Genomic DNA, 40,592 nt, shown 5'->3' with positions numbered 1-40,592 from the left:
ATTTAGCCTGATTCAGTAAGGTGTAATCGCCGAGAGTGATATTTCTGCATTGTTATTGAACGCTATCCTTTTATTAAAATTAAATATTAATTTAAAACGGGAATTGTTCTTTAGGTCAATGTAAGAGTGATTTTCAATATGCCATGTTTAATTACAAATTGAAATGAAATTAGAGTGGATATAACTCCCTCCTCCATAAGAGGAGGGATTAAATCATACTTCTTCTACTCTTACCCGCAGCGCTGCCAGCGCCTTGCGCGCCGCCTTCAGCACCTGCTCACACTGCTCTATGGTCAGCGTCAGCGGTGGCTCAATGCGGATGGTTTTCGAGTTGTTGAGCGTGCCGGCTACCAGCACCCGCTGGCGGAACATCTCGCTCGCGAAGTTGTAGCCGATTTCATTGTCGACAAACTCGATTGCCATCAGCATCCCTTTGCCGCGCGCCTCCTGCACCAGATCCGGGTACTCACGCCCCAGCTGGCGGAAGCCATCCAGCAGCATGTCGCCTTTCTGCTCCGCCTGCGCTGGCAGGTTTTGCTCCAGCAGCACGTTGATGGTGGCCAGCGCCGCCGCACAGGCCAGCGGGTTACCGCCAAAGGTGGTGGTGTGCAGGAACGGATTGTCGAACAGCACCGAGAACACCTCCTCGGTGGCAACCGTCGCACCAATCGGCATCACGCCGCCGCCGAGCGCCTTCGCAAGACACAGTATGTCCGGCTGAACGTTCTCGTGCTCGCAGGCAAACATCCTGCCGGTGCGCCCCATCCCGGTCTGCACTTCGTCGAGGATCAGCAGCGCGCCAAACTCATCGCACAGCTGACGCACGGCTGGCAGGTAGCCCTGTGGAGGCAAAATCACGCCGCCTTCACCCTGAATCGGCTCGAGAATCACCGCCGCCACGTCATCGCCGGTTTTACGGCATTCGCTTAGCACGGTGCGCATGGCGTTAATGTCGCCGAACGGCACGTGGCGGAAGCCCGGCAGCAGCGGCATAAACGGTTTGCGGAAGGTGGATTTGGCGGTCGCAGACAGTGCCCCCAGGGATTTCCCGTGGAACGCGCCGCTGGTGGCGATAAAGGTGAATTTCCCGCGTGGCGACTGGTACGCCTTGGCGAGCTTGATCGCCGCCTCGACCGACTCGGTGCCGCTGTTGCTGAAGAAGCTGTATTTCAGCTTGCCGGGCGTTAAGGCCGCCAGCGTTTTCGCGAGCATGGCGCGAAGCGGGTCGAGCAGTTCCTGACTATGGAGAGGTTGTTTCGCAAGTTGATTCTGTACGGCGGAAACCACTACTGGATTACGGTGCCCCACGTTAAAGATACCGAAACCACCCAGGCAATCTATAAACTCCTGTCCCTGGGTGTCGACAAGCGTGTTGAGACTTCCCGCTTGCCACTCTACGGCTCCGTAATCCCCGCCGGCGGTAACAGATTTGCGATACTCCAGAAAACCAGGATTCACATGCTCTTTAAAGTAATCAATGACCTCTCGGTTAAGTTGTTTCATCTCCTCATGATCGAGCGTTCGCTTCTCAATGAGATTCAGTGCGTGCGCGGTACAGGCAAGAGCCGAGGCGCTGGAAGGTAACCTGTTCAAAATATGCTCCCGGGGATCGCGTATCACATGATACTGAGTTAAGTATTGCAGGGATTACGCCACTTCAGATGACTTAACGAAAATCGGGATAAACGCCAGGTTAAAATTATGTTGCGCAATATTTAATCATGCCGGAGCAATCGAAACGGGATTTAGGGGGACAGGGCAACCCGCATTCTCAGGTGCACAAAAAGGCAATTGCACTAAAGGAGTGCATGGCTTGCGGCTCAAGTGGGCGTTAACAGGTCATGCTTTATAGGTAATTTCTTTGCGAAAGTATTTGGAATCAATGAATTATAAAATCTCACAAAAAGTGCGGTTTAAGTGAAATCTGCGATCTCCATCAAGTTTAACAACTAAAGATAAATTGTTTACCGCCGAAAAAACAATAAACCACAAAATTAACATTCGAATAACCTGCAAGGAATGCCCGTCATGTCTTCTCCTTCCTGTGTCACCCAGAATAATTATCCTCTGGACGATGACACCACCTTAATGTCGACCACCGACGTCCACAGCTATATGACCCATGCAAACGACACCTTTGTGCAGGTGAGCGGCTATCAGCTTGATGAGCTGATGGGCCAGCCGCACAATCTGGTGCGCCATCCCGACATGCCAAAAGCGGCGTTTGCCGATATGTGGTACACCCTGCAGCAGGGTGAGCCGTGGAGTGGCATTGTCAAAAACCGACGTAAAAATGGCGATCATTACTGGGTGCGCGCGAATGCGGTACCGATGGTGCGGAATGGGCAGGTGACGGGGTATATGTCGATCCGCACCAAAGCCACGGAGGAAGAGATCGCTGCCGTAGAGCCGCTCTACCGGGCGCTGAATAACGAGAGCTGTAAAAAACGCATCCAAAAAGGACTGGTGGTGCGTAAGGGCTGGTTGGGTAAACTTCCTTCCATGCCGCTACGCTGGCGCGTACGCAGCGTGATGGCGGCGCTCTTTGCCGCGCTTGCCGCTACCCTGATGACCACCTCCGCAGGCTGGGTGCCGCTCGCAGCGGCCGCCGTGATAACGCTACTGGGAACGCTGCTGTTTGAGCAACAGATTGTCCGCCCGATCGAAAACGTCGCGCATCAGGCGCTGAAGGTGGCGACCGGCGAGCGCAACAGCGTGCAGCATCTGAACCGCAGCGACGAGCTGGGGTTAACCCTGCGCGCGGTAGGACAGTTGGGGCTGATGTGCCGCTGGCTCATCAATGACGTCTCAAGCCAGGTGATGAGCGTCCGTGACGGCAGCGACAGGCTGGCGCAGGGGAACGAAGCGCTGAACGATCGTACGCGTCAGACCGTGGCGAACGTGCAGCAGACCGTCGCAACGATGAACCAGATGGCCGCTTCCGTTCAGAGCAACTCAGAAACCGCCGCCGAAGTGGACAAACTCTCCGTCGCCGCGAGCAGCGCGGCGACGAAAGGCGGCAACGCGATGCAGACCGTGGTGAAAACGATGGATGACATCGCCGATAGCACGCAGCGCATCGGCTCGATTACCTCCCTGATTAACGACATCGCTTTCCAGACCAATATCCTGGCGCTGAATGCGGCCGTTGAAGCGGCAAGAGCCGGCGAGCAGGGGAAAGGCTTTGCCGTGGTCGCGGGGGAAGTTCGCCACCTTGCCAGCCGCAGCGCGAATGCGGCTAACGATATCCGCAAGCTGATTGATGCCAGCGCCAGCAGGGTACAGTCCGGCTCGGAGCAGGTGCACGCCGCAGGCCGCACGATGGATGACATTGTCGAGCAGGTGAAAAACGTCACGCAGCTCATCGCGCAGATCAGCCACTCGACGTCCGAACAGGCGACCGGGTTGTCAGAGCTAACCCGCGCGGTGGCGGAACTGGACAGCATTACGCAAAAAAATGCCGACCTGGTCGAGGAGAGCGCGCACATCTCTGCCATGGTGAAACACCGCGCCGGGCGTCTTAAGGATGCGGTGACGGTGCTCCATTGAGCCAGTAATGTTCCGGAAAAGTCGTTTATACCGTAAGGAATAAACGGCTTTTTAATTTGTGGTTGTGACTATTAATGTTTTTTATTGTTAATGAGATATTAAATAACTAAAGAAAGTGCCTCAGTTATTTATCCCTGCCTAAGTCAGTTTTCCCCGATGCTATTTTGCAAAACCCTGTTCTGGTGGTCTGGTAACGATCGATGGGGCGGAATTAATAGCCTCTACCTATCCATTGTGATGGTTATGAAATAAAAAAACGATCAAAGTCATAAAGTTAGCGGATTCGTTACCGATAACAGCGATCGTCTGAGAAATAATCACATCGATGGAGAAAATATGTTCTTACATGACGTAAAGATCGGCACGAAATTATTTCTGGCGTTTGGATTCTTTATTGTCCTGATGGTGATCAGCGCCAGTATGTCCTTACTGAGCCTGAACCGGGCTAACAACGGGATGCAATCCATCATTACCCATGATTATCCCACCACGGTAAAAGCGAACCAGTTAATCGACAACTTCCAGGAATTTATTAGCACTCAGCAGCTCATGCTGCTGGATGAACAGGGAACGTACACGGCACAGTCGCAGCAGCATCTTAAAGAGATCAGCGAGCATATCACGGTGATTTTGGGCGAGCTGAATACGGTGTTGCAGGACCCGAAATCGCAGCAGGTCCTTGCCGAGATCCGCGACGTTCGTCAGCAGTATCTGGACTCGCGCTATCGCATTTTGCAGGCGGTGCAGAATAATGACCGTGCGGGTGCTATCCAGGAGATGATGACCCATACCCTCACCGTGCAGCAGGCCTATAAAGCTAAAGTGCAGGAGCTGATTGCGATTCAGAACCATGAGATGCAGAGCGCGGGGGCGCAGGTGGAAGGAGACTTCAGGTCTAGCCGACTGCTGCTGATCCTGATCACCCTCTTTAGCGTCGCCGCTGGCAGCCTGATTGGCTGGTTTATCGTGCGCGCTATTACCCGCCCACTCGGCGAGGCGGTGAATTTTGCCAATGCCATTTCAGAGGGCGACCTGACGGGCAGCATCACGCCGCACGGCAAAGACGAAACGGGCCTATTGCTGCACGCGCTGATGGAGATGAAAAACCGCCTGCTGGATATTGTGCAGCAGGTGCAAACGGGCTCGGAGAATATCTCCAGCGCAGCCGCGCAGATTGTCGCTGGTAACCAGGACCTTGCTGCGCGCACCGAGGAGCAGGCAAGTTCCGTTGAGCAGACCGCCGCCTCGATGGAGCAGATCACCGCGACGGTGAAAAACACCGCCTCGCACACCGGGGAAGCGACTAATCTCTCGGCAGATGCCGCCACGGTGGTCAAAAACAACGGGGAGATGATGAAGCAGGTGACCAGCAAAATGCGCCTGATTAACGAGACGTCGAACCGGATGTCCGACATTATCGACCTGATCGACGCTATTGCGTTCCAGACCAACATTCTGGCGCTGAACGCGGCGGTGGAAGCGGCGCGTGCGGGCGAGCACGGCCGCGGCTTCGCGGTGGTTGCCGGTGAGGTTCGCCAGCTTGCCCAGAAGAGCGCGTCGTCTGCCAGTGAAATTCGCGAGCTGATCGAGAGCTCCACTAGCCAGACCCAGGACGGGATGAATCTGGTGGAAAAAGCGAGCGCGTTGATCAACGGCATGGTCGGCAACGTGGAGGAGATGGACACGATCCTGCGCGAGATCCGCCAGGCCAGCCACGAGCAGACGGAGGGGATCTCGCAGATCAACAGCGCGATTGGCCTGATTGATGCCACCACCCAGCAGAACTCTGCGCTGGTGGAGGAGTCCGTCGCGGCGGCGGCATCCCTTAACGAGCAGGCGATGCACCTGAAAGAGCTGGTACGCGTATTCCGAGTGAGCGAGCACGCGCCGGCTTAATCCAGCTGGGAGATCTCCAGCGCCGCGCGGTCGATTATGCCGATAATCTGCTTGAGCTGCGCGTCGCTGAGCTCTCCCTGATTTACCTTCAGGTCTAACACCGCTTTAAAGTTATCCAGCGCCCGCTTCATCTGCGGGTTTTTGCGCAGCTCAAAGCCGACGCTACGCGCCTTAATACGCACCTGGATCTGTTCCAGCTGTTCCCGGTTTTCGTCCAGCCAGCGTTGTCCTTCAGCGGTAATCGCAATCTTCTTACGACCGCTCTCTTCTTCCGTAATGGTGATAAAGGTTTGATCCTGCAGATAATCCAGCGTCGGGTAGATCACACCGGGGCTCGGCGTGTAGTTCCCCTGGGTCAGGTTCTCGATCTCTTTGATCAGCTCATAGCCGTGGCTGGCGCTGCGGGTCAGGATATCCAGAATCACCAGTCGCAGGTCGCCGTGGCCGAAAAAGCGCGGTCGGCGTCCACCGCCGTCGTGTTCATGTCGCATGTTATGTCTCTTAATTTGATATATCTAAACTATATCTAAGATATATTCAGATGCAATCTAAAAAATCTTGCTTTTTTACTGATTAGTAATCATTATCATTTAAAATTCAATTCCGATATATCGTATTCACCAGAGAAGAGGCTAAAAATGGCATCTACCCGTTACCCACAGCGCGTGCGTAATGACCTGCGCTTTCGCGAGCTGACGGTGCGCCGCGTTGAGCGCATTAGCGCAGGCTTTCAGCGCATTGTTTTAGGCGGCGAGGCGCTGGAGGGCTTTAGCTCCCGCGGCTTCGACGACCACACCAAAGTCTTTTTCCCTGCACCTGGCACCACGTTTGTCCCGCCGAAGGTCACCGATGAAGGCATCGACTGGGGCGACGGCGTACGTCCACAGGCGCGCGACTATACGCCGCTGTACGATGAGGCAAATCATGAGCTGGCGCTCGATTTCTTCATTCATGACGGCGGGATTGCCAGCGGCTGGGCAGTCGAGGCGAAGGTGGGCGACAGGTTGACGATCGGCGGCCCGCGCGGTTCGCTGGTAGTGCCGGAGGATTACGCCTGGCAGCTGTACGTGTGCGACGAGTCCGGCATGCCGGCGCTGCGTCGACGTTTAGAGAGCATTGCTAAACTGCCGGTTTGTCCGGAGATTCACGCGGTGGTGACCGTAGGTGATGAATCTTATAAGGACTATCTGGCGCACCTGAGTGATTTCAACATCACCTGGGTGGTGGGCCACAGCGAGCAGGCGGTGGCTGACCGTCTGGCGGCGCTGGCCGTGCCGGCGGAGGATTACTTTATCTGGCTGACCGGAGAAGGGAAGGTGGTAAAAAGCCTGAGCCGCCAGTTTGAAACCAACGCGATTGACCAGCATCTGGTGCGTGCCAGCGCATACTGGCACGCTAAATAATCAGGCTGCCGAATCCATCTGCGCTTCGTTAACCTGATGTTCGAGCGAGGCGCATACCTCTTTTAGCGCTTTCTCCTGCTGAGCAAAGTACGCTTCCATATTGCTCAGCGACGAGACCAGCAGCCATGACTCCTCTTTTTCCAGCTCCGCCAGCTCGTTCACTAAGGTGTCGATTTGCTCGCGGACCTGCGCCATTTTTTTGCGGATACGCTCCAGATCGTTCAGCCTGTCGCTCGCCATCAATGGCTCGAACCCCTGCTGCAGGCGGGCCACCAGCGAGCGAATGGTTTTGACGTCGCCGCGCTGTTTGGCCTGGTTGAGCTGCACCATCATCGCGTTGGCTTCCTCTTTCAGATCGTCTGCGACTAAATCCGGATGGCAGAGCTTGCTCGCCTGCCGCCAGAGGCGCTTGAGTTCGTTCTGATCTTCTTCCGAGAGATGTTTGCCCTTGCGCAGCCGCACTTCGGCATCGTGATGCTGTTCGCGATACTTCTCGTACTCTTCGTTGGCCTCGTCGCGCGCCTGACGCGCGGGCTCTTCTTCGCGCGTTAAGCCGCTTTCCAGTTCGAGCGCTTCGGCCAGCAGGTTGGTAATCAGATTGCTTTGCTGCTCCAGATGCTTACGCGCCTGAGTGGCCTGGACGGAGTCAGCCGGGAGATCGCGCCAGCGCTGGGTAAGCGTCGCCAGCACCTCCACCGCCTGCGCCATATAGCGCTGACAGCGGCGGTAATCCTCCTCGCGACGACGTGCCTCCGCCTGCTGACGACGCAGGTTCAGCTCCGCCAGCGTTTTACGCAGGGCGAGGATCTGCTGCATCAGCGGTCCGAGGCGGGAGAAATAGAGATCGTTGAACTCATCAAGCTGCTGCACGCGCGCGTTGCGGCGGTCAATCAGATCGCGCAGACGCTCTTCCAGCGCCTTCAGCTCCAGCTTGCTGGCGGCTACCTGTGGGTCACGCCACTGGGTCACGGCGCGTTGGCCCTGCAGCCAGGCGGTTATGGCCGCCATGGCCGAGGTATAGTTCTTTTCCTCAAGCGCCACGACGATTGCCTGTAGCTCATCGTCAAACGCTTCATTTTTCAGGCGTGTCAGCTGGCTCTGGATGATGTCGTCATCTTCCAGTTCAATGGCATTTTTAATGATTTCTAGCCGTTTGATCGGTGTGCTCATGATGCCTTTCGCTTTGGCGCTTAAGTATTTGAGTTAAGGGTAGTTGTTGTAAAAGCTACAGGAAATAATACACACGGATGATGATCGGCGCGATGGGGGATTTCTTTAGATTTTACAGAGTGTGAAGATGAGCGCTTAACAAAAGAATAAGAGTGCTGCTTTTTGAGGTTAAACTTAATTCATTGAAATATATAGAAATAATATCTAAATAAAGACAGGTCACTGCGCAAAATACGGAAGAAAGGTATTACGATTCGATAAAAAATCTGCAGATTGGACGGTGAGCCAAAGAAATGAACACCCTTTCCCGTCCGGGGGGGCAGTGTGGGGGTAAAGATAAGGAGCACTCAGGCAGCTGGCAGGACAATCCTGGCCGTGAATACGGCTCGATAACGTAAAATTATCTGACTTACGCGTCAGGTGTAGGCGTAAACTACACGGCAGTTGAGCATCTGTATATCAATTGAAGGCACATATTGTTTCTAACGAATTTACGCTGGACATACGTACGTGTTTTAACCCGGTGAGATTGTCGCTGCTTTAAGATAGAGCCAACACCCTTGGAGTACAGGGTTGGCTTTTTTGTTGCGCGCGCGTGGGCTGTTGATTTTCCGGAACCCATCAGAACCAACGATTATGTTTTACATAAAAATAGGAAACGATGATGATCCATGCAAAGGTAAGTATACCAAAATAGTCAGGCAGGAAACGCGCGAAGAGATAAGCGCCAGCAACAATGAGTGCTATAGGGATGTAATAAATATAGGACTGCAGAAACCATAAGATTGCTCGTTTCATCTTTTTAATAACTCATGTCAATAATTGATCATCATTGTCATAAGGGGCAAGGAAGAAAATGAAAAAAAGCGGTAGAGTGGCAATTTATGTTCTGGTGGTGATTATTTTCTTTCTATCTATTCCAGAGGTCGTCGTTCGAGTACTCACTCCGGAGCAGTTTGCTCGATTGAGTGATTTTACAAGCTTTGGAGGCTTGTTCAGTCATATCCTTTCTTTATTGATTTTCCTGGGCTTAGCGTCAATTCTGCTGGGCGTACTTGCCATTTTTGTTACGAAAAAAATCTACCGGCATTTCGCTCGATACAAAAGCTAATCATGAAAACTGATCCACAAGGTGGTCGTCGAGGCGAAGTTAAGCCTGTTCTGCTCTGCGTCATACAGTGGGGTCTGGATTGAAATCGGGTTCAGTTAAGAAGCAGGGTAACGATAAAGGTTCGCTATCAGTAACATAGAAAAAAAAGCCACTCGCTGGAGTGGCTTAATTATATGATTATAAAGCTAAAATTTGGTGGCCCCTGCTGGACTTGAACCAGCGACCAAGCGATTATGAGTCGCCTGCTCTAACCACTGAGCTAAGGGGCCGTGGCGGTGAATTATAAAGTAACTCCCCGCAGCAATCCAGCCATTCACACCTGCCTGCTGTTTTTATAAACAACGCATTATCAATCCTTTATACTTCCATTACGACGTATCAGCGGGAGTAAAGATGATCAACGACATTCTGGCCCCTGGCCTGCGGGTGGTGTTTTGCGGAATCAACCCGGGAAAGTCCTCGGCGCACACCGGCTTTCACTTCGCCCATCCGGGCAATCGCTTCTGGAAAGTGATCTACCAGGCCGGGTTTACCGACAGGTTACTCAAGCCGGAAGAGGAGCAGCACCTTCTGGACACGCGCTGCGGAATTACCATGCTGGTCGAGCGGCCGACGGTACAGGCAAGCGAGGTCAACCTGCATGAACTGCGCAGCGGCGGGCGGGAACTGGTGAAGAAGATTGAAGACTATCAGCCCGCCGCGCTGGCGATCCTCGGAAAGCAGGCCTACGAGCAGGCGTTCAGCCAGCGCGGGGCTAAGTGGGGCAAGCAGAGCATCATGATTGGCGTTACACAGGTGTGGGTGTTGCCGAATCCTAGCGGGCTCAACAGAGCGACGCTGGATAAGCTGGTGGAGGCCTACAGGGAGTTGGATGAGGCGCTGATGGTGCGGGGGCTTTAGCTCCTTTGCGGCCTGATGCCCTCACCCTGGCCCTCTCCCACGGGGAGAGGGAATAAACAAAAAAAAGCTCCCGATTGGGAGCTTTTTGCTGTTTACCAGGATTAGTCGTCCAGGAAGCTACGCAGCACTTCAGAGCGGCTTGGATGACGCAGCTTACGCAGCGCCTTCGCTTCGATCTGACGGATACGTTCGCGGGTCACGTCGAACTGTTTACCCACTTCTTCCAGCGTGTGGTCGGTATTCATGTCGATACCGAAACGCATACGCAGCACTTTTGCTTCACGGGCGGTCAGGCCAGCCAGAACGTCGTGCGTGGCGGCACGCAGGCTCTCGGTAGTAGCCGAGTCCAGCGGCAGCTCGAGGGTGGTATCCTCGATGAAATCCCCCAGATGCGAATCTTCATCGTCACCGATCGGTGTTTCCATGGAGATTGGCTCTTTGGCAATCTTCAGCACTTTACGGATCTTGTCTTCCGGCATCAGCATGCGCTCGGCCAGCTCTTCAGGCGTCGGCTCACGGCCCATCTCCTGCAGCATCTGGCGGGAGATACGGTTGAGCTTGTTGATGGTCTCAATCATATGAACCGGAATACGGATGGTGCGAGCCTGGTCCGCGATAGAGCGGGTGATCGCCTGACGGATCCACCATGTCGCGTAAGTAGAGAACTTGTAACCACGACGGTATTCAAACTTATCTACCGCTTTCATCAGACCGATGTTGCCTTCCTGAATCAGATCCAGGAACTGCAGACCGCGGTTGGTGTATTTCTTAGCGATAGAGATAACCAGACGCAAGTTCGCCTCAACCATCTCTTTCTTCGCACGGCGCGCTTTCGCTTCACCGATGGACATACGACGGTTGATGTCTTTGACCTGCTCGATGGTCAGGCCGGTCTCTTCTTCAATTTGCTGCAGCTTCTGCAGACCGCGATAGACATCGTCCTTCACATCGTGCAGTTTTTCAGACCACGGCTTGTTCATCGCGATAGCCGCGTTGAACCAGGTTTCGCTGGTTTCGTTGCCGGTGAAGAGGGTGATGAAGTTCTTCTTCGGCATTTTGCACTGCTCAACGCACAGCTTCATGATGATGCGTTCCTGGGTGCGTACGCGATCCATCATCACGCGCATGCTGTTTACCAGGTAGTCGAACTGTTTTGGCACCAGGCGGAACTGTTTGAATACTTCAGACAGCTTCAGGATCTCTTCCTGAGCGGCGGCATGGCTGCGGCCTTTCGCTTTGATGGTGTCACGCGTTACTTCGTACTGGGTACGCAGCTCGGCAAACTTCTCGCGCGCCAGTTCCGGGTCGATGCTGTTGTCATCGTCCGCGCTGTCGTCGTCTTCTTCCTCATCTTCATCTTCGTCGTCATCCATCTCTTCCTGAGACAGCTCTGAACCGACGTGAGTGGCGGTAGGCGCCATATCTTCTTCAGCGTTCGGGTCGACAAAACCGGTGATCAGGTCAGACAGGCGCGCTTCTTCCGCTTCAACGCGATCGTACTGCTCCAGCAGATAGGTAATCGCTTCCGGGTATTCGGCAACAGAGCACTGAACCTGGTTGATCCCGTCTTCGATGCGCTTTGCGATGTCAATTTCGCCTTCGCGGGTCAACAGTTCAACGGTACCCATTTCGCGCATGTACATGCGGACCGGGTCAGTGGTACGCCCGATTTCAGATTCCACGCTGGACAGGACCTGTGCAGCAGCTTCTTCCGCATCTTCGTCAGTGTTGTTGGAGGTTTCAGCCAGCAACAGATCATCGGCATCCGGTGCTTCTTCCATCACCTGAATGCCCATGTCATTGATCATTTGGATGATGTCTTCGATCTGGTCTGAATCGACGATATCTTCCGGCAGATGGTCATTGACCTCGGCATAGGTCAGATAGCCTTGCTCCTTACCGCGTTGGACAAGAAGTTTCAGCTGTGACTGCGGGTTTTGCTCCATAAGACGGTATCCACACTTAATTCGTTTGATTGGTGTCGGCGATGGTGCTGCCAACCTTTAAAGCGAGGGCGTACTTATATTTTTGCCGCTGCCTCTCAGTGCGGCTGCCGGGGGCTTCCCGATCGATATTCGGCACTTAAGCCGTTAAATTTTTTATTTCTTCGCCAGCTCCTGGTTAATCATCCAGAGCTCCCGGCGTTCTTCGCTGCTTAAGCCATGGGTGCGCTCGCGAGCTATCAACTCTTCCTGGCGCAACTCAAGCATCGAATCAAACATATGGTTGAGCGAGTCGGTGAACGTTTTTTCTGCAATTTCCTTATCTGCTATATCGTCCCACATCGACAGTTTTTCAAGGGTAGCGGCCTCTTTTGTGCCGCGATAATGCTCTAAAAGTTGTCCGGTGGTCAGACCTGGCTGAGACAAACAAGTGTTGACCAGTTCTGAAAATAAGCCAAGTCCGGGCAACTTTTCGTGGTTCAAACCCGCCAGCGACGGCACTTGCGGAGCAAGTTCGGGGTTTTGCACCAGTAACCCTATCAGTATACGCATGGTTGTGCGTTTTAGCTGAGGCGCGGGGCGAACCGTGCCGTTTTCAGCCTGTTTAGGCATTAAACGTTCAAGCTGGCTGTCATCCAGGATACCGAGCTTGTTGCCTAACTCCTGACGCAGGTAGATGCGCAGCGTTTCGCCGGGCACCTGGCTGATTAACGGCAGCGCCAGAGTACTGAGCTGCGCGCGCCCGTCAGGGGTACTCAAATCCACCTGCGGCATCAGGCTGTTAAACAGAAACGTGGAGAGCGGCTGTGCCTGCTCCATCCGCGCTTCGAATGCCGCTTTGCCCTCTTTACGCACCAGCGTATCCGGGTCTTCACCGTCGGGCAGGAACATAAAGCGTAGCTGACGTCCGTCGGTCATATACGGCAGCGCGGTTTCCAGCGCTCGCCAGGCGGCGTCGCGTCCGGCTCGGTCACCGTCGTAACAGCAGATGACGTTGTTGGTCACCCTGAACAGCAGTTGAATATGATCGGCAGTGGTGGACGTACCTAACGACGCAACCGCGTAGTTAATGTCGTACTGCGCCAGCGCAACGACGTCCATATAGCCTTCGACGACCAGCAGACGCGGAGGTTCCGCATTGTCCTGCTGCGCCTCATAAAGACCGTACAACTGGCGGCCCTTATGGAAAATATCGGTTTCCGGAGAGTTGAGGTATTTCGGCAGGGCATCACCCAGCACGCGACCACCAAAACCAATTACCCGGCCACGCTTGTCGCGGATCGGGAACATCACCCGTTCACGGAAGCGGTCGTAGCTTCGTCCCTGGTCGTTAGTGACCAGCATGCCTGCGTCGATGAGGGATTTACGATCTTCGCTATTGCCGCCAAAACGCTTTAACACGTTGTCCCAGCCGGGCGGGGCGTAACCAATAGCGAAACGCGCAATCACATCGTCGCTCAGTCCGCGCTTGTTCAGATACTGACGCGCAGGCTCAGCCGCAGAGTGCTTAAGAGACTGTTGGTAAAACGAATTCAGGCCATCCATCAGTTGATACAGAGTTTGCCGCTGATGGCGCTCGATCTGACTTGGCCCACTGCCTGCTTCATACGGCACTTCAAGATTATGCATCGCCGCCAGTTCTTCGACGGTTTCAACGAACTCGAGCTTGTCGTAGTTCATTAAAAAATCGACGGCATTACCGTGTGCGCCACAGCCGAAGCAATGGTAAAACTGCTTTTCACCGTTTACGGTGAAGGAGGGGGTTTTTTCGTTATGGAACGGACAGCACGCATGGTAGTTCTTGCCCTGCTTTTTCAGCTTTACCCGCGCGTCGATGAGATCGACGATGTCGGTTCTGGCGAGCAGGTCATTGATGAAAACGCGTGGGATTCTTCCGGCCATATGCCCCAAAAATTTAAGCGACTTATAAACGAAAACAAGCCGCGCATTCCTTCCGGAAGCACGGCCTTACGACTACTACTCTGTCTGTCAATTGAGGGCGTTGGCCCTCAACAGATTAGTACAGACGAGTACGGCGTGCGTTTTCGCGAGCCAGTTTCTTCGCGTGACGTTTCACAGCGGAAGCTTTAGCGCGCTTACGTTCGGTCGTTGGTTTTTCATAAAACTCACGACGACGAACTTCAGCCAGAACACCTGCTTTCTCGCATGAACGTTTGAAGCGACGCAGTGCTACGTCGAACGGCTCGTTTTCACGTACTTTAATTACCGGCATGTAACTCTCACCTTTAATAAATTCGGTTTGCCGCTGGCATCAACGCCAGCTTATTTCAAAATGGTGCGGAATTTTACTGCAAATGCTGCTGCTTTGTAAAGCACCGATGCGATTTTGAAAGGGACTTTAATAAGGGTGAGGAGTATACACGAGCCTTCTTCCTGGGGCGAACAAAGTTTTACATCAACCCGCCCAGGCTCTACACTGCGCGGTATTGAAACGAGGTAAAACAAGTCATGCGTGTACTGGGTATTGAAACATCCTGCGATGAAACCGGCATCGCCATTTACGACGACGAAAAAGGGCTTCTGGCCAACCAGCTGTATAGTCAGGTGAAATTGCACGCTGACTACGGCGGCGTCGTACCTGAACTGGCCTCTCGTGACCACGTGCGTAAAACGGTTCCCCTGATTCAGGCGGCGCTGAAAGAGGCCGGATTAAGCTCAACCGATATTGACGCCGTAGCCTATACCGCAGGGCCGGGTCTGGTCGGTGCGCTGCTGGTCGGCGCGACGGTAGGGCGTTCGCTGGCCTTCGCGTGGGACGTTCCCGCCATTCCGGTTCACCACATGGAAGGGCATCTTCTGGCACCGATGCTGGAAGACAATCCGCCTGAGTTCCCGTTCGTGGCGCTGCTGGTTTCCGGCGGGCATACCCAGCTGATTAGCGTAACGGGTATTGGCAAGTACGAGCTGCTGGGCGAGTCGATCGACGACGCCGCCGGCGAAGCGTTCGACAAAACCGCCAAGCTGCTGGGTCTGGATTACCCAGGCGGCCCGATGCTGTCAAAAATGGCGTCGCAGGGAACGGAAGGGCGCTTTGTTTTCCCGCGTCCGATGACCGACCGTCCGGGGCTGGATTTCAGCTTCTCCGGGCTGAAAACCTTCGCGGCGAATACTATCCGCAATAACGACAACGACGAGCAGACCCGCGCCGATATCGCCCGCGCGTTTGAAGACGCGGTGGTGGATACGCTGATGATCAAGTGCAAGCGTGCGCTGGATCAGACCGGGTTTAAGCGCCTGGTGATGGCGGGCGGCGTCAGCGCCAACCGCACGCTGCGTGCGAAGCTTGCGGAGATGATGCAAAAGCGTCGCGGGGAAGTGTTCTACGCGCGTCCGGAATTCTGTACCGATAACGGGGCGATGATCGCTTACGCCGGTATGGTGCGCCTGAATGCGGGGGCAACGTCCGACCTGAGCGTGTCCGTGCGTCCGCGCTGGCCGCTGGCGGAACTGCCTGAGGCGTAACCCCCTCACCCTAACCCTCTCCCCACAGGGAGAGGGAAATTTACGACTACACCCGCAGCATCCCTTTCTCTTCCAGAAACGCAATAATCGTCCCCAGACCATCACCCGCCTTCAGGTTGGTAAACGTCCACGGGCGCTCGCCGCGCATGCGGTTAGTATCACGCTCCATCACCTCCAGCGACGCCCCCACGTATGGCGCAAGATCGGTTTTGTTGATCACCAGAAAATCGGATTTGGTGATCCCCGGTCCGCCCTTGCGCGGGATTTTTTCCCCTTCGGCCACGTCGATCACGTAAATAGTCAGGTCCGCCAGCTCCGGGCTGAAGGTCGCGCTCAGGTTGTCGCCGCCGCTTTCAACGAAGATCAGATCCAGATTACCGAACTTCTCGCTGAGCGCTTCTACCGCCGCGAGGTTCATTGAGGCATCTTCGCGGATGGCGGTATGCGGGCAGCCTCCCGTCTCCACGCCCACGATGCGCTCCGGCTCAAGCGCGCCCGCCTCGGTGAGGATGCGCTGATCCTCTTTGGTGTAGATATCGTTAGTGACCACCGCCAGATGGTACGTGTCGCGCATCGCCTTGCAGAGCGCTTCCAGCAGCGCGGTTTTGCCCGATCCTACCGGACCGCCTACGCCCACGCGCAGGGGATGTTTGTAATCAGCCATGTTGACTCCTCAGGAACGGAATAGTCGTGAATATTGTGTTTCGTGGCGCGCGGAGGCGATGGCCGACAGTGGCGTAGCTGCCCCCAGCGCGTCGTCGCCACGTAAAAATGCCTGTTCAAACCCGGCGGCAAAATGGTCGCTCAGCTCGATAATCAGCTGCTGCGCCGCCTGCTGTCCGAAGGGGACGAGCTTGACGCCCGCCATCACCGCGCTCTCAATCCAGCTGTAGCCGAGGCTCAGCGCCAGCTCGCGCGCGCCAATGCCCCAGCGCACGCCGAGCCACGCCATGCCGCAGAGCTGGCTCTGTGCAAACAGCGGCAGCCACTCTGCCGGGCAGTTCGGCTCCCAGCTTTTAATCAGGCGCGTAAAGGCCGCACCACGGTTGCGCTCCTCTTCGCGCAGCTCGCGCGTTTCCCGGCAGGCGAGCAAATATGCCGTCCAGCGTTTTGCTGCCGCGACGTCCTGCTGTTCGCAGGCCCGGAGCAGCCGGATAAACATCGGCAGATCGACGCAGAAAAAACTCTGCTCCATCTGCTGGATCTGCCAGCGTTTAAAGGCGTCGGCGTTTGTAACCCAGCCCGCCTCAACGGCCCACTCCAGCCCCTGCGACCAGGTAAACGACCCGACCGGCAGGCTGCTGCTGGAGAGCTGCATCAGGCGCAGCCGCTGGCGGGCGTGCTCCATCAGCTCATCAGCGCCAGCAGGGCGGAGACGATCAGCCCGCTGCCGAAGGTTTTACGCAGCCCGTCGTGGCGGCGCAGCAGCAAGCCTGCGGCGAAACTGGCGCACAGCACCGTCGCGCTGGCCAGCATAAACCCACTGGTGAACAGCCAGAAGCTGTGGCCAGACATCTCCACGCCGTGCGCCCAGCCGTGGAACATCGCCAGGGCAGGTACCGCCAGCAGCAGGCGGTTTTCAGTTTTAAACATCATCACCCCGCAGACCGCCAGCGAGGCGATAATCAGCATCTCCATGCCGCTAAAGCCGCCGAGCAGGCTGCCCGCAACGGCACCAACAAGCATCATGCCGAGGGTGGCAAACGGCAGCAGGAGCTTGCGGCCGCTCAGGGCAGACAGCACGCCAGCCCCGGTAAGCATCAGCAGGTGATCCAGCCCGGTCAGCGGATGGAGAAAACCGGCCTGAAAGCTGTCGGCGCCGTGGCCGGGATGCGCGAGCGCGGGAACGGAAAAAGCCAGCAGTAACAGCGGTAAATACTTACGCATGATTGATCCTTAATGTGAATGAGCGTGAGAGTGACTGTGGGCATCGCTGGCGTAAGCGCCCGCTTCCGGTTCAAACGGCAGGCTGGCGAAGGTTACCTCCAGCCCGAACTGGCGCAGCATGTCGTCGAGAACGTGATCGTGGTGATAGCGCAGCTCGCCGGGCATGACCTGCAGCGGTACGTGGCGGTTGCCCAGGTGGTAGCAGGCGCGGGCGAGCAGGAACGGATCGGCGCAGCGCACCACGGAAACCGACTCCGGGGCGGCGATCACTTCGATCACTTCGCTGCCGTCGTCGGTGGTCAACAGGTCGCCCCCGCGCAACAGCAGGCCGCGCGGCAGCATCAGTCCGGCTTCGCGCCCGTCGTTAAGCGCCACGCGGGCGCGGCTTTTCACCCGCACGTCAATCGGCAGTGTGACGCTGGCGGTAGTCGGATGCGCGTGGTCCAGGCGTTGGGTCAAATAGATCATCTTCACTCCTCAAAACAGGAAATAGCGTTGCGCCATCGGCAGAACGTCGGCCGGTTCGCTGGTTATCAGTTCGCCGTTGACGCGCACCTCGTAGGTTTGCGAGTCAACGGTGATATTCGGCTGCAGGGCGTTATGGATCATGTCGGCCTTTTTCACCGTCCGGCAGCCTTTTACCACCGCCGTGGCGCTCTGCAGGCTGAGCTGCTGCGGGATGCCGTTCGCGTGGGCCGCCTGAGAAACAAACGTCAGCCGCGTGGCGTGACGTGCTGTGCCCAGCGCGCCAAACATCGGGCGGTAATGCACCGGCTGCGGCGTGGGGATCGAGGCGTTGATGTCGCCCATCGGCGCGCAGGCGATCATCCCGCCTTTGACGATGGTGGCCGGTTTTACGCCAAAGAAGGCGGGGGACCAGACCACCAGATCCGCCAGCTTGCCCGCCTCAATCGAACCGACTTCATGGGCGATGCCGTGGGTCAGTGCCGGGTTGATGGTGTATTTGGCGACATAGCGCTTCACGCGGAAGTTGTCGTTATCGCCGGTCTCTTCCGGCAGCGCGCCGCGCTGGACCTTCATGCGGTGCGCCACCTGCCAGGTGCGGATAATCACTTCCCCGACGCGGCCCATGGCCTGCGAATCTGACGAGGTGAGCGAGAACGCGCCGATATCGTGCAGCACGTCTTCCGCGGCGATGGTCTCCCGGCGAATGCGGGATTCGGCAAACGCTACGTCCTCGGCGATATCCGGGTCGAGGTGATGGCAAACCATCAGCATGTCGAGGTGCTCGTCGATGGTGTTCACCGTGTAGGGCAAGGTCGGGTTGGTGGAAGAGGGCAGAATATTCGGGTGCGCGCAGGCGGTGATGATATCCGGCGCGTGGCCGCCGCCCGCGCCTTCGGTGTGGAAGGTGTGGATCGTGCGCCCGCCGATGGCCGCCAGCGTGTCCTCGACAAACCCGGACTCGTTCAGCGTGTCGCTGTGCAGCGCCACCTGAATATCCATCTCTTCGGCCACCTCCAGCGAGCAGTTGATCGCCGCGGGCGTCGCGCCCCAGTCTTCGTGGATCTTCAGCCCGATGGCGCCGGCGGCGATCTGCTCGCGCAGGGCGTTCGGGTTGGAGCCGTTACCTTTGCCGAGCAGGCCAATATTCACCGGCAGCGTATCGGCGGCCTGCAGCATGCGGGCGATATACCACGGCCCCGGCGTGCAGGTGGTGGCGTTGGTGCCCGCCGCCGGTCCGGTGCCGCCGCCAATCATGGTGGTGACCCCGGAGACCAGCGCCTCTTCCGCCTGCTGAGGGCAGATCCAGTGGATGTGGGTGTCGATCCCGCCGGCGGTGACGATCTTCCCCTCGGCGGCAATCACTTCCGTCGCTGCGCCGATCGGGATCGTCACGCCGGGCTGAATGTCCGGGTTCCCGGCTTTGCCGACGGCGAAGATCCGCCCGTGCTTCACGCCGATATCGGCCTTCACGATCCCCCAGTGGTCGACGATCAGCGCGTTGGTGAGAACCAGATCCACGCAGCTGTCAGCGGTCATCTGCCCCTGACCCATGCCGTCGCGGATCACCTTCCCGCCGCCGAACTTGACCTCTTCGCCGTAGACCGTGAGATCGTTTTCCACTTCGATCCACAGCTCGCTGTCCGCCAGCCGCACTTTATCCCCGGTAGTGGGGCCGAACATGTCGGCATACGCCTGACGTGAAATTTCAGCCATGTTTCACCTCGCCCATGACCTCGCCGCGAAAGCCAAAAATGCGCTGCGCGCCCGTCACCTGCACCAGCGTCACCTCTCGCTTCTGGCCTGGCTCGAAGCGCACGGCGGTACCCGCCGGAATGTTCAGCCGGTAGCCCCTGGTGGCTTCGCGATCAAACTTCAGCGCCGGGTTGACCTCGTAAAAGTGATAGTGCGATCCGACCTGGATCGGCCTGTCGCCGTGGTTTTCAACAACAACACTTTGGGCTTCACGCCCGACGTTGATCGCAATAGTGCCGGGCTGGATCTGGTATTCACCTGGGATCATCACGTGCTCCTTACACGATCGGGTTGTGGACGGTGACGAGCTTGGAGCCGTCCGGGAAGGTGGCTTCCACCTGAATATCCGGGATCATCTCCGGCACGCCCTCCATCACCTGATCGCGCGTCAGGACGTGGCGGCCCGCCTCCATCAGCGCGGCGACGGTTTCGCCGTCGCGCGCGCCTTCCATGATGAAGGCGCTGATCAACGCGACCGATTCCGGGTAGTTGAGCTTTACCCCGCGCGCAAGGCGGCGTTCGGCAACCAGCGCGGCGGTAAACAGCAACAGCTTGTCTTTTTCTCTGGGGGTCAGTTCCATAACGTTTCTCTTATGTCTGCCAGATGCGCGGCGAACAGGCGGTTTTGGTGGTGAGAAGCGGGCGAAGCGACTGCCAGATGTCGCGCATCGCCCGCTGGCAAATCAGGTTGTCGTGGGAGAGAAAACGCACCGACAGCAGAGCGTCGGTGTGAGTTGCCCCCGCAAAATGGCCCAGAGGCGCGAGCAGCGTGCGCACCGTGTCGAGATGCTCTTCCCGGGCCGGATAGAACAGCAGGGTGCCGATCCACGGGTGTCCGGCAACGGGCGTGAGATCGCCGTCGCCGAGGTGCTGGCGCTCTATCAGGCGCGGTTCGTCATCCACCCACACCTCAAGGCGGCTCTCCAGCGTGCCGTGGCTGAAGGTCTCACCGATTACCGGGCGGCCCAGGCAGTACAGCTCCCACGCCAGCAGCGTGCTGGAGGCCTTAAGGTGGAAGATGGAACGCAGCGCGGCGTTCGCGCCGGGAAAGATAATGGTGTCCTGCGGCAGCCACTCCAGCGTGGCGTTTTCATCAAGATAAAAGTGCTGGCTCAGACGCGCCTGCGGGCCGCTGCTGCGGTAGAACTTGCTGGCGCCGGGCATGGTGATAAGCGCGTGGCTTTTGGCATTGAGCCGAACGGAAATATCCAGCGTATCGCCGCCCACAACGCCGCCGGGCGGGTGCAGCAGATAGAGATGGCAGGTTTTTCCTTCGGGATAAAACGGACGTTGTACGGTGAGCGGCCCGACGTGTCGAGCGGAACGCAGGAGGGTTTTCTCAGGGGTGTGACAAAACTGCAGGGCAAGCGACGCCTGCCAGCCTTTATACGTATTATCAGTGACCTGAGCTGCTAACATGCTGCTTCCATCTGCGCATCATCGGGGTCGTTTCAGTATGCCCTGGCGGAAATGAAGGCTGTCATATGAGTCGCTTATGGATAGAGGAAATTAAAAAGCACGGCCCGGGGCCGTGCTCTGTGTGAAGCATGACGATCCTATTTCAGGTGGTCATGCAATGCTGCACCTGCCTGCTCAAGGGCGACTTTAACCGTTGGCTCCTGGCTCAGCGGGTTAAGCAGGCCGTAATCGTGGATCATGCCGTTATAGCGCGTGACGGTCACCGGGACGCCAGCCGCATCCAGTTTACGCCCGAATGCTTCACCTTCATCCCGCAGAACGTCCAGCTCAGCTGTCTGAATCAGCGTCTCCGGGAAGCCTTTCAACTGTGCAGTGCTGGCGCGAAGCGGAGAGGCAAGGATATTGTTACGATCGGCAGCGCTGGTGGTGTAGTTGTCCCAGAACCATTTCATCATGTTTTTTGACAGGAAGTAGCCATTTTCGAACTGGTGATAGGAAGCCGTATCAAAGCTGGCGTCCGTCACTGGCCAGAGCATCACGTTGTAGCGAATTTTTGGCCCATTAAACTGTTTGGCCTGCAACGCCACTGAAGCCACCATGTTGCCGCCCACGCTGTTACCAACCAGGCCCAGACGGCTGCCGTCCACGCCAATTTCCTGGCCGTGCTCGGCTACCCATTTTGTCGCTTCATAGGCCTGATTGATTGCCACCGGGAAATGGGCTTCAGGTGACGGTGTGTAATCAACGTAAACCGCTGCGGCGCCTGATGCACGAACCAGATCGCGGATTAAACGTTCGTGGGTTGGAAAATCACCCAGCACCCAACCGCCACCGTGGAAGAACATAAATACCGGGAGCGTACCGGCAGCATGTTCAGGCTTCACAATTTTTAGGGCGATCGTCTGGCCATTGACCTGGATCGTTTTTTCAGTCACCTGAGCGGGCGGCAATTTTGCTCCTTGCTGTGCGCCGATCAGTACCTGGCGGGCCTCCTGCGGGGTCATCTGTTCCATCGGTTTCCCTTTGCCAGCATTCAGGACATCAAGAAATGCCTGTACGCCTGCGGTCGGGGCTGGAGTATTGGTGGTTTGAGCGGATGCCGCGGCTGACGCGAAGACGGAAGAAATCAGGATGGCGGTTAATGTTTTCATGGTGGTACCCCTTTTAACGTATTTGATTGGATAACTAAATAGTGCGCTACTTAGTTGTTGGTGTAATACTTGCGCGCAAGATACTTTTAGTCAAACATTATTTATAATTTTTTTTAGACAACAGATTCAGGGTTGATAGAAAAATGAAAGAAAACAAAACACTAGATGATTTATTGTGCTTCTCGCTGTACTCGGTCACCAATGCGTTCGTTCGCCAGTATCGCCCCCTGCTGCAGGAGATGGATCTGACCTATCCGCAATTTGTTGTTTTGATGGCGCTTTATGAGAAAGACAACATCCCGCTTCGCGATCTCAGCGATAAAACCTATTTTGATTCAGGCACATTGACCCCGCTGGTTCAGAAGCTTGAGGCAAAAGGTTTTCTCAACCGTATCGCGGTTGTGGGGGATGAAAGGATGAAAAATGTCGTATTGACCGATAAGGCGAAAGAACTGAAAAAGCAGGTGATGGCGCTGCCGGACCAGATTCGCTGCAGCATGCGGATGAATGATGATGAACTGGAAATGCTAAAAAAACTCTCCCGAACGCTGCTGGAAGATTTGTAAGCGCACTTCGGTGGGGGGGAACCCACCGAAGCGATGTGTCGTTACCGGTAGTCCTCCGCATCCACATCATACCCGGACGGCTCCCAGCGGATCGCCAGCAATGACGCCAGACCGATAAACGGCGCCAGCGCAATCACCCAGAACACGGCGGTGTCGAGAGACGCGACCAGCAGCGGGAACAGGAACAGCGACAGCGTGGAGCTGCTGCGCATCAGCGTCTGGTTGAGACCCACGCCCACGCCGCGCAGCGAGGTCGGGTAGCTCAGCGAGGCGAACGTCATGGTATGCGCGCCCGGGCCAAATCCCTGACCGAACAGGAAAAGCGCCAGCATCGCCACGGCAAGCACCCCTTCAGAGGCACCGTCCGGTCGACCAATCAGCGCCAGCCCCAGCAGCGCCACAAGCTGACAGGCGTAACCCGCCAGCGACATCCGCCACGCGCCGAAGCGCGGCACGTAGCGCACCGCCAGTAATCCGCCGATAAACGCAAAAAGCAGGTTCAGCGCCAGCGAGATCACAATAGTGGTCAGCATAGACTGCACGAAGAAGCTTGAAATAATCACCGGCAGGCCAAAGGCCACGGCGTTATAGGCGAACGAGGAGACGACGGACAGCAGCGTGGCGAGCGTGGTACGCCGCAGATAGATGCCGCGGAACAGGTTCAGATAGTTCGACCATTTGGCTTTATTCACGACAGGCGCAGGCTGGGTGAGCGCATCCTGCGGGACGTGGGCGTTAATATTGTACGACTGCCGCAAAATGGACGCCGCCTCTTTCAGGTTGCCCTGATTCGCCGCCCAGACCGGCGATTCGCTCATATAGCGGCTGCGGATGGCGATAATCACCAGCGCGGGTACCGCGCCAAAGCCGAGAATCAAACGCCAGAGCCAGTCGCTGTGGCTTTCCGGCAGCACGGCGTAGAAAAAGAGAACCAGAAGGTAAGAGATGCTGATCGCCGCATACCAGGTAGGGCACCACATCGCGACGCTGGAGGCCTTATTGCCCGGCCCTTTCAGCCTGGCAAACTCGCTCAGGAACGCCATCGCCACGGGAAGGTCAATCCCCACGCCAAGGCCCATCACAAAGCGCGCGCCCGCCAGCACATATTCATTCGGGGCCAGCGCGCAGGCGATAGCGGCGACGACAAAGAATACCATGTCGGCCATAAAGACGCGGTAGCGCCCGATTTTATCCGTGAGGTAACCGCCGAGCAGCGCCCCGACAATGGCACCAAAGGTAATCGCCGAGGCCACCATGCCGGTACCGGCGGGCGTCAGGTTAAATTCGCGGGTAATGTCTTTAATGCCGAACGCCAGTGCACCCAGATCGTAGGCATCGAGGAAAATTCCCCCGAGCGCGATACCGACCACGATGCGGGCATTTGCCCGGCCCTGTGAGCCGTCATTAACGAGACGTGAAACGTCCGATGCACTGCGCACCCACTGAATGTCGCCATCAGGGGGAATTCCTGCCGTTGAAAGGGGAGTTGTGTCTGTGATTTCTGCCATTTTCTTTTTGTGTGGTTGTGTTGTGTCTCTAACAGTTACCACAGGCAGCAGGTGACAAAAATCACATTTGGTTATAAGGCATAACTAACCGCCTACTCGGGATCTTTTTTCTTTCGCTTGAGCTTCGTCCAGATCTTCGTTTCCTGGCGTCGCCACAGGCGCTGGATATTGTCGTGATGACGCAGCAGGATCAGGCAGGAGAGCATCGATACCGGGAAGGTGAATTGGGGTTTAAACCACCAGACGTAAAACGGGGCGATCAGCGCGCTGACGATGGCACCCAGCGACGAATAGCCGCTCAGCAGAATGGTCAGCAGCCAGGTCCCGGCCATGACGCCGGTTAAGTCCCATCCGATGGGCGCGATGGCACCAAAGGCGGTCGCCACCCCTTTGCCGCCTTTAAAGCCGAAGAATACGGGCCAGATATGGCCGACGCAGGCGGCGATGGCGATGAGCCCCAGCCAGAATGGCGTGACGCCCAGCGCATACGCGCCCCAGACGGGTAGCATCCCCTTCAGAACATCAAAAATCAAAACCGCTACGGCTGCTCCCTTGCCGCCAATTCGAAGCACGTTGGTCGCTCCCGGATTCCCGGAACCACTTTCACGCGGGTCAGGTAACCCGGCAATGCGGCAGACCAGAATGGCGCTGGAGATTGAGCCGCAAAGATAGGCGAGGAGGATCATTCCAGGCGCGATTGCACTCATAACGCTGTTCCGTTTTGAAAATGTATCTGTATTCTCAGCATCTGTGGATAATACGCATAATTCGCCGGAAGTGGTATCCGGTTTAGCCAAAAAGCAGGCAGGTCGTGATGGATATTGTATTTATAGAGCAACTTTCGGTAATCACCACAATTGGTGTTTACGACTGGGAACAGACCATCGAGCAGAAACTGGTGTTCGATATCGAAATGGGATGGGATAACCGCAAATCGGCAAAAAGCGATGACGTGAATGACTGTCTGAGCTATGTCGACATCAGCGAAGCGGTGATCGGCCACGTGGAAGGACAGCGTTTTGCGTTGGTGGAACGGGTGGCGGAAGAGGTGGCGGATCTGCTGCTGACCAAATTCAACTCACCGTGGGTACGCATTAAGCTGAGCAAGCCGGGGGCAGTGGCGCGCGCGGCCAACGTAGGCGTCATTATCGAGCGTGGCACAAATCTGAAAGGAAAGATTTAACGTCATAATTGCTAAACCATTTTAGGTTATATCGGTCTTAAGGCTGTATCTTTCACGGTAGCCGTTAGGGGCGACCGTTTTTTTATATCTTTTTTAGGGGTTTATAGATGAGCGATATGCACTCGCTGCTGGTGGCGGCAATTCTGGGTGTGGTCGAAGGATTGACGGAGTTTTTGCCGGTTTCCAGTACGGGCCATATGATTATCGTTGGCCATCTGCTGGGCTTCGAAGGCGATACCGCAAAGACGTTTGAGGTGGTAATTCAGCTGGGCTCGATTCTGGCGGTGGTGGTGATGTTCTGGCGTCGCCTGTTTGGCCTGATCGGCATCCATTTTGGCCGTCTGCCGCAGCGTGAAGGAGAGGGCAAAGGCCGCCTGACGCTGATTCACATCCTGCTCGGGATGATCCCGGCGGTGGTATTGGGGCTGGTATTCCACGACACCATTAAATCGCTGTTTAACCCGATTAACGTCATGTACGCGCTGGTGGTGGGCGGTTTCCTGCTGATTGCCGCGGAAGTTTTGAAGCCAAAAGTCCCGCGTGCGGAAGGCCTGGACGATATGACCTATCGTCAGGCGTTTATCATTGGCTGCTTCCAGTGTCTGGCGCTGTGGCCGGGCTTCTCCCGTTCAGGTGCGACCATTTCAGGCGGGATGCTGATGGGCGTGAGCCGCTATGCGGCGTCCGAGTTCTCGTTCCTGCTGGCGGTGCCGATGATGATGGGCGCCACCGCGCTGGACCTTTACAAAAGCATTGGCTTCCTGACCACAGGCGATATTCCGATGTTTGCCGTGGGCTTTATCACCGCCTTTATCGTAGCGCTGATTGCCATCAAAACCTTCCTGCAGCTGATTAAGCGTATCTCGTTTATTCCGTTCGCGATCTACCGCTTTATCGTCGCGGCTGCGGTGTACGTGGTCTTCTTCTGATAACCGATTGCCCTCACTCTTTCGGCTGAGGGCAACGCTTTTCCTTCCACGCGGTAACCGCGTCAATCCGCCGTTTGGTTAGCTCCTCGCGAATCTCCGGGCCTTTAAATCCTGCCTCAACCACGTCTTTCGTTGGCACCGCTTTTGCGACTTCCCACGCTTCGCGCAGCAAACGCCCCTGGGGATAATCGGAGGCTTCAAACCCGGTGCGACCGCGCACGTCCGCTTCGCTGGTGAGCGCAATCTGCTCCACGCGCTGCGGCTTGCGCCAGGCGTCGATATTATCGAACAGCTTCACGATGGTGGCGGGCTTCAGGATCGGGAAGGTATGGATCAGGTCGTGGAACTCGGCGACCAGCTTTGCCAGATCGCGGATGTCATTCGGCACGCGCAGACGCTGGCAGAGCCCGTCAACCAGCTTTACCCCCGCCGGACCGTGCCCGTGATGGCGCGGCCAGAACTCTTTCGGCGTTAAGCCTTTGCCGAGATCGTGGCACAGGGTGGAAAAACGTACGTCCACCTCAGGGCTGAGCATGGCGGCCATGCTCAGCGTCATCAGCGTGTGCACGCCGGTATCAATTTCGGGATGCCATTTTGCCGGTGCGGGCACGCCAAACAGCGCGTCGATTTCCGGGAACAGCACCTTCAGCGCGCCGCAGTCGCGCAGAACCTGGAAAAAGACCTGCGGGTTGCGGGTGGTGAGGGCATTTTCCGTCTCTTTCCAGACGCGCTCCGGCGTCAGGTGTTCCAGCTCGCCCGCCTCGGTCATGGCCGTCATCAACGCCATCGTCTCATCCGCAATACGGAAGCTCAGATGCGCGTAACGCGCGGCAAAACGCGCCACGCGCAGCACGCGGAGCGGATCTTCAGAAAATGCCGGGGAGACGTGACGCAAAAGACGATCGCGCAGGTCGTCCTGCCCGCCGTAGGCGTCGATGATATGGCCGTTTTCGTCCTGGGCCAGGGCGTTAATGGTGAGATCGCGGCGCAGCAGATCCTGCTCCAGCGTCACATCCGGCGCGGCGTAGCAGGTGAAGCCGGTATAACCGGAACCGGATTTCCGTTCGGTACGCGCCAGGGCGTACTCTTCCCGGCTTTTCGGATGCAGGAACACGGGAAAATCGCGGCCTACCTGCTGGTAGCCCGCGTCGAGCATCTCTTCCGGGGTGGCGCCCACCACCACCCAGTCTTTATCTTTGACCGGCAGACCTAACAACGCATCACGTACCGCACCACCGACCAGATAACTCTTCACGCCCAACTCTCCCGTTTTCTCTTTTCCAGAATGATACGTAAGTCTGGCAGAGAAGACGAATTAGTTCATCCAGCGATCTTTACGCTTACGGCTTGGGATCAGATGTGGCAGAACCAGACCCAGCACCAGACCAACGCCCAGCACGCCGCCACCATACATAAACCACTGCATGATGATGGTGCGCTGTTTGTCATCAAGCTGCAGGTTCGCGGCGTTCACTTTTTTCTGCGCGACGATCAGCTCGTTTTTGAGCTTTTGATTCTCTTCTTTCAGACCGTTGATCACGCCGTCGCTCTGCGCCACTTTCTGCTGCATTTCAGCGGTGCGCTGGTTCCAGGTCCCGTCAATGTTGTTCAGCTTGTCGGTCAGGGTCTTCACCTGGTTTTCCAGATCCGGCACACGGGTGCGCAGGCTTGGCACGGTGCTCAGCTCTTTCATTGGGATCCAGGAGGTACGGCCGGAACTGTCGCGAACCTGACCGTAATTGGTCTCCGCGTTGGTCTGCAACAGGGTGACTTCCTCGCCGGCATTCACCGTGCCCACGAGGCGATAATTGTCTCCGGGGCCACTGCGCACCCAGGTGTTAAGTTCGTCAGAAACGTAACGCTTCTCTTCAGCGTGCACTGCGGTTGCGGCGCTAAAAGCGAGTAAAGTAAGTCCAATCAGGCGTAATTTAAGCATCATTAGTCGTTATTTTCATAAAAAGTGGAACGATAGTAGTGGCAACAGTGTCTCTACGCAAAGCATTCATCAGCAATCAGAATCATCTGTGTCACGACTCTACACATTTACGCCCGACAAATTGCTCATTGCATGGCAATTTGGCGCAAAATACTATGTACTGACAAATAAATGGCGAGGAAGTTCGCCCTCATTGACGCGTCTGTGACGCCCGCAAAAGTACAAGGCTATGGCTCAGGAAATCGAATTAAAATTTATCGTCGAAAAAGACAGCGTTGACGCGCTCCGTCAGCATCTGAATACGCTCTCCGGCGAGCACCATGAACCCGTACCGTTGCTCAACATCTACTATGAAACGCCGGACAACTGGCTGCGCAACCACGATATGGGGCTGCGCATCCGCGGCGCGAACGGACGCTACGAGATGACGATGAAAATCGCCGGCCGCGTGGTCGGCGGTTTGCATCAGCGCCCGGAATACAATATCGACATCAGTAAGCCAGAACTTGAGCTGGAACGTTTCCCGGCGGAAGTCTGGCCGGAAGGCGAACTGCCCGCCACGCTGGCAGGGCAGGTGCAGCCGCTGTTCAGCACCGATTTCGCTCGCGAGAAATGGCTGGTGACGGAAGGCAAGAGCCGCATTGAAATCGCGCTGGATTTAGGCGAGGTGAAGGCGGGTGAGTTCCAGGAACCGATCTGCGAGCTGGAGCTGGAACTTCTGGAAGGGGATGCGAGCGACGTGCTGAAGCTGGCGCGCAAGCTGGTAAGCCAGCCGGGTTTACGTCAGGGTAGCTTGAGCAAAGCGGCGCGCGGCTACCACCTGGCTGCCGGAAATGCGCCACGCGTGCTGAGAGAGACTCCGATTTTGCGCGTCGTCCCGAAAGCCAGTATTGAGCAGGGCATGGAAGCGGCGCTGGAGCTGGCGCTCTCCCAATGGCAGTACCATGAAGAATTGTGGGCGCGTAACGTCAAAAATGCCAAAAAACAGGTGCTGGCCGCTATCGGACTGGTGCGTCATACCCTGACGCTGTTTGGTGGTATCGTACCGCGTAAAGCTAGCGCTCACTTACGCGATCTGCTGACCCAGACCGAAACGCTGCTGCTTTCCGACGTGTCGGCGCAAACCGCGCTTTATAGCCCGCAAAATGCCGCGGCAAAACTGGCGCTGACCGAGTTTCTGGTGACGCGCGGCTGGCGCGTCTTCCTCGATGCAAAAGCGCAGACCAAAATCGCGGACAACTTTAAACGCTTCGCGGATATCCATCTTTCCCGCCACGCCGCCGAGCTGAGAACCACCTTCGCGCATCCGCTGGGCGACCAGTATGGCGACCAGCTTCCCCGCCTGGCGCGTAATATCGACAGCATGTTGCTTCTGTCGGGAGCGTACGAGGGCGTGAAGGCGCAGGCCTGGCTGGAGAACTGGCAGGGGCTTAAGCATGCCATTGAGACCCGTCAGCAGATTGAGATCGAGCATTTCCGCAACGAAGCCATTTCGCAGGATCCATACTGGCTGCACAGCGGAAAACGTTAATTCTGGCAAGGAACCCCTGATATGCCGCTTTCTTCGCAGTTACAGCAGCACTGGCAGACCGTTTGCGAACGTCTGCCCGAGTCGTTACCCGCGTCATCGTTAAGCGAGCAGGCGAAAAGCGTGCTCACGTTCAGTGATTTTGTGCAGGAGAGCGTCAGCGCCAATCCTGACTGGCTGGCAGAGCTGGAAAGCGCGCCGCCGCAGGCTGACGAGTGGCGGCACTATGCTGGCTGGCTGCAAACCGCGCTGGCAGAGGTGGCGGATGAAGCCACGCTGATGCGCGTTCTGCGTCAGTTCCGCCGCCGGGTGATGGTGCGCATTGCCTGGGCGCAGGCGCTGGAGCTGGTGAGTGAAGAGAGCACCTTGCAGCAGCTGAGCGAGCTGGCGCAGACGCTGATTGTCGCCGCGCGGGACTGGCTCTACGCCGCCTGCTGTAAAGAGTGGGGCACGCCGTGCAGCGAAGAAGGGGTTCCGCAGCCGCTGTTGATTCTGGGGATGGGCAAGCTGGGCGGCTGCGAGCTGAACTTCTCCTCGGATATCGACCTGATCTTTGCCTGGCCGGAGAATGGCGCCACGCGAGGCGGTCGTCGCGAGCTGGATAACGCCCAGTTCTTTACCCGACTCGGGCAGCGTCTGATTAAGGCGCTGGACCAGCCTACGCAGGACGGCTTTGTTTACCGCGTGGACATGCGCCTGCGCCCGTTTGGCGACAGCGGCCCGCTGGTACTGAGCTTCGCCGCGCTGGAAGATTATTACCAGGAGCAGGGACGCGACTGGGAGCGTTACGCGATGGTCAAAGCGCGGATCATGGGCGACAGCGACGACGCCTACGCCAACGAGCTGCGCGCCATGCTACGCCCGTTCGTGTTCCGCCGTTACATCGACTTTAGCGTGATCCAGTCCCTGCGCAATATGAAAGGGATGATCGCCCGCGAGGTGCGTCGTCGCGGTCTGAAGGACAACATCAAGCTTGGCGCGGGCGGCATCCGCGAATTGGAATTTATCGTTCAGGTCTTCCAGCTGATCCGCGGCGGGCGCGAGCCGTCGCTGCAGTCCCGCTCGCTGCTGCCGACGCTGAGCGCCATTGAGCAACTGCATTTGCTGCCGGACGGCGACGCGCAAACCCTGCGCGACGCCTATCTGTTCCTGCGTCGTCTGGAAAACCTGCTGCAAAGCATTAACGACGAACAGACCCAGACCCTGCCGGGGGATGACCTTAACCGGGCGCGTCTGGCCTGGGGCATGCGGGTGGATGACTGGTCAACGTTGACCGAACGGCTGGATGCCCATATGGCAGGCGTTCGCCGCATCTTTAACGATCTTATTGGTGACGACGAAAGTGAATCGCCGGACGATGCGCTCTCCGAGCACTGGCGCGAGCTGTGGCAGGACGCGCTCCAGGAAGATGACACCACGCCGGTGCTGGCGCACTTAAGCGACGACGCCCGCCATCGCGTGGTGGCCTTGATTGCCGATTTCCGCCTTGAGCTGAACAAGCGCGCCATTGGCCCGCGCGGTCGGCAGGTGCTGGATCATCTGATGCCGCACCTGCTGAGCGACGTCTGCTCCCGCGAGGATGCGCCGGTGCCGCTGTCGCGCATGATGCCGCTGCTGAGCGGGATTATCACGCGTACCACCTACCTGGAACTGCTGAGCGAGTTTCCCGGCGCGCTGAAGCACCTGATTACCCTCTGCGCCGCGTCGCCGATGGTGGCCAACAAGCTGGCGCGATACCCGCTGCTGCTGGACGAACTGCTCGACCCGAACACGCTCTATCAGCCGACGGCGATGGACGCCTACCGCGACGAGCTGCGCCAGTATCTGCTGCGCGTGCCGGAAGAGGACGAAGAGCAGCAGCTCGAGGCGCTGCGTCAGTTTAAGCAGGCGCAGATGCTGCGCGTGGCGGCAGCGGATATCGCCGGTACGCTGCCGGTAATGAAAGTGAGCGATCACTTAACCTGGCTGGCGGAGGCGATCATCGACGCGGTAGTCCACCAGGCGTGGGTGCAGATGGTGGCCCGCTACGGCCAGCCGAAGCACCTTGCTGACCGTGAGGGGCGAGGGTTTGCCGTGGTCGGTTACGGCAAGCTGGGCGGCTGGGAGCTGGGCTACAGCTCCGATCTGGATCTGATTTTCCTGCACGACTGTCCAGCGGACGTCATGACCGACGGCGAACGTGAGATTGACGGGCGGCAGTTCTACCTGCGCCTGGCCCAGCGCATCATGCACCTGTTCAGCACCCGCACTTCGTCGGGCATTCTGTACGAGGTGGACGCGCGTCTGCGCCCGTCCGGCGCGGCAGGCATGCTGGTCACCTCGACGGACGCTTTTGCCGATTATCAGAAGAACGAAGCCTGGACGTGGGAACATCAGGCGTTAGTGCGCGCCCGCGTGGTGTACGGCGATCCGCAGCTCAAAACGCAGTTCGATGCGATCCGCAAGTCAGTCATGACGACCCCGCGCGAGGGCAGCACCCTGCAAACTGAAGTGCGCGAAATGCGTGAGAAAATGCGCGCGCATTTGGGTAACAAACATCGCGAGCGCTTTGATATCAAAGCCGATGAGGGCGGGATTACCGATATTGAGTTCATCACTCAGTACTTGGTGCTACTGCATGCCCACGACAAGCCGAAGCTGACCCGCTGGTCCGATAACGTGCGTATTCTGGAACTGCTGGCACAGAACGACATTATGGACGAGCAGGAGGCGCAGGCCTTAACCCGCGCCTACACCACGCTGCGCGATGAACTTCATCACCTGGCATTGCAGGAACAGCCGGGCCACGTGGCGCTGGACTGTTTTACCGCAGAGCGCGCCCAGGTGACGGCAAGCTGGCAGAAATGGCTGGTGGAGCCGTGCGTAACAAAACAAGTGTGATATTATCGCGCGCAAATTGTGAATCTTTCTGGAGTCAGGAATGAAAGTAACACTGCCAGAGTTTGAACGTGCTGGAGTAATGGTTGTCGGGGATGTGATGCTGGATCGCTACTGGTATGGGCCGACCAGCCGCATCTCTCCTGAAGCGCCGGTACCGGTGGTTAAGGTCGACACCATTGAAGAGCGTCCCGGCGGCGCGGCAAACGTGGCGATGAACATAGCCTCGCTGGGCGCGCACTCGCGTCTGGTGGGCCTGACCGGCATTGACGATGCGGCGCGTGCGCTGAGCAAGTCGCTGGCGGACGTGAACGTGAAGTGCGACTTCGTTTCTGTTCCGACACACCCAACTATCACCAAGCTGCGCGTGCTGTCGCGTAACCAGCAGCTGATTCGCCTCGATTTCGAAGAAGGGTTCGAAGGCGTTGATCCTGAGCCGCTGCACGAGCGCATTAACCAGGCGCTGGGCAATATCGGTGCGCTGGTGCTGTCTGACTACGCCAAAGGCGCGCTGGCGAGCGTGCAAACGATGATTCAGCTGGCGCGTAAAGCCAGCGTACCGGTGCTGATCGACCCGAAAGGCACCGATTTTGAGCGCTATCGCGGCGCAACCCTGCTGACGCCAAACCTTTCTGAGTTCGAAGCGGTGGCGGGCAAGTGCAAAACCGAGGAAGAACTGGTTGAGCGCGGCATGAAGATCATTGCTGACTTCGAGCTGTCCGCGCTGCTGGTCACCCGTTCCGAACAGGGGATGACGCTGCTGCAGCCGGGCAAGGCGCCGCTGCATATGCCAACCCAGGCGCAAGAAGTGTACGACGTGACCGGTGCCGGTGATACGGTGATCGGCGTGCTGGCGGCAACGCTGGCGGCGGGTAACTCCCTGGAAGAGGCGTGCTACTTCGCGAACGCCGCGGCGGGCGTGGTTGTCGGTAAATTGGGTACTTCAACCGTTTCGCCAATCGAGCTGGAAAACGCGGTGCGCGGGCGTGCGGATACCGGTTTTGGCGTCATGACCGAAGACGAGCTGAAGGTGGCCGTTGCCGCCGCGCGCAAGCGCGGTGAAAAAGTGGTGATGACCAACGGCGTGTTCGACATCCTGCACGCGGGCCACGTGTCGTATCTGGCGAATGCGCGCAAGCTGGGCGATCGCCTCATTGTGGCAGTGAACAGCGATGCGTCGACCAAACGCCTGAAGGGCGAAACGCGCCCTGTGAACCCGCTCGAGCAACGTATGATTGTGCTTGGCGCGCTGGAAGCGGTGGACTGGGTGGTGTCGTTTGAAGAAGATACCCCGCAGCGCCTGATTGCCGGGATCCTGCCAGACCTGCTGGTGAAGGGCGGCGATTACAAGCCGGAGCAAATCGCAGGTAGCGAAGAGGTCTGGGCCAACGGCGGTGAGGTGATGGTGCTCAATTTTGAGGACGGGTGTTCAACCACCAACATCATCAAGAAGATCCAGAAAGACAGTCAGTAAAAAACGGGCCAATTGGCCCGTTTTTTTCACCCTCTCCCTGTGGGGGAGGGCATCAGGCCGCACTTACTCCTGGTCGTCCACCGGTGGAATGGCCGGTGCCGGCTTCACTTCTTCCGGCGCATTGCGGTTTTCCAGCTCGCTCAGACGCTGTTCCAGTAGCGCCAGCTTCTCGCGGGTGCGCAGCAGTACCTGGGTCTGCACGTCAAACTCTTCGCGGCTGACTAAATCAAGGCGAACCAACTGCGCCTGCAGCGTCTGGCGGATTTTCTTCTCAACGTCATCACCAAATTCACGAATGCCTTTCGGCATGGACTCATGAACCTGACGCGCGATCTGCTCAATTTTTTTCGGGTCAATCATAATGGCTTCCCTTGATAAGTCGGTGTTGATGAACATTGTAGCGCGTCATGACCCAGGATAAAGCAGATTTGTTTGAAGCTTATGCATTGCCCAGGTTAATCAATAGCGTTATAGTTATCTCGCTTATTCTCAGGGCGGGGCGAAATTCCCCACCGGCGGTAAATCAGCTTAACGCTGAAAGCCCGCGAGCGCTTTGGGTGAATTCTCAAAGGTCAGCAGATCCGGTGTAATTCCGGGGCCGACGGTTAAAGTCCGGATGGGAGAGAGTAACGATCCAGTCGGGCATGGGCCCGCTCACGTTATCTTTTTGCCGCTTATACGGCGCTCCTAAGACTGCCCTGATTCTGGTAACCATATTGTTAATGAGGTTTTTTTACCATGAATCAGACGCTACTTTCCTCTTTTGGCACTTCAACTCAACGTGTTGAACATGCACTGGATGCACTGCGCGAAGGTCGCGGTGTGATGGTGCTTGACGATGAAAACCGTGAAAACGAAGGCGACATGATTTTTGCCGCCGAAAACATGACCGTTGAACAGATGGCGCTGACCATCCGTCACGGCAGCGGCATCGTATGCCTGTGTATTACCGAAGATCGTCGTAAGCAGCTCGAGCTGCCGATGATGGTTGAGAACAACACCAGCGCCTTTGGTACCGGCTTTACCGTGACCATTGAAGCGGCGCATGGCGTGACTACCGGTGTATCGGCGGCTGACCGCCTGACCACCGTGCGTGCCGCCATTGCTGATGATGCGAAACCCTCCGATCTGCATCGTCCAGGCCACGTCTTCCCGCTGCGCGCGCAGGCGGGCGGCGTGCTGACCCGTGGCGGTCACACCGAAGCGACGATCGACCTGGTGACACTGGCGGGCTTTAAGCCTGCGGGCGTGCTGTGCGAGCTGACCAACGATGACGGCACCATGGCCCGCGCGCCAGAGTGCATCACCTTTGCGCGTCTGCACAACATGCCGGTTGTCACAATTGAAGATCTGGTGGAATACCGCCAGGCGCACGAGCGCAAGGCAAGCTGAGACAGCTGATGTGAAAAAGCCGGGGAAACCCGGCTTTTTTGTCGCTAGTGGTAGTTAATTTTAAACAGCACCACGGTTTCAAACGGTCCGGACTGGATCGCTTTTCCCTCATCCCACGACAGCTCTGCCGTGTACTTTTGCTCATACTGCAACGTACTTCCGGTGAAGTCGGCATACTCCTGGTAGTGGTTGAAGGTAAACGGATCCGTACCGTTCAGAATACGCAGCTTTAGCCCATTCCCAATCAACAGCGCCGTATCGTCAGTGCTGAGTTTTTCAGTCGTGTAGAATGACGAGTCCATTTTGAATCCATCAGAGCACTGCGCGTCCTGCACCTTGGTGGTTTTGACCGTAAATTCGCGAACGCGCGTTTTCTGATTCACGATGTCGCGAGCGCTGAAGGTACCAAAATCGATCTCCTGGTTTTCAGGGTAGATGCTAAAGGTTGCCCCGCAGTCCAGAACGGTAATGTTTTGCAAGCCGTTGATGTGATACTTCAGGTTTTTCGCGTCGGCCATCTGGTTGACCCCGCCTTTACCGTCAAACTGCACCACGATGTAATCGCCGAGGGAACTCACGTAGCCGTGAGGCGGAATCGCCTTAATTTTTACAAACAGGCGAAAGCGGGCAATAAACGTGCGTGTCGGATGAATGTCATCCGGGTTTCCGGAGCAAATCAGGTTTTCCCAGCCCATCTGCCGTATCTGATCCGGGGTATAGATGAGGATATTCTTGTTATCAAGACACTGGCGGGTATCCACGCCATTCGGCTGGCCCGTGGCATCGTAATCCACCCCTTCGTAGGTTACGCCAAGCTCATAGTAAGGGTCCGTTGCGGTAGGATAAGGGTTAACCCAGGCGAATACGTCTTCCGGCTCAAAGCCGCCGTTGACGTTGTGATCGCAGGTAACCGGGATTTTAATGTCATCTGATTCCCAGATTTTCTGCCCCACCTGCGCGTTGCTGGGGATAGCAAAGGGCGAGATGGTTTTTGTCTCTTCAACCGGCCCGCCTGAAGCACCAAGATAGCAGTCCAGCGCCAGCGCTTCTCTTATGGGCAGAGCGGATATCAGCAGCAGGAACAGCAGATTAGCGAGCTTGCGCATCTTTATCGACCTTATGCTCGCTGAGTGTACATTTCGCCGTACCTGAACATTGCGCGTCGACCTTTTTCAGCGCACCGTAATCATCGATGTAGCCAATGCTGTAGTAGTTGCCGTGATAGTCACCGGTAGAGGTTGTCGCCGTCGCAAACGGGGCGATCATCAGGCTGTCAAAACCGGGCAGCATGGTTTTCGCATTTTTGCTCAGCCACGCCAGCGTGATGTAATAAGGCGTAGGGTTATGCACGGTGAGCCCTTTCGCGTTTGCGGTGACTTCCATACGCATTTCTGCCTGATCGCCTGCCTTTTTGGCGATCGCTTTGGGACGCCAGAACAGTTTGATCCTGCTCTGCATCGCGACCTGCATGACGCTGCGTTCCTCGCTCGCGCTGGAACTTTTCGGCGGCACCTCGCGCAGGTTGAAATAAAACAGCGATTCCCGGTCTTTCGGCAACCGGGCGGTCGCAGCCTGCTTCACAATCCGGACCTGAGAGGAGGCGCCCGCTTCAAGACGTTGAATCGGCGGAAGCGCCATAAAATGGCTGTCCTCCTTGCGTCCGTTTTCATCTTCTATCCAGGAGAGCGCCAGATAAGGCAACGTTTTGCTCTGGTTATCAATCTTGAGGCTGCTGGCCTTATCGCTTTCCGGAAACACAATGCGGGTGCGGTCCAGGTTAACGGCGGCGTGGGTGGTAAATGCGGTGCCGATTAACATCAGGCACAAGCTAGTGAATGAGGTCAGTTTCATCATGGTTTCTTACTGGCATGGCAGTATCAACTGCATACTGTTTTCAAGGTGTGAAGGCAGCGAGAAGCGACACTGCTGATTGTCACCCCACGTTACCCGGAATTGTTGTTCAGGCTCGACTGCTCCCAGCCAGACGTGGCCTTCGTCGGCGACCATGCCGATTTGCTGGTCACTTTCCAGCAGGTGAACAATCGCGCCCAGCGGCGGAGTGCCGGCTGGCGTACGGATAATGCCGGCAATATCGTTGCCAGCGCGCGTGGCAATCTGGCGGTAGCCAATCGCCCCCTCGGTCCAGGTGGTGGTCGTGATGCGGTTGTCCACATCGACGCCGTCAGGCAGGTTATCCAGATTGACCTGTACGCTGGCGGGAGAGTAACTGGAAACCGACGGTAAAACGCCGATACCAAAGCGGTTGGTTTCATCCCGCGACATGTTCAGCGGAATGTTGCCGACGCCGTCGGTGCTGACCATCACGCGCGGTTCGTTTCCGTAGCTGCGACGGTGCAGCGCCGCGCCTTTGGCCGTTGAGGTAAACGAGCCATTCCAGCTGGCGCTCAGGGAGTTATATTCATCAGCTTTATAACTTCCGGAGATATTCAGATCGCCAAACGGTGAATAGTGCTGATAGTTGCCGCTCATCTGTGCGCCCGCGTCCGCGTGTTCACTCTCCGTTCCCGCGGAGACGCCCCAGGTATTATTGCGATCGGACGTGTCGTACCAGGAGACATTTTGGTTCAGGCTATCGCTGTTGTGCAGATCGTAACTGAGGCGATGATCCGGATCGATCGGTACGCTCAGGGACAGGTAAAACTGCGTATCGTCGTCTTCATCTTCGTAATGCGTCTTGCTCCAGGAGAGGGTGACGCCGAGGTTTTTCCAGCGCCCCAGATCAAAGTTATAGCCTGCGGTAATGCTTCCGGTCGTGGACGGGGCTTCGTTCCACCAGGTCTGACGCAGTACGTTGACGTAGAGGTTGAGCGATAACGAGCTGATGTACTGGCTGGCGGTTACGCTCAGCGTCTGCTTTTCTGTCTGACGATCGTTGTCGTCATAATCAAGGAAGCGGGCATAGCTCAGGAATTTCCGATCGGAGTAGCGGTAGCTGGCAAGCGTAAGCTGGCTGCCGGTGGTATCGAAACGCTTACTGTAGTTAAAACGGTAGCTGTAACCCGTCTGGCTATCCTGGAAGGGGAGCTGGCTGGTGGCCTGCGTGACGTCAAAAGAGAGAGCACCCAGATGCGCCATATTTTGCCCGACCCCGGCGGCAATGGAACGGTAATGATCCCCGTCGGCAAGCGTCCCGCCATAGAGCGAGGTGTTTGACAGCATTCCCCATGAGAATTCACCGCTCATAAAACCGGTGTCTTCGACGTCATGAGAGGCGTCTTTACGCGCTTTACCCGCCGCCAGCTTGTAGCGAACCTGCCCTTTACGCGTTAAAAAAGGCACCGATTCCGCCGAGACCTGGAAGGTGCTGACGCGCCCGTCTTCCTCCGTCACTTTTACGTCCAGCGTCCCCTGAACGGACTGGTTAAGATCCTGAATAACAAAGGGGCCTGGCGGAACTTTACTTTGATAAATTACGCGATCGGACAGGCTGACGGTGACGGTCGCGTTGGTTTGCGCGATACCGGTAATTTGTGGCGCATAGCCACGCAGCGACCAGGGCAGCATGCGCTCATCGCTGATCAGGGAGGCGCCGGTATAGGTAAAAGCGTCAAAGATTGAGGACTGGAAGTCCGTTTCACCCAGCGTCAGCTTAGCACCAAGTGAAGGAAGAGGGCGGAACATGTAGACGCGCGAAAAGCGTCCGTCATGATCCGAACCTGCATCGGTATGCGTTTGGCTGTACTGATAATCACTGCGCAGGCGCCATGCGCCCATATTCGCGCCCGCCGTGCCATAGGTGTTGGCGTTGTTGGTGCTGCTGCCGTCGCTGGGCTGATAGTGGCTGGCGAACAGGTTGTAATCCAGAATCACGCCCGGTACGCCATTGTCCCACGTTGCGGGTGGCATCCAGTCGGCGGCGCGGTACTGCAACCATGCCTGGGGTACGGTGACCTTCAGCGTCTGGGTCGCTTGTTCAAAATTAAAGGTGATATCCGGTCTGGAGGAAAAGTCGACGCATCCCTCTTTTTCGGGTAAGGCGTCGCGGACTTCCTCTTTCAGGGCAAACGTATCCGCCAGTTCAGGAGGAATACACACCTGTACCGTGTTATTTACCTCTTTCCAGCTCAGCTGCCAGCCGTTAGCCAGCGGTGTGTCGTTAATGGATACGGTAACAAAATAGCTGCCAGGGGTAACCGCTATTTCATTTTTAAAAAGGGAGAGGTCAACGCTGCCCCGCTGGTCTTTATCAATGGCATTGATATTAAACTCGGTGGCAGAGGCAATCTTCGTCATTAACAGGGACGCAATGATGATTTTAGATTGTAATTTATATGTCATCATCCTGTTACCAAAATAATATCACATACCGGCTGGCAAATAATGCCAGCCGGTTTTATCGTGATGCATTGCCTTATTTGTACATCAGCACATAGTTGGCAGTCGCTTCAACCTGACCCGCTGTGGCAGTTTTACCCTGAGCAACTTCCATTAATGCTTTGAAGTGCAGAGTCTGAGTGGTGGAACCCGCCAGCAGATCGACCGTTTGAGCCGAACCCAGGGTGATGTTGGCTTCGTTGTTGTCCAGCAGACGAACACCGACGTTCTGAGCACCGCTTGCATAGGTGTTGCTCATCAGGCTGGTGTCAGTAGCGTCAGTTGCTGCGCTGGTGAAGGTCACGTCAACTTTGGTCACTGGCGTATCCGTTTCGTCCGCCGGATCGTCAAGCTGGCAGTTCTCCAGATTGATATCAACCGGAACAGCGGTAGACTTTTTGTTGGCATTGATAACGGCAGTGGTGACTTCACCCAGGTCCACTTCTTTATCAACGCTGTCTGGTGCAATGCTGCACGGTGCATCAATGACCACGCCTTTGAATTTGATTTTGCCGGAACCCTGGTCATCAGCAAAAGCAGAACCCGAAACGATGGCAGCCATCGCAACCGCTAACAATACTTTTTTACCCATATACATGAAAATATCCTTTTTCAATTGAATTCATAATCTGAATATTAATTTTCAGAATACTCGCAAAGTATAACGGGTTGAGGGCGGCTTTTACGATTAATGAGGCTTAAAGATATTTTTAGAGGAGGTTAATATATAAT

General features: G+C 56.6%; 37 protein-coding genes, 1 tRNA gene, 3 pseudogenes and 1 riboswitch. Of the genes and pseudogenes, 14 read left to right on the top strand and 27 right to left on the bottom strand.

The features are described 5' to 3' along the window. Window positions 1-213: 213 nt before the first annotated feature. Window positions 214-1,593 (bottom strand): putrescine aminotransferase, encoded by a 1,380-nt coding sequence (gene ygjG, locus IM284_RS19900; RefSeq protein WP_048338836.1) that lies wholly within the window; start codon window positions 1,591-1,593, stop codon window positions 214-216. Window positions 1,594-2,028: 435 nt separating this feature from the next. Here ygjG and IM284_RS19895 point away from each other — a divergent pair, with 435 nt between their 5' ends. Beyond that, on the top strand, window positions 2,029-3,549 hold the full coding sequence (locus IM284_RS19895) for a PAS domain-containing methyl-accepting chemotaxis protein (protein ID WP_047367096.1): 1,521 nt from the start codon (window positions 2,029-2,031) through the stop codon (window positions 3,547-3,549). A 336-nt stretch (window positions 3,550-3,885) separates the two neighbouring features. Further along, the gene (locus IM284_RS19890; RefSeq protein WP_028014479.1) at window positions 3,886-5,445 is read left to right on the top strand and encodes a methyl-accepting chemotaxis protein; all 1,560 of its coding nucleotides are present in this window, start codon (window positions 3,886-3,888) and stop codon (window positions 5,443-5,445) included. Here IM284_RS19890 and IM284_RS19885 read toward each other — a convergent pair. Further along, entirely contained in the window at window positions 5,442-5,936 is a 495-nt protein-coding gene (locus IM284_RS19885; RefSeq protein WP_041908013.1) for a PadR family transcriptional regulator, read from the bottom strand. The genes IM284_RS19890 and IM284_RS19885 overlap by 4 nt on opposite strands. A gap of 147 nt (window positions 5,937-6,083) precedes the next feature. Here IM284_RS19885 and IM284_RS19880 point away from each other — a divergent pair, with 147 nt between their 5' ends. Beyond that, the gene (locus tag IM284_RS19880) at window positions 6,084-6,848 is read left to right on the top strand and encodes a siderophore-interacting protein (RefSeq protein WP_047367097.1); all 765 of its coding nucleotides are present in this window, start codon (window positions 6,084-6,086) and stop codon (window positions 6,846-6,848) included. Here the strand turns inward: IM284_RS19880 and IM284_RS19875 are convergent, their stop codons facing one another. Beyond that, on the bottom strand, window positions 6,849-8,018 hold the full coding sequence (locus IM284_RS19875; RefSeq protein ID WP_047367098.1) for a DNA repair protein: 1,170 nt from the start codon (window positions 8,016-8,018) through the stop codon (window positions 6,849-6,851). 856 nt (window positions 8,019-8,874) lie between these two features. Between IM284_RS19875 and IM284_RS19870 the strand changes: the two genes are divergently transcribed. Further along, window positions 8,875-9,129 (top strand): hypothetical protein, encoded by a 255-nt coding sequence (locus IM284_RS19870; RefSeq protein WP_047367099.1) that lies wholly within the window; start codon window positions 8,875-8,877, stop codon window positions 9,127-9,129. Window positions 9,130-9,322: 193 nt separating this feature from the next. Here IM284_RS19870 and IM284_RS19865 read toward each other — a convergent pair. Beyond that, window positions 9,323-9,398: transfer RNA gene (locus IM284_RS19865), tRNA-Ile, on the bottom strand. Window positions 9,399-9,522: 124 nt separating this feature from the next. On the opposite strand from IM284_RS19865, the gene mug reads away from it, so the two are divergent. Next, entirely contained in the window at window positions 9,523-10,029 is a 507-nt protein-coding gene (gene mug, locus IM284_RS19860; protein ID WP_008503183.1) for a G/U mismatch-specific DNA glycosylase, read from the top strand. A gap of 101 nt (window positions 10,030-10,130) precedes the next feature. On the opposite strand, the gene rpoD is transcribed toward mug, so the two are convergent. The 3 genes from rpoD to rpsU all read right to left on the bottom strand — a co-directional run bounded on the left by rpoD (window position 10,131) and on the right by rpsU (window position 14,205). Then, the gene (gene rpoD, locus IM284_RS19855; RefSeq protein ID WP_028014473.1) at window positions 10,131-11,975 is read right to left on the bottom strand and encodes an RNA polymerase sigma factor RpoD; all 1,845 of its coding nucleotides are present in this window, start codon (window positions 11,973-11,975) and stop codon (window positions 10,131-10,133) included. A gap of 153 nt (window positions 11,976-12,128) precedes the next feature. Then, window positions 12,129-13,874, bottom strand: coding sequence for a DNA primase (gene dnaG / locus IM284_RS19850; protein WP_028014472.1), 1,746 nt, complete (start codon window positions 13,872-13,874; stop codon window positions 12,129-12,131). A 115-nt stretch (window positions 13,875-13,989) separates the two neighbouring features. Then, window positions 13,990-14,205 carry a 30S ribosomal protein S21 gene (gene rpsU / locus IM284_RS19845; RefSeq protein WP_001144069.1) on the bottom strand — a complete coding sequence of 72 codons (216 nt, stop codon included), beginning with the start codon at window positions 14,203-14,205 and terminating at the stop codon, window positions 13,990-13,992. Window positions 14,206-14,441: 236 nt separating this feature from the next. Here rpsU and tsaD point away from each other — a divergent pair, with 236 nt between their 5' ends. After that, on the top strand, window positions 14,442-15,455 hold the full coding sequence (gene tsaD / locus IM284_RS19840; protein WP_041908060.1) for a tRNA (adenosine(37)-N6)-threonylcarbamoyltransferase complex transferase subunit TsaD: 1,014 nt from the start codon (window positions 14,442-14,444) through the stop codon (window positions 15,453-15,455). A 46-nt stretch (window positions 15,456-15,501) separates the two neighbouring features. Here the strand turns inward: tsaD and ureG are convergent, their stop codons facing one another. From ureG to IM284_RS19795, 9 genes are all read right to left on the bottom strand, one after another. Beyond that, the gene (gene ureG / locus IM284_RS19835) at window positions 15,502-16,119 is read right to left on the bottom strand and encodes an urease accessory protein UreG (protein ID WP_022651876.1); all 618 of its coding nucleotides are present in this window, start codon (window positions 16,117-16,119) and stop codon (window positions 15,502-15,504) included. Window positions 16,120-16,128: 9 nt separating this feature from the next. Then, window positions 16,129-16,803 (bottom strand): urease accessory protein UreF, encoded by a 675-nt coding sequence (locus IM284_RS19830; protein WP_047367373.1) that lies wholly within the window; start codon window positions 16,801-16,803, stop codon window positions 16,129-16,131. Continuing rightward, window positions 16,803-17,342, bottom strand: coding sequence for a HupE/UreJ family protein (locus tag IM284_RS19825; RefSeq protein ID WP_047367374.1), 540 nt, complete (start codon window positions 17,340-17,342; stop codon window positions 16,803-16,805). Before IM284_RS19825 ends, IM284_RS19830 begins: the two co-directional genes overlap by 1 nt. A 9-nt stretch (window positions 17,343-17,351) precedes the next feature. Next, complete coding sequence (ureE, locus tag IM284_RS19820; protein ID WP_045261142.1) at window positions 17,352-17,810, bottom strand: urease accessory protein UreE; 459 nt, start codon at window positions 17,808-17,810, stop codon at window positions 17,352-17,354. 9 nt (window positions 17,811-17,819) lie between these two features. Then, window positions 17,820-19,523, bottom strand: coding sequence for an urease subunit alpha (ureC, locus tag IM284_RS19815; RefSeq protein WP_047367375.1), 1,704 nt, complete (start codon window positions 19,521-19,523; stop codon window positions 17,820-17,822). Continuing rightward, window positions 19,516-19,830: an urease subunit beta gene (locus tag IM284_RS19810; RefSeq protein WP_028014465.1), complete on the bottom strand. Its 315-nt coding sequence runs from the start codon at window positions 19,828-19,830 to the stop codon at window positions 19,516-19,518. The genes ureC and IM284_RS19810 overlap by 8 nt, the downstream gene beginning before the upstream one ends. A 10-nt stretch (window positions 19,831-19,840) precedes the next feature. Next, the gene (locus tag IM284_RS19805) at window positions 19,841-20,143 is read right to left on the bottom strand and encodes an urease subunit gamma (protein WP_041908071.1); all 303 of its coding nucleotides are present in this window, start codon (window positions 20,141-20,143) and stop codon (window positions 19,841-19,843) included. Between the two features lie 10 nt (window positions 20,144-20,153). Continuing rightward, a complete protein-coding gene (locus IM284_RS19800) occupies window positions 20,154-20,981 on the bottom strand; it encodes an urease accessory protein UreD (protein WP_047367376.1) in 828 nt (275 codons plus the stop codon). Between the two features lie 137 nt (window positions 20,982-21,118). Then, window positions 21,119-22,132 carry an alpha/beta hydrolase gene (locus tag IM284_RS19795; protein WP_028014463.1) on the bottom strand — a complete coding sequence of 338 codons (1,014 nt, stop codon included), beginning with the start codon at window positions 22,130-22,132 and terminating at the stop codon, window positions 21,119-21,121. A gap of 143 nt (window positions 22,133-22,275) precedes the next feature. Between IM284_RS19795 and IM284_RS19790 the strand changes: the two genes are divergently transcribed. Next, window positions 22,276-22,698 (top strand): MarR family winged helix-turn-helix transcriptional regulator, encoded by a 423-nt coding sequence (locus IM284_RS19790; RefSeq protein WP_047367377.1) that lies wholly within the window; start codon window positions 22,276-22,278, stop codon window positions 22,696-22,698. Between the two features lie 41 nt (window positions 22,699-22,739). On the opposite strand, the gene IM284_RS19785 is transcribed toward IM284_RS19790, so the two are convergent. Continuing rightward, window positions 22,740-24,206 (bottom strand): MFS transporter, encoded by a 1,467-nt coding sequence (locus IM284_RS19785; RefSeq protein WP_028014461.1) that lies wholly within the window; start codon window positions 24,204-24,206, stop codon window positions 22,740-22,742. Between the two features lie 92 nt (window positions 24,207-24,298). Beyond that, entirely contained in the window at window positions 24,299-24,913 is a 615-nt protein-coding gene (gene plsY / locus IM284_RS19780) for a glycerol-3-phosphate 1-O-acyltransferase PlsY (protein ID WP_014833311.1), read from the bottom strand. A 107-nt stretch (window positions 24,914-25,020) separates the two neighbouring features. Between plsY and folB the strand changes: the two genes are divergently transcribed. Beyond that, on the top strand, window positions 25,021-25,389 hold the full coding sequence (folB, locus tag IM284_RS19775) for a bifunctional dihydroneopterin aldolase/7,8-dihydroneopterin epimerase (RefSeq protein ID WP_047367378.1): 369 nt from the start codon (window positions 25,021-25,023) through the stop codon (window positions 25,387-25,389). A gap of 107 nt (window positions 25,390-25,496) precedes the next feature. Then, window positions 25,497-26,318: an undecaprenyl-diphosphate phosphatase gene (gene bacA, locus IM284_RS19770; protein ID WP_028014459.1), complete on the top strand. Its 822-nt coding sequence runs from the start codon at window positions 25,497-25,499 to the stop codon at window positions 26,316-26,318. A 13-nt stretch (window positions 26,319-26,331) separates the two neighbouring features. Here bacA and IM284_RS19765 read toward each other — a convergent pair whose 3' ends face one another. After that, window positions 26,332-27,573 carry a multifunctional CCA addition/repair protein gene (locus tag IM284_RS19765; RefSeq protein WP_028014458.1) on the bottom strand — a complete coding sequence of 414 codons (1,242 nt, stop codon included), beginning with the start codon at window positions 27,571-27,573 and terminating at the stop codon, window positions 26,332-26,334. Between the two features lie 60 nt (window positions 27,574-27,633). After that, on the bottom strand, window positions 27,634-28,254 hold the full coding sequence (locus tag IM284_RS19760) for a TIGR04211 family SH3 domain-containing protein (protein ID WP_028014457.1): 621 nt from the start codon (window positions 28,252-28,254) through the stop codon (window positions 27,634-27,636). A gap of 229 nt (window positions 28,255-28,483) precedes the next feature. Here IM284_RS19760 and IM284_RS19755 point away from each other — a divergent pair, with 229 nt between their 5' ends. Genes IM284_RS19755 through hldE form a run of 3 tightly spaced genes read left to right on the top strand, consistent with a single transcriptional unit; the run spans window position 28,484 to window position 34,133 of the window. Further along, on the top strand, window positions 28,484-29,785 hold the full coding sequence (locus tag IM284_RS19755) for an inorganic triphosphatase (RefSeq protein WP_028014456.1): 1,302 nt from the start codon (window positions 28,484-28,486) through the stop codon (window positions 29,783-29,785). Window positions 29,786-29,806: 21 nt separating this feature from the next. After that, window positions 29,807-32,662, top strand: coding sequence for a bifunctional [glutamate--ammonia ligase]-adenylyl-L-tyrosine phosphorylase/[glutamate--ammonia-ligase] adenylyltransferase (glnE, locus tag IM284_RS19750; protein ID WP_047367380.1), 2,856 nt, complete (start codon window positions 29,807-29,809; stop codon window positions 32,660-32,662). Between the two features lie 40 nt (window positions 32,663-32,702). Next, window positions 32,703-34,133 (top strand): bifunctional D-glycero-beta-D-manno-heptose-7-phosphate kinase/D-glycero-beta-D-manno-heptose 1-phosphate adenylyltransferase HldE, encoded by a 1,431-nt coding sequence (gene hldE, locus IM284_RS19745; protein ID WP_003862540.1) that lies wholly within the window; start codon window positions 32,703-32,705, stop codon window positions 34,131-34,133. 63 nt (window positions 34,134-34,196) lie between these two features. Here hldE and ubiK read toward each other — a convergent pair whose 3' ends face one another. Beyond that, on the bottom strand, window positions 34,197-34,493 hold the full coding sequence (ubiK, locus tag IM284_RS19740; protein ID WP_028014454.1) for a ubiquinone biosynthesis accessory factor UbiK: 297 nt from the start codon (window positions 34,491-34,493) through the stop codon (window positions 34,197-34,199). Between the two features lie 121 nt (window positions 34,494-34,614). Beyond that, window positions 34,615-34,765: riboswitch (FMN riboswitch) on the top strand. Between the two features lie 106 nt (window positions 34,766-34,871). Here ubiK and ribB point away from each other — a divergent pair. Next, a complete protein-coding gene (gene ribB, locus IM284_RS19735) occupies window positions 34,872-35,525 on the top strand; it encodes a 3,4-dihydroxy-2-butanone-4-phosphate synthase (RefSeq protein ID WP_028017147.1) in 654 nt (217 codons plus the stop codon). A 44-nt stretch (window positions 35,526-35,569) separates the two neighbouring features. Here ribB and IM284_RS19730 read toward each other — a convergent pair whose 3' ends face one another. The 4 genes and pseudogenes from IM284_RS19730 to IM284_RS19720 all read right to left on the bottom strand — a co-directional run. Next, on the bottom strand, window positions 35,570-36,631 hold the full coding sequence (locus tag IM284_RS19730) for a fimbrial protein (protein ID WP_047367381.1): 1,062 nt from the start codon (window positions 36,629-36,631) through the stop codon (window positions 35,570-35,572). Beyond that, window positions 36,615-37,376, bottom strand: a complete 762-nt coding sequence (locus IM284_RS19725) for a molecular chaperone (RefSeq protein ID WP_048959459.1) — start codon at window positions 37,374-37,376, stop codon at window positions 36,615-36,617. Before IM284_RS19725 ends, IM284_RS19730 begins: the two co-directional genes overlap by 17 nt. A 9-nt stretch (window positions 37,377-37,385) precedes the next feature. After that, on the bottom strand, window positions 37,386-37,604 hold the full coding sequence (locus IM284_RS23785; RefSeq protein WP_350308980.1) for a FimD/PapC C-terminal domain-containing protein: 219 nt from the start codon (window positions 37,602-37,604) through the stop codon (window positions 37,386-37,388). Between the two features lie 48 nt (window positions 37,605-37,652). Continuing rightward, window positions 37,653-39,269, bottom strand: a pseudogene (locus IM284_RS19720) (fimbria/pilus outer membrane usher protein); the annotation flags it as partial. Between IM284_RS19720 and IM284_RS23780 the strand changes: the two are divergent. After that, window positions 39,219-39,326: pseudogene (locus tag IM284_RS23780) on the top strand (hypothetical protein); the annotation flags it as partial. The pseudogenes IM284_RS19720 and IM284_RS23780 sit on opposite strands and share 51 nt — an antisense overlap. Before the next feature lie 21 nt (window positions 39,327-39,347). On the opposite strand, the pseudogene IM284_RS23775 reads toward IM284_RS23780, so the two are convergent. Both IM284_RS23775 and IM284_RS19715 read right to left on the bottom strand, forming a co-directional pair. Continuing rightward, window positions 39,348-39,779, bottom strand: a pseudogene (locus IM284_RS23775) (FimD/PapC N-terminal domain-containing protein); the annotation flags it as partial. Between the two features lie 118 nt (window positions 39,780-39,897). Continuing rightward, entirely contained in the window at window positions 39,898-40,458 is a 561-nt protein-coding gene (locus IM284_RS19715; RefSeq protein ID WP_045261131.1) for a fimbrial protein, read from the bottom strand. Window positions 40,459-40,592: the final 134 nt, after the last annotated feature.

This window comes from Enterobacter cloacae complex sp. P12RS (assembly GCF_014895875.1).
In the GTDB taxonomy this organism is placed as follows: domain Bacteria; phylum Pseudomonadota; class Gammaproteobacteria; order Enterobacterales; family Enterobacteriaceae; genus Enterobacter; species Enterobacter bugandensis.
The sequence above is the reverse complement of the archived record's forward strand: the minus strand, read 5'-3'. Positions and strand labels throughout refer to the sequence as shown.

Bases quoted from the DNA above. Each gene is read 5' to 3' on its own strand.
- IM284_RS19830 (WP_047367373.1), bottom strand. From the start codon at position 16,803: ATGGAGCACGCCCGCCAGCGGCTGCGCCTGATGCAGCTCTCCAGCAGC.
- IM284_RS19875 (WP_047367098.1), bottom strand. From the start codon at position 8,018: ATGAGCACACCGATCAAACGGCTAGAAATCATTAAAAATGCCATTGAA.
- IM284_RS19805 (WP_041908071.1), bottom strand. From the start codon at position 20,143: ATGGAACTGACCCCCAGAGAAAAAGACAAGCTGTTGCTGTTTACCGCC.
- tsaD (WP_041908060.1), top strand. From the start codon at position 14,442: ATGCGTGTACTGGGTATTGAAACATCCTGCGATGAAACCGGCATCGCC.
- IM284_RS19785 (WP_028014461.1), bottom strand. From the start codon at position 24,206: ATGGCAGAAATCACAGACACAACTCCCCTTTCAACGGCAGGAATTCCC.
- rpoD (WP_028014473.1), bottom strand. From the start codon at position 11,975: ATGGAGCAAAACCCGCAGTCACAGCTGAAACTTCTTGTCCAACGCGGT.
- bacA (WP_028014459.1), top strand. From the start codon at position 25,497: ATGAGCGATATGCACTCGCTGCTGGTGGCGGCAATTCTGGGTGTGGTC.
- IM284_RS19825 (WP_047367374.1), bottom strand. From the start codon at position 17,342: ATGCGTAAGTATTTACCGCTGTTACTGCTGGCTTTTTCCGTTCCCGCG.
- folB (WP_047367378.1), top strand. From the start codon at position 25,021: ATGGATATTGTATTTATAGAGCAACTTTCGGTAATCACCACAATTGGT.
- ubiK (WP_028014454.1), bottom strand. From the start codon at position 34,493: ATGATTGACCCGAAAAAAATTGAGCAGATCGCGCGTCAGGTTCATGAG.
- IM284_RS19870 (WP_047367099.1), top strand. From the start codon at position 8,875: ATGAAAAAAAGCGGTAGAGTGGCAATTTATGTTCTGGTGGTGATTATT.
- IM284_RS19760 (WP_028014457.1), bottom strand. From the start codon at position 28,254: ATGCTTAAATTACGCCTGATTGGACTTACTTTACTCGCTTTTAGCGCC.
- IM284_RS19895 (WP_047367096.1), top strand. From the start codon at position 2,029: ATGTCTTCTCCTTCCTGTGTCACCCAGAATAATTATCCTCTGGACGAT.
- hldE (WP_003862540.1), top strand. From the start codon at position 32,703: ATGAAAGTAACACTGCCAGAGTTTGAACGTGCTGGAGTAATGGTTGTC.
- IM284_RS19885 (WP_041908013.1), bottom strand. From the start codon at position 5,936: ATGCGACATGAACACGACGGCGGTGGACGCCGACCGCGCTTTTTCGGC.
- IM284_RS19890 (WP_028014479.1), top strand. From the start codon at position 3,886: ATGTTCTTACATGACGTAAAGATCGGCACGAAATTATTTCTGGCGTTT.
- dnaG (WP_028014472.1), bottom strand. From the start codon at position 13,874: ATGGCCGGAAGAATCCCACGCGTTTTCATCAATGACCTGCTCGCCAGA.
- ribB (WP_028017147.1), top strand. From the start codon at position 34,872: ATGAATCAGACGCTACTTTCCTCTTTTGGCACTTCAACTCAACGTGTT.
- IM284_RS19810 (WP_028014465.1), bottom strand. From the start codon at position 19,830: ATGATCCCAGGTGAATACCAGATCCAGCCCGGCACTATTGCGATCAAC.
- IM284_RS19880 (WP_047367097.1), top strand. From the start codon at position 6,084: ATGGCATCTACCCGTTACCCACAGCGCGTGCGTAATGACCTGCGCTTT.
- IM284_RS19755 (WP_028014456.1), top strand. From the start codon at position 28,484: ATGGCTCAGGAAATCGAATTAAAATTTATCGTCGAAAAAGACAGCGTT.
- IM284_RS19725 (WP_048959459.1), bottom strand. From the start codon at position 37,376: ATGAAACTGACCTCATTCACTAGCTTGTGCCTGATGTTAATCGGCACC.
- IM284_RS19795 (WP_028014463.1), bottom strand. From the start codon at position 22,132: ATGAAAACATTAACCGCCATCCTGATTTCTTCCGTCTTCGCGTCAGCC.
- mug (WP_008503183.1), top strand. From the start codon at position 9,523: ATGATCAACGACATTCTGGCCCCTGGCCTGCGGGTGGTGTTTTGCGGA.
- IM284_RS19800 (WP_047367376.1), bottom strand. From the start codon at position 20,981: ATGTTAGCAGCTCAGGTCACTGATAATACGTATAAAGGCTGGCAGGCG.
- plsY (WP_014833311.1), bottom strand. From the start codon at position 24,913: ATGAGTGCAATCGCGCCTGGAATGATCCTCCTCGCCTATCTTTGCGGC.
- IM284_RS19730 (WP_047367381.1), bottom strand. From the start codon at position 36,631: ATGCGCAAGCTCGCTAATCTGCTGTTCCTGCTGCTGATATCCGCTCTG.
- IM284_RS19715 (WP_045261131.1), bottom strand. From the start codon at position 40,458: ATGTATATGGGTAAAAAAGTATTGTTAGCGGTTGCGATGGCTGCCATC.
- glnE (WP_047367380.1), top strand. From the start codon at position 29,807: ATGCCGCTTTCTTCGCAGTTACAGCAGCACTGGCAGACCGTTTGCGAA.
- rpsU (WP_001144069.1), bottom strand. From the start codon at position 14,205: ATGCCGGTAATTAAAGTACGTGAAAACGAGCCGTTCGACGTAGCACTG.
- ureG (WP_022651876.1), bottom strand. From the start codon at position 16,119: ATGGCTGATTACAAACATCCCCTGCGCGTGGGCGTAGGCGGTCCGGTA.
- ureE (WP_045261142.1), bottom strand. From the start codon at position 17,810: ATGATCTATTTGACCCAACGCCTGGACCACGCGCATCCGACTACCGCC.
- ureC (WP_047367375.1), bottom strand. From the start codon at position 19,523: ATGGCTGAAATTTCACGTCAGGCGTATGCCGACATGTTCGGCCCCACT.
- IM284_RS19790 (WP_047367377.1), top strand. From the start codon at position 22,276: ATGAAAGAAAACAAAACACTAGATGATTTATTGTGCTTCTCGCTGTAC.